This window comes from Streptomyces sp. NPDC096105 (genome assembly GCF_044763335.1).
Lineage (GTDB): Bacteria > Actinomycetota > Actinomycetes > Streptomycetales > Streptomycetaceae > Streptomyces.
Map to the genome: position 1 here is coordinate 1 of NZ_JBIWGC010000026.1, position 54,996 is coordinate 54,996.

The 54,996-nt window shown below is 72.9% G+C and carries 57 protein-coding genes, 2 tRNA genes, 2 pseudogenes and 1 riboswitch (1 of these 62 only partly in view); of the genes and pseudogenes, 35 read left to right on the plus strand and 26 right to left on the minus strand.

Translation table 11 applies throughout. The features are described from left to right. The 5 genes and pseudogenes from ACIQ8B_RS28945 to ACIQ8B_RS28965 all read left to right on the plus strand — a co-directional run. A pseudogene (locus ACIQ8B_RS28945) lies at positions 1–131 on the plus strand (4-hydroxy-3-methylbut-2-en-1-yl diphosphate synthase); the annotation flags it as partial. Between the two features lie 28 nt (positions 132–159). Continuing rightward, a pseudogene (locus tag ACIQ8B_RS28950) lies at positions 160–417 on the plus strand (1-deoxy-D-xylulose-5-phosphate synthase N-terminal domain-containing protein); the annotation flags it as partial. Between the two features lie 173 nt (positions 418–590). After that, positions 591–2,006 (plus strand): aspartate aminotransferase family protein, encoded by a 1,416-nt coding sequence (locus tag ACIQ8B_RS28955; RefSeq protein ID WP_403550836.1) that lies wholly within the window; start codon positions 591–593, stop codon positions 2,004–2,006. A 70-nt stretch (positions 2,007–2,076) separates the two neighbouring features. Further along, positions 2,077–2,700 (plus strand): helix-turn-helix domain-containing protein, encoded by a 624-nt coding sequence (locus ACIQ8B_RS28960; protein ID WP_403550838.1) that lies wholly within the window; start codon positions 2,077–2,079, stop codon positions 2,698–2,700. 11 nt (positions 2,701–2,711) lie between these two features. After that, positions 2,712–2,825, plus strand: a complete 114-nt coding sequence (locus ACIQ8B_RS28965) for a DUF6126 family protein (protein ID WP_106416146.1) — start codon at positions 2,712–2,714, stop codon at positions 2,823–2,825. A 27-nt stretch (positions 2,826–2,852) separates the two neighbouring features. Here the strand turns inward: ACIQ8B_RS28965 and ACIQ8B_RS28970 are convergent, their stop codons facing one another. Beyond that, positions 2,853–3,650 (minus strand): tyrosine-protein phosphatase, encoded by a 798-nt coding sequence (locus tag ACIQ8B_RS28970; protein WP_106411357.1) that lies wholly within the window; start codon positions 3,648–3,650, stop codon positions 2,853–2,855. Between the two features lie 542 nt (positions 3,651–4,192). Next, a riboswitch (cyclic di-AMP (ydaO/yuaA leader) is annotated at positions 4,193–4,357 on the plus strand. A gap of 4 nt (positions 4,358–4,361) precedes the next feature. Here ACIQ8B_RS28970 and ACIQ8B_RS28975 point away from each other — a divergent pair. From ACIQ8B_RS28975 to ACIQ8B_RS28985, 3 genes are all read left to right on the plus strand, one after another. Next, complete coding sequence (locus ACIQ8B_RS28975; protein ID WP_403550840.1) at positions 4,362–5,294, plus strand: peptidoglycan DD-metalloendopeptidase family protein; 933 nt, start codon at positions 4,362–4,364, stop codon at positions 5,292–5,294. Between the two features lie 225 nt (positions 5,295–5,519). Further along, a complete protein-coding gene (locus ACIQ8B_RS28980) occupies positions 5,520–6,305 on the plus strand; it encodes an SGNH/GDSL hydrolase family protein (protein WP_106411355.1) in 786 nt (261 codons plus the stop codon). Positions 6,306–6,427: 122 nt separating this feature from the next. Then, a complete protein-coding gene (locus ACIQ8B_RS28985) occupies positions 6,428–7,621 on the plus strand; it encodes an MBL fold metallo-hydrolase (RefSeq protein ID WP_403550842.1) in 1,194 nt (397 codons plus the stop codon). A 166-nt stretch (positions 7,622–7,787) separates the two neighbouring features. Here ACIQ8B_RS28985 and ACIQ8B_RS28990 read toward each other — a convergent pair whose 3' ends face one another. The 6 genes from ACIQ8B_RS28990 to ACIQ8B_RS29015 form a co-directional block, all read right to left on the minus strand. Then, entirely contained in the window at positions 7,788–8,396 is a 609-nt protein-coding gene (locus ACIQ8B_RS28990; protein ID WP_290009442.1) for a hypothetical protein, read from the minus strand. Positions 8,397–8,843: 447 nt separating this feature from the next. Beyond that, positions 8,844–10,229: an MFS transporter gene (locus ACIQ8B_RS28995; RefSeq protein WP_403550844.1), complete on the minus strand. Its 1,386-nt coding sequence runs from the start codon at positions 10,227–10,229 to the stop codon at positions 8,844–8,846. Between the two features lie 53 nt (positions 10,230–10,282). Beyond that, positions 10,283–11,206, minus strand: coding sequence for an amidohydrolase family protein (locus ACIQ8B_RS29000; protein ID WP_403550846.1), 924 nt, complete (start codon positions 11,204–11,206; stop codon positions 10,283–10,285). Between the two features lie 15 nt (positions 11,207–11,221). Further along, a complete protein-coding gene (ligK, locus tag ACIQ8B_RS29005; protein WP_290009449.1) occupies positions 11,222–11,905 on the minus strand; it encodes a 4-carboxy-4-hydroxy-2-oxoadipate aldolase/oxaloacetate decarboxylase in 684 nt (227 codons plus the stop codon). A 58-nt stretch (positions 11,906–11,963) separates the two neighbouring features. Continuing rightward, entirely contained in the window at positions 11,964–12,989 is a 1,026-nt protein-coding gene (locus tag ACIQ8B_RS29010) for an amidohydrolase family protein (RefSeq protein WP_290009451.1), read from the minus strand. Beyond that, positions 12,986–14,173: a 4-oxalomesaconate tautomerase gene (locus ACIQ8B_RS29015; protein WP_290009453.1), complete on the minus strand. Its 1,188-nt coding sequence runs from the start codon at positions 14,171–14,173 to the stop codon at positions 12,986–12,988. The genes ACIQ8B_RS29010 and ACIQ8B_RS29015 overlap by 4 nt, the downstream gene beginning before the upstream one ends. Positions 14,174–14,453: 280 nt before the next feature. Between ACIQ8B_RS29015 and ACIQ8B_RS29020 the strand changes: the two genes are divergently transcribed. The 12 genes from ACIQ8B_RS29020 to ACIQ8B_RS29075 all read left to right on the plus strand — a co-directional run bounded on the left by ACIQ8B_RS29020 (position 14,454) and on the right by ACIQ8B_RS29075 (position 24,631). Then, entirely contained in the window at positions 14,454–15,125 is a 672-nt protein-coding gene (locus ACIQ8B_RS29020) for a GntR family transcriptional regulator (RefSeq protein WP_403550849.1), read from the plus strand. 493 nt (positions 15,126–15,618) lie between these two features. After that, positions 15,619–17,553: an ATP-binding protein gene (locus tag ACIQ8B_RS29025; RefSeq protein ID WP_403550851.1), complete on the plus strand. Its 1,935-nt coding sequence runs from the start codon at positions 15,619–15,621 to the stop codon at positions 17,551–17,553. Positions 17,554–17,609: 56 nt separating this feature from the next. Continuing rightward, complete coding sequence (locus ACIQ8B_RS29030) at positions 17,610–18,044, plus strand: roadblock/LC7 domain-containing protein (RefSeq protein WP_106411344.1); 435 nt, start codon at positions 17,610–17,612, stop codon at positions 18,042–18,044. Between the two features lie 2 nt (positions 18,045–18,046). Continuing rightward, on the plus strand, positions 18,047–18,418 hold the full coding sequence (locus ACIQ8B_RS29035; RefSeq protein WP_290009579.1) for a DUF742 domain-containing protein: 372 nt from the start codon (positions 18,047–18,049) through the stop codon (positions 18,416–18,418). Beyond that, on the plus strand, positions 18,396–19,025 hold the full coding sequence (locus ACIQ8B_RS29040) for a GTP-binding protein (RefSeq protein ID WP_403550853.1): 630 nt from the start codon (positions 18,396–18,398) through the stop codon (positions 19,023–19,025). The genes ACIQ8B_RS29035 and ACIQ8B_RS29040 overlap by 23 nt, the downstream gene beginning before the upstream one ends. Before the next feature lie 59 nt (positions 19,026–19,084). Continuing rightward, positions 19,085–19,660: a GAF domain-containing protein gene (locus ACIQ8B_RS29045; protein ID WP_106411341.1), complete on the plus strand. Its 576-nt coding sequence runs from the start codon at positions 19,085–19,087 to the stop codon at positions 19,658–19,660. 223 nt (positions 19,661–19,883) lie between these two features. After that, a complete protein-coding gene (tdh, locus tag ACIQ8B_RS29050; protein ID WP_403550856.1) occupies positions 19,884–20,915 on the plus strand; it encodes an L-threonine 3-dehydrogenase in 1,032 nt (343 codons plus the stop codon). 26 nt (positions 20,916–20,941) lie between these two features. After that, complete coding sequence (locus tag ACIQ8B_RS29055) at positions 20,942–22,141, plus strand: glycine C-acetyltransferase (RefSeq protein WP_403550858.1); 1,200 nt, start codon at positions 20,942–20,944, stop codon at positions 22,139–22,141. A 36-nt stretch (positions 22,142–22,177) separates the two neighbouring features. Then, positions 22,178–23,083, plus strand: coding sequence for a LysR family transcriptional regulator (locus ACIQ8B_RS29060; RefSeq protein WP_403550860.1), 906 nt, complete (start codon positions 22,178–22,180; stop codon positions 23,081–23,083). Between the two features lie 43 nt (positions 23,084–23,126). After that, positions 23,127–23,708, plus strand: coding sequence for a helix-turn-helix domain-containing protein (locus ACIQ8B_RS29065; RefSeq protein ID WP_290009464.1), 582 nt, complete (start codon positions 23,127–23,129; stop codon positions 23,706–23,708). Continuing rightward, positions 23,705–24,241 (plus strand): GNAT family N-acetyltransferase, encoded by a 537-nt coding sequence (locus ACIQ8B_RS29070; RefSeq protein ID WP_403550862.1) that lies wholly within the window; start codon positions 23,705–23,707, stop codon positions 24,239–24,241. Before ACIQ8B_RS29065 ends, ACIQ8B_RS29070 begins: the two co-directional genes overlap by 4 nt. Positions 24,242–24,271: 30 nt before the next feature. Beyond that, positions 24,272–24,631, plus strand: coding sequence for an MmcQ/YjbR family DNA-binding protein (locus tag ACIQ8B_RS29075; protein ID WP_290009467.1), 360 nt, complete (start codon positions 24,272–24,274; stop codon positions 24,629–24,631). 130 nt (positions 24,632–24,761) lie between these two features. Here the strand turns inward: ACIQ8B_RS29075 and ACIQ8B_RS29080 are convergent, their stop codons facing one another. Next, positions 24,762–25,679: a transketolase family protein gene (locus tag ACIQ8B_RS29080; protein ID WP_403550865.1), complete on the minus strand. Its 918-nt coding sequence runs from the start codon at positions 25,677–25,679 to the stop codon at positions 24,762–24,764. 48 nt (positions 25,680–25,727) lie between these two features. Beyond that, a complete protein-coding gene (locus tag ACIQ8B_RS29085) occupies positions 25,728–26,435 on the minus strand; it encodes a transketolase (protein ID WP_403550866.1) in 708 nt (235 codons plus the stop codon). 149 nt (positions 26,436–26,584) lie between these two features. Between ACIQ8B_RS29085 and ACIQ8B_RS29090 the strand changes: the two genes are divergently transcribed. The 5 genes from ACIQ8B_RS29090 (at position 26,585) to ACIQ8B_RS29110 (ending at position 31,122) form a co-directional block, all read left to right on the plus strand. Then, positions 26,585–26,658: transfer RNA gene (locus ACIQ8B_RS29090), tRNA-Pro, on the plus strand. 280 nt (positions 26,659–26,938) lie between these two features. After that, complete coding sequence (locus ACIQ8B_RS29095; RefSeq protein WP_403550868.1) at positions 26,939–28,159, plus strand: ABC transporter substrate-binding protein; 1,221 nt, start codon at positions 26,939–26,941, stop codon at positions 28,157–28,159. 5 nt (positions 28,160–28,164) lie between these two features. Continuing rightward, positions 28,165–29,085, plus strand: coding sequence for a carbohydrate ABC transporter permease (locus ACIQ8B_RS29100; protein ID WP_290009580.1), 921 nt, complete (start codon positions 28,165–28,167; stop codon positions 29,083–29,085). Beyond that, a complete protein-coding gene (locus tag ACIQ8B_RS29105; RefSeq protein ID WP_290009472.1) occupies positions 29,085–29,918 on the plus strand; it encodes a carbohydrate ABC transporter permease in 834 nt (277 codons plus the stop codon). The genes ACIQ8B_RS29100 and ACIQ8B_RS29105 overlap by 1 nt, the downstream gene beginning before the upstream one ends. 25 nt (positions 29,919–29,943) lie before the next feature. Beyond that, positions 29,944–31,122, plus strand: coding sequence for an ABC transporter ATP-binding protein (locus ACIQ8B_RS29110; protein ID WP_290009473.1), 1,179 nt, complete (start codon positions 29,944–29,946; stop codon positions 31,120–31,122). 52 nt (positions 31,123–31,174) lie between these two features. Here ACIQ8B_RS29110 and ACIQ8B_RS29115 read toward each other — a convergent pair whose 3' ends face one another. The 5 genes from ACIQ8B_RS29115 to ACIQ8B_RS29135 all read right to left on the minus strand — a co-directional run bounded on the left by ACIQ8B_RS29115 (position 31,175) and on the right by ACIQ8B_RS29135 (position 34,209). Beyond that, entirely contained in the window at positions 31,175–31,702 is a 528-nt protein-coding gene (locus tag ACIQ8B_RS29115; RefSeq protein ID WP_006130344.1) for an NUDIX hydrolase family protein, read from the minus strand. A 31-nt stretch (positions 31,703–31,733) separates the two neighbouring features. Continuing rightward, positions 31,734–32,546 carry an SAM-dependent methyltransferase gene (locus ACIQ8B_RS29120; RefSeq protein WP_403550871.1) on the minus strand — a complete coding sequence of 271 codons (813 nt, stop codon included), beginning with the start codon at positions 32,544–32,546 and terminating at the stop codon, positions 31,734–31,736. 139 nt (positions 32,547–32,685) lie between these two features. Beyond that, positions 32,686–33,348: an endonuclease gene (locus tag ACIQ8B_RS29125; RefSeq protein WP_403550873.1), complete on the minus strand. Its 663-nt coding sequence runs from the start codon at positions 33,346–33,348 to the stop codon at positions 32,686–32,688. Between the two features lie 2 nt (positions 33,349–33,350). Continuing rightward, positions 33,351–33,683 (minus strand): DUF3140 domain-containing protein, encoded by a 333-nt coding sequence (locus ACIQ8B_RS29130; protein WP_106416142.1) that lies wholly within the window; start codon positions 33,681–33,683, stop codon positions 33,351–33,353. Between the two features lie 43 nt (positions 33,684–33,726). Then, on the minus strand, positions 33,727–34,209 hold the full coding sequence (locus tag ACIQ8B_RS29135) for a Dps family protein (protein WP_290009484.1): 483 nt from the start codon (positions 34,207–34,209) through the stop codon (positions 33,727–33,729). Between the two features lie 275 nt (positions 34,210–34,484). Here ACIQ8B_RS29135 and ACIQ8B_RS29140 point away from each other — a divergent pair, with 275 nt between their 5' ends. Next, complete coding sequence (locus ACIQ8B_RS29140; protein ID WP_403550876.1) at positions 34,485–35,672, plus strand: thiolase family protein; 1,188 nt, start codon at positions 34,485–34,487, stop codon at positions 35,670–35,672. Positions 35,673–35,750: 78 nt separating this feature from the next. Beyond that, a complete protein-coding gene (locus ACIQ8B_RS29145; RefSeq protein WP_290009487.1) occupies positions 35,751–36,524 on the plus strand; it encodes a sulfite exporter TauE/SafE family protein in 774 nt (257 codons plus the stop codon). Between the two features lie 115 nt (positions 36,525–36,639). Here the strand turns inward: ACIQ8B_RS29145 and ACIQ8B_RS29150 are convergent, their stop codons facing one another. Beyond that, positions 36,640–38,058 carry a diacylglycerol/lipid kinase family protein gene (locus ACIQ8B_RS29150; protein ID WP_403550878.1) on the minus strand — a complete coding sequence of 473 codons (1,419 nt, stop codon included), beginning with the start codon at positions 38,056–38,058 and terminating at the stop codon, positions 36,640–36,642. A 120-nt stretch (positions 38,059–38,178) separates the two neighbouring features. Here ACIQ8B_RS29150 and ACIQ8B_RS29155 point away from each other — a divergent pair, with 120 nt between their 5' ends. Beyond that, positions 38,179–38,940, plus strand: a complete 762-nt coding sequence (locus ACIQ8B_RS29155) for a cobalt-precorrin-6A reductase (protein ID WP_290009490.1) — start codon at positions 38,179–38,181, stop codon at positions 38,938–38,940. Here the strand turns inward: ACIQ8B_RS29155 and cobF are convergent. Beyond that, positions 38,937–39,713 (minus strand): precorrin-6A synthase (deacetylating), encoded by a 777-nt coding sequence (cobF, locus tag ACIQ8B_RS29160; RefSeq protein ID WP_106411324.1) that lies wholly within the window; start codon positions 39,711–39,713, stop codon positions 38,937–38,939. The genes ACIQ8B_RS29155 and cobF overlap by 4 nt on opposite strands. 49 nt (positions 39,714–39,762) lie before the next feature. Next, positions 39,763–40,308 carry a DUF309 domain-containing protein gene (locus tag ACIQ8B_RS29165; RefSeq protein ID WP_403550879.1) on the minus strand — a complete coding sequence of 182 codons (546 nt, stop codon included), beginning with the start codon at positions 40,306–40,308 and terminating at the stop codon, positions 39,763–39,765. Positions 40,309–40,435: 127 nt separating this feature from the next. Here ACIQ8B_RS29165 and ACIQ8B_RS29170 point away from each other — a divergent pair. Continuing rightward, positions 40,436–40,509 (plus strand) — tRNA-Pro (locus ACIQ8B_RS29170). Between the two features lie 68 nt (positions 40,510–40,577). Here the strand turns inward: ACIQ8B_RS29170 and ACIQ8B_RS29175 are convergent. The 6 genes from ACIQ8B_RS29175 to iolC form a co-directional block, all read right to left on the minus strand. Next, positions 40,578–41,519 carry an endonuclease/exonuclease/phosphatase family protein gene (locus tag ACIQ8B_RS29175; protein ID WP_403550880.1) on the minus strand — a complete coding sequence of 314 codons (942 nt, stop codon included), beginning with the start codon at positions 41,517–41,519 and terminating at the stop codon, positions 40,578–40,580. 89 nt (positions 41,520–41,608) lie between these two features. Beyond that, the gene (locus tag ACIQ8B_RS29180; RefSeq protein ID WP_403550883.1) at positions 41,609–42,394 is read right to left on the minus strand and encodes a GntR family transcriptional regulator; all 786 of its coding nucleotides are present in this window, start codon (positions 42,392–42,394) and stop codon (positions 41,609–41,611) included. 48 nt (positions 42,395–42,442) lie between these two features. Then, on the minus strand, positions 42,443–44,314 hold the full coding sequence (gene iolD, locus ACIQ8B_RS29185; RefSeq protein WP_290009497.1) for a 3D-(3,5/4)-trihydroxycyclohexane-1,2-dione acylhydrolase (decyclizing): 1,872 nt from the start codon (positions 44,312–44,314) through the stop codon (positions 42,443–42,445). After that, positions 44,311–45,228 carry a 5-deoxy-glucuronate isomerase gene (gene iolB, locus ACIQ8B_RS29190; RefSeq protein ID WP_290009499.1) on the minus strand — a complete coding sequence of 306 codons (918 nt, stop codon included), beginning with the start codon at positions 45,226–45,228 and terminating at the stop codon, positions 44,311–44,313. Before iolB ends, iolD begins: the two co-directional genes overlap by 4 nt. A gap of 37 nt (positions 45,229–45,265) precedes the next feature. After that, positions 45,266–46,141 (minus strand): deoxyribose-phosphate aldolase, encoded by an 876-nt coding sequence (locus ACIQ8B_RS29195; RefSeq protein ID WP_290009500.1) that lies wholly within the window; start codon positions 46,139–46,141, stop codon positions 45,266–45,268. A 13-nt stretch (positions 46,142–46,154) separates the two neighbouring features. Beyond that, complete coding sequence (gene iolC, locus ACIQ8B_RS29200) at positions 46,155–47,147, minus strand: 5-dehydro-2-deoxygluconokinase (RefSeq protein WP_106411318.1); 993 nt, start codon at positions 47,145–47,147, stop codon at positions 46,155–46,157. Positions 47,148–47,466: 319 nt separating this feature from the next. Here iolC and ACIQ8B_RS29205 point away from each other — a divergent pair, with 319 nt between their 5' ends. Genes ACIQ8B_RS29205 through ACIQ8B_RS29230 form a run of 6 tightly spaced genes read left to right on the plus strand, consistent with a single transcriptional unit; the run spans position 47,467 to position 52,743 of the window. Then, positions 47,467–48,486, plus strand: coding sequence for a sugar ABC transporter substrate-binding protein (locus ACIQ8B_RS29205; RefSeq protein ID WP_403550886.1), 1,020 nt, complete (start codon positions 47,467–47,469; stop codon positions 48,484–48,486). After that, the gene (locus ACIQ8B_RS29210) at positions 48,486–49,565 is read left to right on the plus strand and encodes an ABC transporter permease (RefSeq protein WP_290009503.1); all 1,080 of its coding nucleotides are present in this window, start codon (positions 48,486–48,488) and stop codon (positions 49,563–49,565) included. Before ACIQ8B_RS29205 ends, ACIQ8B_RS29210 begins: the two co-directional genes overlap by 1 nt. A gap of 5 nt (positions 49,566–49,570) precedes the next feature. Beyond that, a complete protein-coding gene (locus tag ACIQ8B_RS29215) occupies positions 49,571–50,482 on the plus strand; it encodes an ATP-binding cassette domain-containing protein (RefSeq protein ID WP_290009505.1) in 912 nt (303 codons plus the stop codon). Position 50,483: 1 nt separating this feature from the next. Further along, positions 50,484–51,386: a sugar phosphate isomerase/epimerase gene (locus ACIQ8B_RS29220; RefSeq protein ID WP_106411314.1), complete on the plus strand. Its 903-nt coding sequence runs from the start codon at positions 50,484–50,486 to the stop codon at positions 51,384–51,386. Positions 51,387–51,415: 29 nt separating this feature from the next. After that, positions 51,416–52,435, plus strand: a complete 1,020-nt coding sequence (locus ACIQ8B_RS29225) for a Gfo/Idh/MocA family protein (protein WP_290009508.1) — start codon at positions 51,416–51,418, stop codon at positions 52,433–52,435. Positions 52,436–52,461: 26 nt separating this feature from the next. Beyond that, positions 52,462–52,743: a hypothetical protein gene (locus ACIQ8B_RS29230; RefSeq protein WP_403550890.1), complete on the plus strand. Its 282-nt coding sequence runs from the start codon at positions 52,462–52,464 to the stop codon at positions 52,741–52,743. Positions 52,744–52,794: 51 nt separating this feature from the next. On the opposite strand, the gene ACIQ8B_RS29235 is transcribed toward ACIQ8B_RS29230, so the two are convergent. From ACIQ8B_RS29235 to ACIQ8B_RS29245, 3 genes are all read right to left on the minus strand, one after another. Continuing rightward, complete coding sequence (locus ACIQ8B_RS29235; protein ID WP_290009509.1) at positions 52,795–53,799, minus strand: Gfo/Idh/MocA family oxidoreductase; 1,005 nt, start codon at positions 53,797–53,799, stop codon at positions 52,795–52,797. 71 nt (positions 53,800–53,870) lie between these two features. After that, on the minus strand, positions 53,871–54,647 hold the full coding sequence (locus ACIQ8B_RS29240; protein ID WP_106411311.1) for an SDR family oxidoreductase: 777 nt from the start codon (positions 54,645–54,647) through the stop codon (positions 53,871–53,873). Positions 54,648–54,697: 50 nt separating this feature from the next. Further along, positions 54,698–54,996 carry the final stretch of a phytanoyl-CoA dioxygenase family protein gene (locus ACIQ8B_RS29245; RefSeq protein WP_403550893.1) on the minus strand. Its footprint extends 877 nt past the window's final position, so only the last 299 of its 1,176 coding nucleotides appear in the window; the start codon falls outside the window, past its right edge; its stop codon occupies positions 54,698–54,700.

Sequence of the window (54,996 nt, forward strand, 5' to 3'; positions counted from 1 at the left end):
AGGGCGAGGTCATCAAGACCGTGCCGGAGTCGAAGATCGTGGAGACGCTGATCGAGGAGGCGATGAAGATCGCCGAGCAGATGGAGAAGGACGGCATCGCGTCGGGGGAGCCGGCCGTCACCGTGAGCTGAACAGCACGGAACCGAAGGGGGCCCGAGCGTGACGGTCCTGGAGAGCATCCGGCAACCACGCGACCTGAAGGCGCTGTCCGAGGCGGAACTCGGCGAACTGGCCGACAGGATCAGGGAGTTCCTGGTGCACGCGGTCGCCAGGACCGGGGGCCACCTCGGACCCGACCTCGGGGTGGTGGAACTGACGATCGCCCTGCACCGGGTCTTCGAGTCGCCGGCCGACCGCATCCTGCGGGACACCGGCCACCAGAGCTACGTGCACAAGCTGCTGACCGCCGAGGTCGACGTCCCGGTGCGGCGGTTCGGCATCCCGGAGCAGTTCCTCGCGCACGCCAAGCGCGGCGAGGTGCTCGCCGACATCGGGCTCACGCCCGTCGACGTCGCCGGACGGATCAGTGCGAGCCTCGCCGTCGGGGACGAACTCGCGAAACAGCCACTGGACGCACAGGAGCACCAGGCATGACCACCGCGGAGTCCGCGTCGGAGTCGTCACAGGCCGGGACGTTCGACCTCGGCGCGCTGCTGGCCGAGCGCGGGGCCGAGCGCTACGAGCTGCACAGCCGGTACCTCAACCCGCAGCTCCCACGCATGCTGCACACCATCGGCTTCGACAAGGTCTACGAGCGCGCCGAGGGGGCCCACTTCTGGGACGCCGACGGCAACGACCACCTGGACATGCTCGCCGGGTTCGGGGTGATGGGCCTCGGCCGCCATCACCCCGTGGTCCGCAAGGCGCTGCACGACGTGCTGGACCTCTCCCTCGCCGACCTCACCCGCTTCGACTGCCAGCCGCTGCCGGGCCTGCTCGCGGAGAAGCTCCTCGCCCACAGTCCGCATCTGGACCGGGTGTTCTTCGGCAACAGCGGCACGGAGGCCGTGGAGGCAGCCCTGAAGTTCGCCCGCTACGCCACCGGCCGGCCCAGGGTGCTGTACTGCGAGCACGCCTTCCACGGCCTGACCGCCGGCGCCCTGTCGGTCAACGGCGAGGCCGGCTTCCGGGACGGGTTCGCCCCGCTGTTGCCCGACACGGCCGTGCCGCTCGGGGACCTCGGCGCGCTGGAGCGCCAGCTGCGCAAGGGCGACGTGGCCGCGCTGATCGTGGAGCCGATCCAGGGCAAGGGCGTGCACGAGGTCCCGCCCGGCTGGCTGCGGGCCGCGCAGGAGCTGCTGCACCGGCACAAGGCGCTGCTGATCGCCGACGAGGTGCAGACCGGACTCGGCCGCACCGGTGACTTCTACGCCTACCAGCACGAGGAGGGCGTCGAGCCGGACCTGGTGTGCGTGGCCAAGGCGCTGTCCGGCGGGTACGTGCCGGTGGGCGCGACACTCGGCAAGGACTGGATCTTCCAGAAGGTCTTCTCGTCGATGGACCGGGTGCTGGTGCACTCCGCCAGCTTCGGCTCCAACGCGCAGGCCATGGCGGCGGGCCTCGCGGTGCTGTCGGTCATGGAGGACGAGCAGATCGTCGCGCACGTGCGCAGGACCGGGGACCTGCTGCGGACCCGGCTGGCCGCGCTGACCGACCGCTACGAGCTGCTCGCCGACGTCCGCGGACGGGGTCTGATGATCGGCATCGAGTTCGGGCGGCCCCGCTCGCTGAAGCTGCGCTCGCGCTGGACCATGCTGCAGGCGGCCCGCAAGGGGCTCTTCGCGCAGATGGTGGTGGTCCCGCTGCTCCAGCGGCACCGTATCCTCACTCAGGTCTCCGGCGATCATCTGGAGGTGATCAAGCTGATCCCTCCGCTGATCATCGACGAGGGGGACGTGAACCGGTTCGTGGACGCCTTCACCGCGGTGATGGACGACGCCCACGAGGGCGGACTCATCTGGGACTTCGGCAAGACCCTGGTGAAGCAGGCGGTCGCCAACCGGTGAGGACCCGGCGTGGTTTGCCTCAGAGGCAAGGAAATTGCCTCAGGGGTAAGTCCTGGTGCTCAATGGGGGCATGAGCTCCTCCGAGACCGAACCGCGGGCGGAGGCCGCCGAAGCGCTGCCCGCGGTCGCTCCGCAGCTGCGCGCCCTGCGCCGTCGGGCCTCCCTGACGCTGGAGGCCGCCGCCCGGCAGGCGGGCCTGTCGCCCGCCCACCTCTCCCGGCTGGAGACCGGGCAGCGCCAGCCCTCGCTGCCGATGCTGCTCTCCCTGGCGCGGATCTACGGGACGACCGTCTCCGAGCTGCTCGGGGAGTCGGCCGCCGACCGGGACGCCGTGGTGCGCGCCGCCGACATGGATCCCACGGAGGCGGGCGGCTGGTCGTACTGGCAGGCCGGCGCCGCCGGACGCGGCATGCAGGCCCTGCGGGTCCATGTGCCGCACGGCTCCCAGGGCGACATCGTGCGGGTCCACCCCGGCGAGGAGTGGCTGTACGTCCTCAGGGGGCGGCTGCTGCTGTGCCTCGGGGACACCCTGCACCGGCTGTCCCCGGGCGACAGCGCCCACTTCGACTCGCTCACCCCGCACCGCATCGCCGCGCAGGACGCCGACGGTGTCGAGCTGCTGTTCGTCCACACCCTGCTGCAGAGTCCCACGGCCGCCCTGTGCCTGGGCCCGACCCCTGGAGAGACACCGTGACCGGCAAGGACATGGAGGAGAAGTTCCCCCGGGCCCTGTGGGTCCGTCTGTTCGTCTACGTCGTGGTGGGACACGTTTTCGCGGCCTTCATCTACTTCCTCTTCGAGATCGCGCCGAAGAAGTAGCAGCCGGCCGGGCGGCGGGAGCCGGCGTCAGTCGAGCAGGCGCTCGCGCAGCCGCTCCCGGCGGGCCGGCGTGAGACCGAGCCCCTGCTCCAGGTAGGCGTCCACGCCGCCCCAGGTCTCCTCGACGGTCTCGAAGGCCGCCGCCAGATACTCCTCACGCGCGTCGAACAGCGGGCTGAGCAGCTCCATGACCTCGGGGGAGTAGGCGTCGGGGGAGCTGCCGCTGCGGCGCACCTTGTAGCGGCGGTGCTTGGCGTTGGACTTCAGGTAGTCCTCGACGATCGCGTCGCGCTCCACGCCCACGGCGAGCAGGGTGACCGCCACGGACAGACCGGCGCGGTCCTTGCCGGCCGCGCAGTGCATCAGGGCGGGGACGCTGTCCTCGGCGAGCGCGCGCAGCACCTGGGAGTGCTCGGCGGTGCGCTCCTTGACGATCATGCGGTACGAGGTGATCATCCGGTCGGCGCCCTGGCCGTCGGCGAGGATCGCGCGGAGCTGGTCCAGGTCGCCGTCGCGCACCATCTTCCAGAACTCCGCGCCGTCGGCCGGGTCGCTCAGCGGCAGGTTGACGTTGCGCACGCCCGGCAGCTCGACGTCCGGCCCCTCCAGCTTCTGGTCGGCCGCGTTGCGGAAGTCGAACACGGTGTGCAGGCCGAGCGAGGCGAGGAAGGCGGCGTCCTCCGCGGTGGCGTGGGCGAGGTGACCGCTGCGGAACAGCACCCCGTGCCGCACCCGTCGGCCGTCCACCGTGGGCAGCCCGCCCACGTCGCGGAAGTTGCGCACCCCGGTCAGCTGGGGCTCGGTCGACGGGATCTCCTGCGTCACGGACGGCTCCTCCCACTCGGCGCCGTCGCCGCGGCTCGCCGACGGGCACCACTCGACGATACGACATACCTGCCTGGGGCAATGAGTTGTCCACAGGGTGGCTGAGCGGGCCCCGGACACCTGGCGGTGTGGCACTTTATGTCGCTTTTTGTCCGTTTGTGTGAGGCGTGTGACGGTTGGCGTCGCAAGGATCCGGATGTCGCCTCTGTGTCGTCCGTGGTGCCGAACTTTAGGTGATTACGGAGTTCTGCCCGATTGGAGCGGTTAGGGATAACTTGCCCCGATAGGGCGAGATTTGAGGACGGGGTGCGTGAGCATCGTCATACCGGTGACCGTGTGCTGTCGCCATGTCCACGTAATTCCCCTCCGTGACAAGGGAATTCGCCCGCGTGCCGCTTCCGGCATCAACGCACGGTGACGTCTTTTCCTCCTTTCGATCACGTAAAAAGCGGGTTCGCGGGAACCCGCGCTTGTTTCGCCGCGTCGGGGTCGCTTACGTTCCCAACCGATCCGGACGGACGCCTAATCCTGCCGCCGCCCGGAGCCCGCACACACTGACCCGACGTACGGCAGGAGCGGGGGACCCACAGGTACGACTGCCTGTTCCGGACCCCGGAAACAGGCTTGGGGTTAAGCCGCGCGGCAACGCGGCCGGACATCTCCAGTCCGCACCCGACAGCTCACCTCGTAGGCGCCGGAGAGGAATTCGTCATGCCCGCGAAGGGTAAGCACCGCCGTACCAAGGCTCAGCGTTTCACCCGCTCCATCGCCGTCGCCGGAACCGGTGGCGCCGCGCTCGCCCTGCCGCTCCTCGGCGCCACCGGCGCGCACGCCGCGACGCCGCAGTCGGCCCCCGAGAAGTCGGTCCAGTCGCTGTCCGTCACCGGCCAGCAGGCCAAGGCCGACAAGGGCGACGAGGCCCGCACGTACACCGTGAAGGCCGGCGACTACCTCGCCAGGATCGCCGAGGCGGAGCACGTCGACGGTGGCTGGAAGCAGCTCTACGCGGACAACCGCGAGGCCGTGGGTGACGACCCGTCGCTCATCCACCCGGGTCTGAAGCTCTCCCTCGGCGGCAAGGCCGTCGCCGAGAGCGCGCCCCGGCAGTCCACTTCGCCGCAGGCGTCGAAGCCCGCCGCTCCCAAGGCCGAGAAGCCCGCCGAGAAGCCCGCTCAGCAGCCCGCGCAGAAGTCGTCCGAGGAGTCCGCCTCCGACGGCGCCTCCACCCAGACCACCTCCGCCTACAGCTCGCCGGTGCCCGGCGGCGGCGTCGGCACCGCCTACAAGGTGGCCGGCAGCATGTGGTCCAGCGGCTACCACACCGGTGTCGACTTCAGCATCCCGACCGGCACCTCCCTGAAGGCCGTCGGAGCCGGCACCGTCGTCTCCGCCGGCTGGGGCGGCGCGTACGGCAACCAGGTCGTCATCAAGCTGAACGACGGTTACTACGCCCAGTACGCCCACCTGTCCTCGCTGTCCGTCTCGACGGGCCAGACGGTGAGCGCCGGCCAGCAGGTCGGTCTCTCCGGTGCGACCGGCAACGTGACCGGCCCGCACCTGCACTTCGAGATCCGCACCGGCCCGGACTACGGCTCGGACGTGGACCCGGTTTCGTACCTCCGCTCCAAGGGCGTCTCCATCTGACCCCTCGCGGCCCCCTTCCTGACACGCGCGCCGAAGGCCGGACCCCGATCCACGGGGCCGGCCTTCGGCGTGTCCGGGCCCGGCCCGTACCTGTTCCGGGCTCGGTCAAACCTCGGAGTGGCTTATCTCACCGTCCGTCAACCCCTCCCTACGGTCGCGTAGGTCACATCGGAAGGTGAATCATGTGCGGTTGTGGCAGACGATTCGAAGAGTGACAAGGCAACAGTGATCGGGTCGTACGTGGCGGTGGGGGACAGCTTCACCGAGGGCGTCGGCGACCCCGGCCCCGACGGGGCGTTCGTCGGCTGGGCCGACCGGCTCGCCGTCCTGCTCGCCGACCGCAGGCCCGAGGGCGACTTCCAATACGTCAATCTCGCGGTGCGCGGCAAGCTGCTGGACCAGATCGTGGCCGACCAGGTCCCCCGGGCCGTCGAACTCGCCCCCGACCTGGTCTCGTTCTGCGCGGGCGGCAACGACATCCTGCGCCCGGGCAGCGACCCGGACGAGGTCGCCGAGCGCTTCGAGAAGGCCGTCGCCCGGCTCGCCGCGGCGGCCGGCACGGTCCTGGTGACCACCGGGTTCGACACCCGTGGCGTTCCGCTGCTCAAGCATCTGCGCGGCAAGATCGCCACGTACAACGGGCATGTGCGGGCCGTCGCCGACCGGTACGGCTGCCCGGTGCTCGACCTGTGGTCGCTGCGCAGCGTGCAGGACCGCAGGGCCTGGGACGCCGACCGGCTGCACCTCTCGCCCGAGGGGCACACCCGCGTCGCGCTGCGCGCGGGCATGTCCCTCGGCCTGAAGGTGCCCGCCGACCCGGAACAGCCGTGGCCGCCGCTCCCGCCGCGCGGCACCCTGGAGATCCGCCGGGACGACGTCCACTGGGCCCGCGAGTACCTGGTGCCGTGGATCGGCCGCCGTCTGCGCGGCGAGTCCTCCGGCGACCACGTCACGGCGAAGGGGACGCTGTCCCCGGACGACATCCGCTCGTGGATCGCGGCGGTCGCATGACGACAGGGGCGGGTCCGGAGCCCTGCTCCGGACCCGCCCCTGCGGGCTCTTCCACCACCCGCACCCACTGTCGGAGCCGCCGCACATAATGGAATCTCCGATCGATTCCCTGTGGAGGTACCGTGGCCGCTTCTTCCGCCCCCGGACCGGGGCTGAGCGCCCTGCGGCCGCCGGCCTTCGGTGCGGAGCCGGCGGGTGAGCGCCTGGCGAGGATCCGCAGGTCCCCGCACTTCGCGAACGGCGCGTTCCAGAACCCGGGCGGTCCGGCCCGTGTGCGCCCCTCCGGGTCGAGCCGGGACATGGCCAGGCTGTACCTGGACAAGGACGCCCGTTCCCGTCGCGCCCCGCGGGGTGCGATCCCGGTGCATCCCACCACCCTCGCCGACCTGACCCGCCCGCCCGCGACCGGGCTGCGTCTGACGTGGACGGGGCACTCCGGTGTGCTCGCGGAGATCGACGGGCGGCGGGTGCTGTTCGACCCCGTGTGGGGGGAGCGCTGCTCGCCCTTCCCCTTCGCCGGACCGAAGCGGCTGCACCCCGTTCCGCTGCCGCTGGCCGCGCTCGGCCCGGTGGACGTCGTGGTGATCTCCCACGACCACTACGACCACCTGGACATGCCGACGATCAGGGAGCTGGCCGGCACGGACACCGTGTTCGCCGTGCCGCTCGGCGTGGGCGCGCACCTGGAGCGCTGGGGCGTCCCCGGGGAGCGGTTGCGCGAGCTGGACTGGCAGGAGTCGACGCGGGTCGGCGGGCTCACCCTGACCGCGACCCCGGCCCGGCACTTCTGCGGGCGGGGCCTGCGCAACACCCAGCACACCCTGTGGGCCTCCTGGGCGGTCGCCGGTGAGCGGCACCGTATTTACCACAGCGGCGACACCGGCTACTTCGACGGCTTCCGCGGCATCGGCGCGGCCCACGGCCCGTTCGACGCGACGATGATCCAGGTCGGCGCCTACTCCGAGTTCTGGCCGGACATCCACATGACGCCCGAGGAGGGTGTGCGCGCGCACCTCGACCTCCAGGGCGGGGAGCCGGGCGGCGTGCTGCTGCCGATCCACTGGGGGACGTTCAATCTGGCGCCGCACGCGTGGGCGGAACCGGGGGAGTGGATGAAGGACGCGGCCGAGGAGGCCGGCCAGGCGGTGGCGTTCCCCCGGCCGGGCGAGCCGTTCGAGCCGGCGGGGAGGCTGCCGGCCGGGGCGTGGTGGCGGGCGGTCTCCGGTCCGATCGCCCGTCCGTGGCGCCGTCCCCGGATCGCTGGGGGTGTGGCCGGGACGAGCGAGGGGCATCTCGACCACGCCGGTGAGCGGTGACGCTGGCCGGGGACGAGGCAGGGGAGACGGTCCGGTGGTTCCCCTTCGCCAGGACCGTGACCCTGGCGTCAGGGACGCCACGGAACCCGGAACGGCTCACTCAGGGGCCGACCGGGTCCGGTGCATGCGTTCTCGGCGTTCTCCCGGGCCGAGAGGTGACACCGTCTCAGATGGTCGGGGTGTCGTCGACAACCGGCTTGTGGATTTCGACGACCGGCTTCCACCCCGTGGAGAACTCGATGAAGTCCGCGCGGGTGGGGTAGGTGTCGATCGCCCGACGGTCACGCTTGGGGCTGTCGCTCCCCTTGCGTCCCCGGGGAATCTGCTCCTCGTAGATGTCGACCTTCACGTCGGGAACCTCCTTGAGGCCCTGGCGCCAGATCTGCACGACGTCGGCGCCGAACGCCTGCCGGACGGCAGCGTAAAGGGCCGTGAGGGACCCCTTGTCCCCGCCGGGGACGAAAAGCGCCAGGTCCAGCACGACACCGGCGGACTGGAGGACCTCGATGGTCACCGGGCCGTTCTCGTCGGCCAGGTAGATTCCGGCTTCATTCTCGTCGTCGGGGAGGCAGGTGACCTCTTCCTGGAATACGGTTCTCGCCGTGATCGAGCCGCCCTCGAAATTCTCGCCGGACTTGGTCAGGAAAGCAGGGACATAGCAGTCGGGGAGTTTGAGCGCTGCGGTGTCGGCGGAAACGAAGATCTTGTCCTTCATGCCGAGCTTCGTCACCTCTTCCAGCGAGAGGCGGCGAGCGGCGATCTTCTCCGTGTTCACGATTTCCCTTTCAGGTTGCACTGTCCCTCCGGGCAAGGACGCTATCACGAAACCCTGAGGTCAACTGCCCAGTGATCTTTGGGTACATGGCCTCTGACGGTCTGCGCGGGAGGATAATGGAGCGGGTGCCACTCGGTCGGGAACACGCATCCGCCGGGCAGTATCCCCCGTCATGGCGTGAGTGATCAACTGGCGATTGCATTCGGTGCGTTGGGTGGCACGGAGGAACTAAAAGAGGGTTTACGGTAGATATCGCCCACATCGCCTTCGGGGGCGGCGAGGTGGGCGACCCATTCGTCGCGCGTCTCGAAGAGCGCAGCGGAAACCAGCCGGGTGGCGATAACGCAACGGCGCGGTCCCCTGATCGCTGACCCGGCGGGCACGACACGGAAGACGGGCGGGCCGGAGATCTCTCTCCGGCCCGCCCGTCGCTCGCCTCACACGCGCTCAGGGAGTGGCGGTGACCGGCTTCGGGCCGGTCTGCGCCGCCGCTGCCTCCGCCGCGAGGCGGCGGCGCCGGGTGGCGGGTCCGAACACCGCCAGGACCACCGCCCCCAGTGTCCAGGTGCCCGCGATGACCATGAAGACCGCCTGGTAGCCGACGCCGTTGTAGACACCGGCGATCATCAGCGGCCCCACCGCGTTCGACAGCCGCCCCAGACCGTAGGCGATGCTCGTGCCCAGCGAGCGGCCCTCGGTGCTGTACAGCTCGGGGGCGTACGCGTACGCCAGGGCCGTGTAACCGCGCTCGAACAGGTTGACCAGGAAGCCGAAGACGACGATCAGCACCGGGGTGAAGGTCAGCCCGTAGAGCAGACCGGATCCGGCAATGACCAGGCCGAACACCACCAGGCACCACTTGCGTTCGAAACGGTCGGTGACCATCGCCGCGAGGAAGGAGCCGAGCGGCGCGCCCACGGTCGTCAGCGCGACGTAGAAGATCGAGTCCTCGACGCTGACGCCCTCGGCGGCCAGCAGGGTCGGAGCCCAGCTGGAGTAGCCGAAGAAGCCGATGGTCTGGGTGATCCACAGGACCGACAGCAGGATCGTCGGGTACAGGAACTTCTTGTCCTTCAGCATGGTCAGGCCCGGCTTGACCGCCGACCCCTCGGGCTTCGGCTGCTGCGGCTCGGGCAGCGGGCCGTGCTCGGCCGTCGCACCGGCTTCGATGCGGGCCAGCACCGCCTCCGCCTCCTCGTGCCGGCCGCGCGTCTCCAGCCACTGCGGGGACTCCTCGAGCCGCCGCACGAAGAACAGGAACAGCGCCCCCAGCGACCCCCACAGGTAGACCAGCCGCCAGGACCAGCCGGACATCGGCACCACCGCGGAGGCGATGAGGTTGGTGACGGGAGTGCCGCAGATGCCGATGACGATGGCGTACGCCTGGAACTTGCCGCGCTTGGCGCTGGGGAACAGCTCGCTGATGTAGACAACGGCGACGACGGTCATCGCGGACAGGCCCGCCGAGGTCAGCACGCGGAACACTCCGAGGGACCAGATGTCCCAGGCGAACACGCAGGCGAACGACCACACCGTGAACCACAGGGTGGTCAGGGTCAGGGTGCGTTTGCGCCCCAGCCGGTCGGCCAGCCCGCCGGCCACGACGGCGCCGAGGAACATGCCCACGAAGGACAGGGAGGTGACGTAGGCGACGGTGTCGACGTCGGCGCCCCACTGCTCGCGTACCACCGGCGCCGTGATGGCGAAGGTGTTGATGTCCGCGAACTCGAAGAAGTAGGCGAACGCCACCGCGAGGATGGTCCGCTTGTGGAACTTCGTGATCGGCAGCCGGTCGAGCCGGTTCGCCGCGTTGGTGGTGCGGATGTGCTGCACTGCACGCTCCAGGGAAGGGGAGGACCGGTCTCACCGGGCCGGGGGTGACGACGTCAGCGGGCCTCTTCGGGCCAGTACAGACGCAGGGGGTTGTCGACCAGCAGCGCCCGCCGGCGCTCGGGGGTGGTCGCGATGTGCGGGATGTGGTCGACCAGCAGACCGTCGTCGGGCATGTGGTCCTTCAGGTTCGGGTGCGGCCAGTCGGTGCCCCACAGCGCCCGGTCGGTGAACTCCTCGACGACCTTGCGCGCGAACGGCACCACGTCCCGGTAGGCGTGCCGCTCCCCGTCGAGCGCGGGTGGTCCGAGGACCGTGAGCCGCTCGGGGCAGGACACCTTCACCCACACGTCGTTCTCCGCCACGAACCGCAGGAAGCGCGCGAACTCCGGCCCGTCCGGGCTGCGGGTGACGTCCGGGCGGCCCATGTGGTCGATGACCAGCGGCACCGGCAGGGAGGCGAAGAAGGGCTCCAGGTCCGGCAGGTCCGCCGCCTCGAAGTACAGGACGACGTGCCAGCCCAGCGGCGCCACCCGGCGGGCCACCGCCTCCAGCGCCTCGCGCGGCGCCGCGTCCACCAGGCGCCGGACGAAGTTGAAGCGCACCCCGCGCACTCCGGCGTCGTGCAGCCGCCGCAGCTCCGCGTCGGTGACGTCCGGGCGGACCGTCGCCACGCCGCGGGCGCGCCCGCCGGCCGCGCGCAGGGCGTCCACCAGGGCGCTGTTGTCCGCGCCGTGGCAGGTGGCCTGCACGATCACGTTGCGGTCCACGCCCAGGTGGTCGCGCAGCGCGAACAGGTCGTGCTTGGAGGCGTCGACCGGGGTGTACTTCCGCTCCGGGGCGAAGGGGAACTCGGCGGCCGGGCCGAAGACGTGGCAGTGGGCGTCCACCGCTCCCGGCGGCAGGACGAACGAGGGCTTGCTCGGCCCGCGGTGCCAGTCGAGCCAGCCGGGGGTGACCGCGGTGTCGTGGTCGGTCATCGTGCTCCTCGGATCTCAGTCGACGTAGGTGAGGCCGAGCTCGGCCAGCGGTCCGCGCATGCCGTACATGTCCAGGCCCAGCTCGCCGGCCCGGAACCGCTCCCGCTTGCCCTCCTCCGCCGCCTCGCGCCGTGCGGACGCCTCGGCGACCTCGGCGGCCCGGGCGGCCGGGACGACCACCACGCCGTCGGCGTCGGCGACGATCACGTCACCCGGGTTGACCAGGGCGTTCGCCACGACGACGGGGACGTTGACCGACCCCAGGGTGGCCTTGACGGTGCCCTTGGCGTTGACCGCCCGGGAGAAGACGGGGAAGTCCATCCCGCGCAGGTCGTCCACGTCGCGGCAGCCGCCGTCGATCACCAGGCCCCGGGCGCCCCGGGCGCGCAGCGACGTGGCGAGCAGCTCCCCGAAGAAGCCGTCCTCGCTCTCGGTCGTACAGCCGGCGACCACGACGTCGCCCTCGCGCACCTGCTCGGCGGCGACGTGCAGCATCCAGTTGTCGCCGGGCTGCAGCAGCACGGTGACCGCGGTCCCGCACAGCCGCGCGCCCTCGTACACCGGCCGTATGTAGGGGCGCATCAGTCCGAGGCGGCCCATCGCCTCGTGCACGGTCGCGACCCCGAACCGTGACAGGGCCTCGACCGCGGCCGGGTCGGCGCGGCCGACGGTCCGGTGGACGACTCCGAGCTGGTGCATGGTGCGTTGCTCCTTGCTTTCAGGGGGCTTCCGGCCCCGCGGGGGGGGACGGGCGGGGTCAGCGGCCCCGGGCGGTCAGACGGGCGTCGAGACGGGGGTAGACCCGCCGGGCGTTGTGCTCCTCGACGGCGGCCAGGTCCTCGGGGGTGAGGCCCGCCTTCTCGACGTAGCGGCGGGTGTCGTCGAAGTGGTGGCCGGTGCGCGGGTCGATGCCGCGCACCGCGCCGACCATCTCGGAGGCGAAGAGGACATTCTCCACGGGCATCACCTCCAGCAGCAGGTCGATGCCGGGCTGGTGGTAGACACAGGTGTCGAAGAACACGTTGCGCAGCAGCGACTCCTCCGGCTCGGGACGGCCGAGCGCCTGCGCCAGCCCCCGGAAGCGGCCCCAGTGGTACGGCACGGCGCCGCCGCCGTGCGGGATCACCAGCCGCAGGTCCGGGAAGTCGGTGAACAGGTCGCCGGTGAGCAGCTGCATGAACGCGGTGGTGTCGGCGTTGAGGTAGTGCGCCCCGGTGGTGTGGAAGGCCGGGTTGCAGCTGGTGGAGACGTGCACCATGGCCGGCACGTCCAGCTCGACGAGCTTCTCCCACACCGGGTACCAGGACCGGTCGGTCAGCGGGGGAGCGGTCCAGTGGCCGCCGCTCGGGTCCGGGTTGAGGTTGACGGTGACCGCGCCCAGCTCCAGCACCGCCCGCTCGATCTCCGGGACGACGGTCGCCGGCTCCGCGCCGGGGGACTGCGGCAGCATCGCGCCGGGGACGAAGCGGTCCGGGTACAGCTCGGACACGCGGTGGCACAGGTCGTTGCAGATGCGCGCCCAGGCGGCGGACGTGGCGAAGTCGCCGATGTGGTGGGCCATGAACGAGGCGCGGGGGGAGAAGACGGTGACGTCGATGCCGCGCTCGTCCATCAGCCGCAGCTGGTTGGTCTCGATCGTCTCGCGGATCTCGTCGTCGCTGATCACCGGTCCCCCCGGGTCGGGTGCCCGCAGCGGGTCGGTGAGCGCGGCCACCTGCGCGTCACGCCACTGCCCGAGCGGGGCGGGGGCCGTCGTGTAGTGACCGTGGATGTCGATGATCACGCGTGCTTCTCCTGACGGGTGGGAGCGGGGTCCCAGACGGAACGGGGGACGAGCAGGTCGCCGGCCATGAGGAGGCGGGCGGTGCGCAGCAGCGCGGAGCGGGTCACCCGCTGCGGGTCGGCGGGGTCGAGGCCCAGGGTGACGCTGAACTCGCCGGAAGGGTGCTCCACGGAGACGGTGGGCTCCGTGCCGGACACCCCGGTCGCCACGTCCCGGGCGACGGTGCCCTCGATGACACAGGCGGTGGCCGCGGTGACAGCGGCCAGCACGCCGATGGACTGGTGGCAGACCCGGGGGATGAGACTGCGGGTGCTGAGGGTGCCGCCGTGCCGGGGCGGCGCGACCAGGGTCATCTTCGGGTAGTTCCGCCCGCCGACGTCACCCAGGCCCATCACCTCCCCGCACACCAGGCGCAGCGCCTCCACACGGGCCTTGAGCGCCTCGTCGGCGTCGATCTCGGCCGGGGACTCGTAGCCGGTCGCACCCAGCCGGGCGGCCTCGACGATCACCAGCGGCTGGCCGTTGTCGATCAGCGTGACGTCCACGGCGCCCGTCCCCGGCACCTCCACGGTGTCCCGTGCGCGCCCGGTGGGCAGGAGGGCCCCCGCGACGGAACCGGCGGTGTCCAGGAAGCCGATCTCGACCGGGGCGGCGGTGCCGGGGACGCCGTCGATGCGCGCGGCGCCGTCGTAGGCGACGTGCCGTGCCCCCGCGGCGTCGGCCGGGGTGGCGACGGTGATCTCGGCGACCATGCCGGTGTTGCGGGTCAGCACCCGGGCCGTCGTACGGTCGCCGGTGGGCACGACCATGCCGGTCTCGACGGCGAAGGGCAGCACGGCGGCGAGCATGTTGCCGCAGTTGGCCGACGTGTCGACGGTGTCCCCGTCGGGCTGCACCTGGGCGAAGGTCCACTCCACGTCGACGCCGGGTCCGGTGCCCGGTCGCACCAGGCCGATCTTGCTGGTGAGGGGGTGCGCGCCGCCGACGCCGTCGATCTGCCGAGGGTCGGGCGAACCCACCGCCGCCAGCAGGACGGCGTCCCGCGGGCCGGGTTCGGCGGGCAGCAGCCGCGCGTCGAAGAAGGGTCCGCGCGACGTGCCTCCCCGCATGAACAGGCACGGGATCGCGGTCTGGGAGCCGCGGCGGGTGACCCCGGGGGCCCGGACGGCTGCGACGGCGGACATGGTCGCTCCTTCGGTGGACGGATGTGAGGCGGTGGGCGGGGGACGGCGTGACGGACGGATGTGGCGCGACGGACGGATGTGACGCCGTGGGACGCGACGCGGCGGGCGATGCGAATATGCGAGGAAGCTAAATCATCAACGAGATTGTTGACAAGATGTTCAGAAGAAATTGTTCACCTGGTTCGGTCCGGGTGAGGCCGCCCCTGTGCCGCGCATTAGGGTTCTCCCAGCGGGAGCCGTCGGGGACGGGCGACGGAGGACGAGGGAAGAGGTCGATGGAGTGACGGACAAGCTGACGGGCGCTGCCGGCCGCGCGTATGTGGCGAACACCATCCGGCAGGCCCTGCGCTCCGGGGATCTGGTGCCCGGGCAGCGGCTCGTCGAGCTCGACCTCGCCGAGGCCTACGGGACCACGCGCGGCGCCGTCCGCGAGGCGCTGCAGGACCTCGCGGCCGAGGACATCGTCGAGATCGTCCCCCGCCGCGGCGCCCGCATCCGCGCGGTGTCCGTCGTCGAGGCCGTGCAGATCACCGAGTGCCGGTCGGCGCTGGAGCAGCTGTGCGCACGGAAGGCGGCCACCCGGGCGAGCGAGGAACAGCGCGCGGAACTGCGGCGGATCGGCGCCGACATGCGGCAGGCCGTCGCGGACGGCGCCTGGGAGGCGTACTCCGCCCTCAACCAGCGGCTGCACGAACTGGTCGTCGAGGCCAGCGGACAGGAGGTCGCCCGCCGCCAGCTCGAGCGGCTGAACGGGCCGATGGTCCGCTTCCAGTTCCGGCTCGCCCTGCGCCCGGGGCGCCCCGCGCAGTCCCTGCCGCAGCACCTGGCGATCATCGACGCGGTGGCCGGCGCCGACCCGGACGCGGCGGCGCGGGCGGCGGCGGCGCACCTGGACGACGTGATCGAACAACTGCGGGCGTCGGCCGCGCAGACGCCGGCGCCTCGCGTCTGACGGGCGTTCACACCCGCTTTTCGCTACTCAAGGTGATGTTCTGGCCGAAGGGGCGGTCCGCCTTCGGGGCCGCCTCCGTGGCCGCTGATGCTCTGAGGGCGCGCCCTGTCCGGTCCGCGCCCACCTCCATGCCCTCGCGCCCCGCATGTCCCCCTGACCGCTTCTGACCAGCGTTGATCGCTCCGTGACCGCTCCCGTTGCATCCGGTCGAACGGTTATCGGTCTGTCGTACGACGCCTCATACCAGAGCGCGATGCTGTCCGCACGAGTTTGTCAACTGCCCACCGCACATGATGCGGTGACGACTACGGTGAGTGTCGGTCGCCCGGCGTGACGGCTCGCGACGGCTCATGTCGCAGGACGCCTCGCGCCGAGGGCCGCGTCGTAGGGATCGGGATCAGGGAGCGGGGACCGGTACGTGCAGCCACAAGGCGGACGAGGGGGCCGACGGGGCGAGGGGCCCCGCCACCCGGGACCGGCCGGCGCCGCGGTCGTGACCCGCGCGCCCGAGAGCGGCGCCGCCCCCGAGGCCCCCGGAACCGGCCCCGGAGCCCGTCGCGACGGCACCGCCGCCCGGCCGGAGCGGCGCGAGGGAGGACGGCACGGACGTCCGCCGGCCCGCCCCGCGCCCGGCCCGCCCGAGTCGCCCCTGCGGTCCCAGCTCCTCCGTCTCGCCGTGCTGCCGCCCGTCGCGGTGGCGCTGAGCGCCTGCGCCGCCGTGCTGTTCACCGTCCGCTCCAGCGGCATGCGGCCGACCGGGGCGCTGTGGGCGGTGCTCGGCGGCGCCACCGCCGTGGCCCTCGCCGGCATCGTCATCGCCGCCGTGGCCGCCGAGCGCGCGGCCCGCTCCGTCCACGACCGCGTGGGCGCCCTGCGGCGCGGCACCGCACGGCGCGAGGCCGACCTGCACGCTCTCGTCGAGGCGCTGCGCAACGGCGAGCCGCCGCCCCCGCGCGGCCGGCGCACCGGACCGGCGGGCGACGGCGACGAGTTCGACCAGCTCGCGGCCGACCTCGCCCGCGCCCACGACGGCGCCGTCGCCGCCGTGGTGCGGGCGGCGCGGCTCTCCAGCCAGACCGGCAGCGAACAGAAGCTCGAGGTGTTCGTCAACCTCGCCCGGCGACTGCAGTCCCTCGTCCACCGCGAGATCTCCCTCCTCGACGAGCTGGAGAACGAGATGGAGGACCCCGACCTGCTCAAAGGGCTCTTCCACGTCGACCACCTCGCCACCCGCATCCGCCGCCACGCGGAGAACCTCGCCGTGCTCGGCGGGGCCGTCTCCCGCCGCCAGTGGAGCAACCCGGTGCCCATGACCGAGGTGCTGCGCTCGGCGATCGCCGAGGTCGAGCAGTACTCGCGGGTCAAGCTCGTGCCGCCGGTCGACGGCACCCTGCGCGGGCACGCGGTCGCCGACGTCATCCACCTGCTCGCCGAACTCGTCGAGAACGCCACGGTGTTCTCCGCCCCGCACACCCAGGTGCTGCTGCGGGCGAACCTCGTCACCTCCGGACTGGCCGTCGAGGTCGAGGACCGGGGCCTCGGGATGCCCACCGGCGAACAGGACCGGATGAACGCGCTGCTCGCCGCCCCCGACCAGGTGCACGTCGCCAGCCTGCTGGCCGACGGCCGGATCGGCCTGTTCGTGGTCTCCCAGCTCGCCCGGCGGCACGGCATCCACGTCCGGCTGCAGACCAACATCTACGGCGGTGTGCAGGCCGTGCTGGTGGTCCCGCAGTCCCTGCTCGGCGGCGAACCGGCCGCCGTGACGGGGGCGTCCGGGGCGGGCGCCGTACTGCCGCCGGCGGAGACCGGCGCGGTTCCGGCGGACCGTCACCCACCTGCTCCGTCCGCCCCGGTGGACACCCGGGCGGACGCCCCGGCTCCGGCGAACACGGTGACGCACACCCCCGCAGCCGGGAACATCCCGGCCGGAAACCCCGCCCCCGCGCCGCCCCTCGCCCCGGCCGCCCGCCCCGGCAGTGGCCCGGCCCCGTCCCCCGACGACGGCGCCGTACCCCCGCCGCTGCCCCTGCGCGGCGCCCGCACCGCGCGGCCCACCCCCGCCGAGGCCGTGCCCGGCGTCCACCCCACCGGGCACGACGGGCAGGACGGGTACGACGGCGCCGGGGACCCGTGGCCCACCCCGCTCGTGCCCCGCACCACCCCGGTGCGCGGCACGATGGGCAAACCCCGGCTGCCCCGCCGCCGCGCCCAGGAGCACATCGCGCCGCAGCTGCGCGACGGGCCCGCGCCCCGGCAGGACGGCGAGCACGTCGCCGGCCACGACCCCCAGCTGATGGCCGCCTTCCAACGGGGCATCAGCCTCGCGGAGTCCCAGCCGGAGTCCCCCGCGTCCGCGCGGCCGGCCGTGCCCGCGCACCGCACCGACCACACCGCCCGGCACGACGGGAGCGCGTCCGCCGGATGACCACCCCCGCCCCCAGCGCTCCCGCAGACCTTCGTACCCCAAGGAGTCGATCCACCATGGCGAGCGATGCGCCGACCGCCCAGGTTTCCGACCTCGACTGGCTGATGAGCGGCCTCGTGCAACGCGTACCGCACACCCGGAGCGCCGTCCTGCTGTCCTGCGACGGACTGGTGAAGTCCGTCCACGGCCTCGACCCGGACGCCGCCGACCACATGGCCGCCCTCGCCTCCGGCCTGTACTCCCTCGGCCGCAGCGCCGGCATCCGCTTCGGCGACGGCGGCGACGTCCGGCAGGTCGTCGTCGAGCTCGACTCGACGCTGCTGTTCGTCACCACCGCCGGGTCCGGCACCTGCCTCGCGGTGACGGCCGGCCGGGAGGCCGACGCGGCGGTGCTCGGCTACGAGATGGCGATGCTGGTCAAGTCCGTCCGGCCGTACCTGATGACCGCCCCCCGGCAGCAGGGTGCCGAGCCCCCGGCGATGAGGCCTTGAGCGTGCGGGCGGCCGGTGACGGGCCGTGGCTCGACGACGCGGCCGGCCGGCTGGTGCGCCCCTTCACGGTCAGCGACGGCCGGACCCGGCCGACCGTCGCCCTCGACCTCATGTCGCAGGTGCGGGCCACCGGCGCCACCCCGCTCGGTCACCTCGGCCCCGAGCACGCGCAGGCCCTCGACCTGTGCCGCGCCCCCGTCCCGGTCGCCGAGGTCGCCGCCCATCTCGGGCTGCCGGTGGCCGTCACCAAGGTGCTGCTGGCGGACCTCGTCGACTGGGGGGCGCTGACCGACGAACCCCCCGCGTTCCACCACCACCCCACGGACCGGGCCCTTCTGGAGGCAGTGCTCGATGGACTACGACGACAGCTCTGACCGGGTCGACGGCGCCGGGCACGGCGACGACCTGTTCCCGACCGCCCTCAAGATCCTGGTGGCGGGCGGGTTCGGGGTGGGCAAGACCACCTTCGTCGGCGCGGTCAGCGAGATCGCGCCGCTCAGCACGGAGGAACTGCTGACCACCGTCAGCGCCGCCACCGACAGACTCGACGGCATCGAGAACAAGGTCGAGACCACCGTGGCCATGGACTTCGGCCGCCTCACCCTCGACGCCGCACACGTGCTGTACCTGTTCGGCACGCCCGGCCAGGAACGCTTCTGGTTCATGTGGGACGAGCTGTGCGAGGGCGCGCTCGGCGCGGTGATCCTCGCCGACACCCGGCGCCTGGAGGAGTGCTTCGCCGCGGTCGACTTCTTCGAGCAGCGGGGCCTCGGATTCATCGTGGCCGTCAACGAGTTCGACGGCGCGTACCGCTACGCCCCCGAGGAGGTGCGGGCCGCCCTCGACCTCCCCGAGGGGGTGCCCGTCGTCCGCTGCGACGCCCGGATCTCCAGCTCCGGCGTGCAGACCCTGCTCACCCTCGTCCGCCACCTCATCGCGCACGCCCCCGCCACACCCACGGGGTACGGCGCCCCCATGTGATCCCCGCACCCCTCACGGAGCCCCTCCATGAACGTCGCCCACGCCCCGGGAGCCCGCCCATGAGCTACGACCCGCCCCGCCCGGCCGGTCGGCTGCTGCTCACCCCGGAGGACCGGCAGGCGCCGGAGCGCGCCCGCAGGCTGCGCCGGCTGGGACTGGGGGAGCACCCAGATCCCGAACTCGACGCCTTCGCCCGCGGCCTCGCCGAGTTCACCGGGGCGCCCTACGCCGTGGTCAACCTCCCCGGCGAGCACGGGCAGTTCTTCGCGGGTCTGCACACCCCGGGCGTCGCCCCGGTCCTCCGCGGCGACGGCACCGGCGCCCTGCTGGGCCGGGCGCTGCCCCGGGACCACGGCTTCTGCCCGCACGTGATCGCCCGCGGCAAGGCGCTGGTGCTGGAGGACGTCGGCGACTACCCGCGGTTCGCGGGCAACGCGGTGGTGGACGAGTTCGGCGTCCGCTCCTACATGGGGGCGCCGCTCACCGACGGCACCGGCATGGTGCTCGGCACCGTGGCGGTCAGCGACGTCCGGCCCCGCGGCTGGGGACAGCCCGGCCTCGCCGCCATCAAGGCACAGGCCGCGGAACTCGTCACCCGGCTGCGGCGCAGGGAGAGCGACGGGCGGCCGCTGTGACACCCCCTCGGCCGGACGCCGCGACGCCGCCTCGGCCGCACACCGTCACGGGACCGCGCCCGGACGGGTGACGCGTGAAGCAAAGCTGTGGCAGCGCTTAAGAAATCCTCGATGGACCGGTGAGGGTGGCGTACGGCAGATTGCAGTGCGATTCCACTCCTCTTCCCGGACCGGGCCGCTTCGGCATGCCCGGACCCGGGACTCACCCTCAGGAGCCGTAGCGTTGAAGGCGCTGGTCAAGCAGAAGGCGGAGCCCGGGCTGTGGCTCACGGACGTCCCGGAGCCCGCCGTCGGACCCGGCGACGTGCTGATCAAGGTGCTGCGCACCGGTATCTGCGGCACCGACCTGCACATCCGGAACTGGGACGGCTGGGCGCGGCAGACCATCGACACGCCGCTGGTCCTCGGGCACGAGTTCGTCGGCGAGGTCGTGGAGACCGGCCGGGACGTCCCCGACGACATCAAGCCCGGTGACCGGGTCAGCGGCGAGGGCCACCTGGTCTGCGGCAAGTGCCGCAACTGCCTGGCCGGCCGCCGCCACCTGTGCCGCGCCACCGTCGGTCTCGGCGTGGGCCGCGACGGCGCGTTCGCCGAGTACGTCGTGCTCCCCGCCACCAACGTGTGGGTGCACCGCGTCCCCGTCGACCTCGACGTCGCCGCGATCTTCGACCCGTTCGGCAACGCCGTGCACACCGCGCTGTCCTTCCCGCTCGTCGGCGAGGACGTCCTGATCACCGGCGCCGGACCCATCGGCCTGATGGCCGCCGCGGTGGCCCGGCACGCCGGCGCGCGCAACGTCGTCATCACCGACGTCAGCGAGGAGCGCCTGGAGCTCGCCCGCAAGATCGGCGCGACGCTGGCGCTGAACGTGGCCGAGTCGACGATCGCCGACGGGCAGCACACCCTCGGCCTGCGCGAGGGCTTCGACATCGGCCTGGAGATGTCCGGCCGCCCCGAGGCGATGCGCGACATGATCGCCAACATGACGCACGGCGGCCGCATCGCCGTGCTGGGCCTGCCCGCCGAGGAGTTCCCGGTCGACTGGGCCCGCGTCGTCACCTCGATGATCACCATCAAGGGCATCTACGGCCGCGAGATGTTCGAGACCTGGTACGCCATGTCGGTGCTGCTGGAGGGCGGGCTCGACCTCGCCCCCGTGATCACCGGCCGCTACGCCTACCGCGACTTCGAGGCCGCCTTCGAGGACGCCGCCGGCGGCAAGGGCGGCAAGGTCATCCTCGACTGGACCGCGTAACCCATCTGCCTTCTCAGGAGCCCCGTATGTTCGACACCGTGCGCGACGACCTGCGCGCCACCCTCGACGAGATCCGCGCCGCCGGCCTGCACAAGCCGGAGCGCGTCATCGGCACCCCGCAGTCCGCGACCGTGAACGTCACCGCCGGCGGCCGCCCCGGTGAGGTCCTCAACTTCTGCGCCAACAACTACCTGGGCCTCGCCGACCACCCCGAGGTGATCGCCGCCGCCCACCAGGCCCTGGACCGCTGGGGCTACGGCATGGCGTCCGTCCGCTTCATCTGCGGCACCCAGGAGGTGCACAAGGAGCTGGAGGCGCGGCTGGCGGCGTTCCTCGGCCAGGAGGACACGATCCTCTACTCCTCCTGCTTCGACGCCAACGGCGGCGTGTTCGAGACGCTGCTCGGCCCGGAGGACGCGGTCGTCTCCGACGCGCTGAACCACGCGTCGATCATCGACGGCATCCGGCTGTCCAAGGCGCGCCGCTTCCGCTACGCCAACCGCGACATGGCGGACCTGGAGCGCCGGCTGAAGGAGGCCGCCGAGGGCGGCGCCCGCCGCACGCTGATCGTCACCGACGGCGTCTTCTCCATGGACGGCTACGTCGCCCCGCTCGACGAGATCTGCGACCTCGCCGACCAGTACGGCGCCATGGTCATGGTCGACGACTCGCACGCCGTCGGCTTCGTCGGCCCCGGCGGCCGGGGCACGCCCGAGCTGCACGGGGTGATGGACCGCGTCGACATCATCACCGGCACGCTCGGCAAGGCCCTCGGCGGCGCCTCCGGCGGCTACGTGGCCGCCCGCGCCGAGATCGTCGCCCTGCTGCGCCAGCGCTCGCGTCCGTACCTGTTCTCCAACACGCTCGCCCCGGTGATCGCCGCCGCCTCGCTGAAGGTCCTCGACCTGCTGGAGTCGGCCGACGACCTGCGCGTCCGGCTGGCCGAGAACACCGCCCTGTTCCGCCGCCGGATGACCGAGGAGGGCTTCGACATCCTCCCCGGCGACCACGCCATCGCCCCGGTGATGATCGGCGACGCCGCCCGCGCCGGACGCATGGCGGAGCTGCTGCTGGAGCGCGGCGTGTACGTGATCGGCTTCTCCTACCCGGTGGTGCCGCAGGGCCAGGCCCGCATCCGCGTGCAGCTCTCGGCGGCGCACTCCACGGACGACGTGAACCGCGCCGTGGACGCCTTCGTCGCGGCCCGTGCGGAGCTCGACGGCTGAGCGTCGCGCCCCGCTCCGTTTGAGACAATCGGTCCCATGATCGAAGCGCGGCGGCTCCACATCCTCCGTGCGGTGGCGGACCACCGCACGGTCACCGCGGCGGCCGCCGCGCTGTACCTCACCCCCTCGGCCGTCTCCCAGCAGCTCACCGCGCTGGAGCAGGAGACCGGCCACCGTCTGGTCGAGCGCGGCGCCAAGGGCGTACGGCTGACCCCGGCCGGGGAGATCCTGCTCAGCCACACCCACGCGGTCCTCGCCCAGCTGGAGCGGGCCGAGGCCGAGCTGGCCGCGTACGGGGCGGGGGAGGCCGGCACCGTCACGGTGGCCGCCTTCGCCACCGGCATCGCGCAGGTCGTCGTGCCCGCGGTGGCCCGCCTCGCCCGGTCCGCGCCCGGCATCCGCATCCGGGTGCAGGACGCCGAGGGCGACGCCAGCCTGCCGATGGTCCTGGACCGGCAGGTCGACGTCGCCGTGGCGGTCGAGTACCGCGGGGCGCCGCCCGCCGACGACCCGCGCCTCACCCACGTCCCGCTGTACGCCGAACCGTTCGACGCGGTCGTCCCCGTCACCCACCGGCTGGCCGACGGCCCCGAGGTGCCGCTCGCGGAGCTGGCCAAGGACCCCTGGATCGGCCCGTACCCCGGCAACCCGTGCCATGACGTGGTCGTGCTGGCCTGCGAGAACGCCGGGTTCCAGCCCCGTCTCGAACACTCCTCGGACGACTTCCGCGCGGTCGTCGCCCTCGCCTCGGCCGACGTGGGCGTGGCCCTGGTGCCCCGGTCGGCGCTGCGCGGCATGGACCTCACGGGTGTGGTGGTGCGTCCGGTCGACGGGGTGGCGCCCACGCGCCGGGTGTTCGCCGCCGTGCGCCGGGGCGCGGAGGGGCACCCGTTGATCCGCCCGGTGCTCGACGCGCTGCGCGCGGCCGCCGGGGGCGCCTGAGGGCCCCTTCCGAGCCGCTCATATCCGGGATATCGTCCCGGATATGAAACAGGAGGAACGGGCCGCCCCCGATCCCGTCGATGTGCGCCTGGGCGCCCGGCTGACCGAGCTCCGGGCCGAACACGGCTGGTCCCTGGGGGAGTTGGCGGAACGCAGCGGAGTCAGCCGGTCCACGCTCTCCCGGGCCGAGCGGGCCGAGACCAGCCCCACCGCCTCCCTGCTCAACCGCCTCTGCGCCGTCTACGGCCGCACCATGTCCCAGCTGCTCAGCGAGATCGAGGCGGAGCCCGCGCCCGTGGTGCGCGCCGCCCGCCAGCCGGTGTGGCAGGACAGGGCCTCCGGCTTCGTCCGCCGCTCCGTGTCCCCGCCGCACGCGGGACTGCGCGGCGAACTCGTCGAGGGACGCCTGACCGCCGGCGCGGACATCCCCTACGACCGGCCGCCCGTCCCCGGTCTGGAACAGCACATCTGGGTGCTCGAAGGCGCCCTCGCCGTCACCGACGGGGACACCGAGCACCGCCTCGGCGAGGGCGACTGCCTCCGGCTGCGTGTCTGGGGCCCCACCCGCTTCCGCTGCCCCGGCCCCGAGGACGTGCGGTACGTGGTGGCGGTGGTGCGGCCGTGATCGTCGAACGCCCTGACGCCGCCCGGCTGCTGGACATGACCGACGCGTTGGCCGAGCTGCTGGCCGACGCCGTGGACGGGGGCGCGTCCGTCGGCTTCCTCGCCCCGCTCGGCCGCGCGGCCGCGACCGCCTGGTGGACGGAGCGGTGCGCGTCCGTCGCCGCCGGCCGGCTCGCGGTGTGGACGGCGTACGAGGAACCCGGCCGGGTGCTGGGCACGGTGAGCCTCGCCCTGCCCGCCGACAAGCCCAACAGCAGGCACCGCGCGGAGCTGGTGAAGCTGATGGTGCACCGCACGGCCCGCGGGAAGGGGCTCGGCCGCCGGCTGCTGACGGTCGCGGAGGAGGCGGCGGCCGCGGACGGCATCACCCTGCTGCACCTGGACACCGAGACCGGCAGTCCCGCCGAGCGCCTGTACCGCGCGTCCGGCTGGACCGAGGCGGGTGCGATCCCGGACTACGCGGCGGACCCGGGCGGGGTGCTGCGGCCCACGACGCTCTACTACAAGCGGCTGCCGTCGCCTCCCCCCGGGTGATTGTCGGTGGCGGCCGCTACCGTGCCTGCCATGCCGGATGCCGAAGACGTACGACGGATCGCCCTGTCCCTGCCGGACACGACGGAGAAGACCGCTTGGAGCATGCCCACGTTCCGGGTCGCCGGGAAGATGTTCGCCACCCTGCCGGAGGACGAGACGTCCGTCGCCGTGCGCTGCCCGAAGGAGGAGCGGGACGAACTGGCCCTCGCCGAGCCGGAGAAGTTCTGGATCGCCGGCCATGAGGCGCAGTTCGCGTGGGTGAGGGTCCGGCTGGCGGCGCTGGAGGGCGAGGGCGAGCTGCGCGACATCCTCGCCGACTCCTGGCGGCAGGCGGCGCCGTCCCGGCTGCTCGAGGCGCACCCCCGGCTGGGGCTGGCGCCGGAGGGCTGAGGGCTTCGGGGCCATGCGGCCCCATCCGGTTGTCAGTGCCCCGTGGCATGATCCCGATCACGCGTGGCCGCCGGGTCCGGAGGGGGGTCCCGGCGGCCGCACCGCGCGTGTCCCGTGCCCGAGCGGCGGGTCAGACGCCGGCGGGCACGCCCCCGGCGGTGAACCGGGGGATCCGTTCGCGCAGCGACCGCGCGTCCAGACCGTGCGCCGCGAGGTGCTCGTCGAACTGCCCGTAGCGCCGCAGCTCCCCCCGCCCCACGCCCAGCCCCAGCACCCGGTGCGGCACGTCGGCCAGCGCGTCGTTCGCCGCGCCCGTCGAGGTGCCCGCCAGGTACGGCTCCACCAGCACGACGTCCGTCCCCGCCGTCGCGGTGGCCCGGCGCAGCGCGGTCGCGTCGAAGGGGCGCACCGTGGTGGCGTACAGCACGGTGACGTCCATGTCCTCCGTCGCCGCGAGCACGGGGTCCAGCATCGGCCCCACCGCGACCACCACTCCCGCGCGCCCCTCCCGGACGGTGAGGAAGTGCCGCCCGTCCACGGGCCGGCCGGCCGCGTTCGCCTGCAGCGACAGCCGTACGTACACCTTGTCGTCACCGGCGGCCACCGCGTGCCGCAGCAGCGTCTCGGCCTCGTCCGGATGACCCGGCACGTGCACGGTCCAGCCGTCCAGGGTGTCGAGCAGCGCCACGTCGCCCGGCGCCATGTGGGTGTAGCCGCCGGCGGGCCAGTCGAAGGACGCGGCGGCGCTCACCAGCACCGCGCCCACGCCCTGGTGCCCGAGATCCAGCTTGACCTGCTCGAACGGCCGCTCCACCAGGAAGCTGGCGAAGGTGTGCACCACGGGCCGCAGCCCGGTCAGCGCCATTCCGGACGCCGCGCCGACCAGCAACTGCTCCCGGATGCCGACGTTGACCACCCGGTCCGGGTGGCGGCGCAGCGCCTCGTCGAAGCGGTCCGCGCCGACCTCCGCGAGGACCACGGCGACCCGCGGGTCCTCGTCCAGCAGCCGGGTGACGACAGGGGCGAAACGATCACGCATGCTGTCCACGGGAATCGTCCTTCCGTTGAGTGAGGTGACGGGAGCGGGGCCGGGCGCTCATGCGTCCTTGGGCTCGACCCGGGCGACGACGACGTGCGGCCTGCCCGGGTGCGGAGCGGTGAACGCGGCGTACAGCGCCTCGTGGTCGCGGCCGTCGACCGTGCGGGCGGACCATCCGGCCGCCTCGAACCGCGCGGCGATCCCGCCCGGACGGGCGTAGGACGCCGAGGAGTTGTCGACGACGACCGTGTGCAGCCGGTCGAGGCCCGCGGGACCGGCGAAGGCGATCGCCTCGTGGTTGCTGCCCTCGTCCAGTTCGGCGTCCCCGATCAGCGTCCACACCGCGGGGCCGGGCCGGCCCTGCGCGCGCAGTCCCAGAGCCGTGCCCACCGCGATCGGCAGCCCGTGCCCCAGCGACCCGCTGCCGATCTCCACGCCCGGCACCAGCGTCCGGTCCGGGTGGTGACCGAGCGGGGAGTCGTACGAGCCGAAGCCGGGCAGCCAGTCCACCGGCAGGAACCCCTTGGCGGCGAGCACGGCGTAGTACGCCATCGGCCCGTGCCCCTTCGACAGCAGGAAACGGTCCCGCCCGGGGTCGTCCGCGCTCCCCGGGTCCACCCGGAGCACCCGGTCGTAGAGCACCCACAGCACGTCCAGCGTCGACGTCGCCGCCGGCCCGTGCTTCTCGTCACCGGTCATCAGCTCCATCAGGCCAGGGAGCTCGGTGTATCCGTACGTCCGTGTGCGCTGTTCGGTGATCGTCATGCCGTCGATCGTGCGACCTCAAGTGAACTTGAGGTCAAGTGTCACCCGGAGGTGTCGGGCGCGAGGAAACGGATGCGCGATCACCGTGCCGAGTGCGGTATGGTTTCCGTGCGCGTTCGGCCGGGGGAATTCCCAGGTCAGACGGGCAACGGGACGTGGCGCAGCTTGGTAGCGCACTTGACTGGGGGTCAAGGGGTCGCAGGTTCAAATCCTGTCGTCCCGACGTGACGGACGTCGGAGGCCGCTTCGGGATCACCCGAGGCGGCCTCTTCCGTGTTCCCTCCTCCCGTGCCCGCCGCCCCCTCGCGCTCGACACAGCCGGACGAATCGTCCGCGTATGTCCTTGATGTCGCTTTCTTTGCTCTCTAACGTTCCGCCGGGAGACACCGTCGCGGTCCCGGACGCCCGCGGCACCGCCTGGGAGATGGGGTGTGGAGCGAGTGCACGCGAGGTGCGGACGTCACAGAAGGCCGCGACGCGCACGGGCGCTGCTCGCCCTGACCGTGCTCGCCTCGACACTCGCCGCCTGCGGCGGTGACGACGAGGGGGCCCGCCCCACCCTCAACTGGTACAACTTCCCCGACGACTCCGGCGCCCTCCAGGAGGCCGCCGACCGGTGCAGCCGTGAGTCCGGGGGCCGCTACCGGATCGTCTACAACAGGCTGCCCCGCGAGGCCGACGGCCAGCGCGAGCAGCTGGTGCGCCGGCTCGCCGCCGAGGACGACTCCCTCGACATCCTCGGCCTCGACATCACCTGGGCCGCCGAGTTCGCCGAGGCCCGCTGGATCCGCGAGTGGACCGGCGAGAACGAGCGCCGGGCCACCGAGGGCACCCTCGAGGTGCCGCTGCAGACGGCGACCTGGAAGGACAGGCTCTACGCCGTCCCGTACAACACCAACATCCAGCTGCTCTGGTACCGCGAGGACCTCGTGCCCACCCCGCCCACGACCTGGGCCGAAATGCTGGACATGTCCCGCGACCTGGCCCGGCAGGGCAAGCCGCACTACGTCGAGATCCAGGGCGCCCAGTACGAGGGCCTCACCGTCTGGTTCAACTCCCTGGTCAACAGCGCCGGCGGCTCCATCCTCAACCCGAGCGCCACCGAGCCGGCCCTCGGCCCGCCCGCCGTGCGGGCCGCCTCGATCATGCGGGACCTCGCCCGCTCGCCGGCCGCCGACCCCTCCCTGCCCAACCAGATGGAGGACCAGAACCGGCTGGCGATGGAGTCGGGGGTGGCGGCCTTCGAGGTCAACTACCCCTTCGTCTATCCGTCGATGAGGAGCAACAACCCCGAGCTGTTCGAGCACTTCCGCTGGGCGGTCTACCCCCGCGTGGACGCCGACCGCCCCTCCCGGCCCACCATCGGCGGCATCGACCTCGCCGTCAGCGCCTACTCCCGCCACCCCGACCTGGCCTTCGACGCCGCCCTGTGTCTGCGGGACCGGGAGAACCAGCTCGCCGCGGCGCTCAAGGGCGGACTGCCGCCCACCCTGCGCGCCATCTACGACGAGCCGGAGTTCATGAAGGAGTACCCCTTCTCCAAGGAGGTCCTGGCCTCCCTGGAGTCGGCGAGCGTACGGCCGCTCACCCCCGCCTACCAGAACGTGTCGATCGTCGTCTCGCACACCCTGTCCCCGCCCTCCGGCATCGAGCCGGAGAGCGCGGTCTCCACCATCAGGGAGCAGATCGACGAGGCCCTGCGATCCGAGGGTGTGATCCCGTGAGCACCATGGCAGAGCCGGCGAAGGACGAGGCGAAGGCCAGGAGGGCGCCGTCGGCCGGCGCCCGTCAGGAGCGGCGGCTCGGCTGGCTGCTGTGCGCGCCGGCCGTGACCGTCATGCTCGCCGTGACCGCCTACCCGATCGGCTACGCGGTCTACCTGTCCCTCCAGCGCTACGACCTGCGGTTCCCGGACCGCGCCGAGTTCATCGGCCTGAGCAACTACGGGGCGGTGCTGACCTCCCCGTTCTGGTGGGACGCCTTCTGGGTCACGCTGTTCCTCACCGTCGTGTCCGTGGCCATCGAGCTGGTCCTCGGCATGGGCCTCGCCCTGGTCATGCACCGCACGATCTTCGCGCGCGGCACGGTCCGCACCGCCGTCCTCATCCCGTACGGCATCGTCACCGTCGTCGCCGCGTTCTCCTGGCAGTACGCCTGGACCCCCGAACTCGGCTACCTCGCCGAGTTGTTGCCCAGCGGGGAGGCCCCGCTCACCGAGCAGTGGCCGGCGCTGTGGCTGATCATCCTGGCCGAGGTGTGGAAGACCACCCCGTTCATGGCGCTGCTGCTGCTCGCCGGCCTCGCCCTGGTCCCCGAGGAGACACTGAGGGCCGCGATGGTCGACGGAGCCACCCCCTGGCAGCGGTTCACCAAGGTGATGCTGCCGCTGATGAAACCGGCGATCCTGGTCGCCCTCCTCTTCCGCACCCTGGACGCCTTCCGGATCTTCGACAACATCTACGTCCTGACCGCGGGCGCCCACGGCACCGGGTCCCTGTCCATCCTCGGCTACGACAACCTGTTCACCGCGCTGAACCTGGGCATCGGGTCGGCGATCTCGGTCCTGATCTTCCTCTGCGTCGGGATCATCGCCTTCACCTTCGTCAAGCTGTTCGGCGCCGCCGCACCGGGCGCGGAGGTGAGGCGCTGATGGCAGCCGCAGGCAGGTCGCACGCGACGCGGTGGGGCGTCGTCAACGCCGTGGTGGTGCTGTACGCCCTGTTCCCGGTGTGGTGGATCGTCGCACTGTCGTTCAAGGACCCCGGCACCCTCACCGACGGCACCTACATCCCCACCGACTGGACCCTGGAGAACTACCGCGGGATCTTCCGGACCTCCGAGTTCACCCGCGCCCTGGTCAACTCCATCGGCATCGCCCTCATCGCCACGGTGATCGCCGTCATCCTCGGCACCATGGCCGCCTACGCCGTGGCCCGGCTGCGGTTCCCCGGCAAGCAGGTGCTCATCGGGATGTCACTGCTGATCGCGATGTTCCCGCCGATCTCCCTGGTGTCCCCGCTGTTCAACATCGAGCGGAGCATCGGCATCTTCGACACCTGGCCCGGGCTGATCATCCCGTACATGACCTTCTCGCTGCCGCTGGCGATCTACACGCTGTCGGCGTTCTTCCGGGAGATCCCCTGGGACCTGGAGAAGGCCGCCAAGGTGGACGGGGCGACGCCCGCGCAGGCGTTCCGGATGGTCATCGTGCCGCTCGCCGCGCCGGGCGTGTTCACCACCGCCATCCTCGTGTTCATCTTCTGCTGGAACGACTTCCTCTTCGCGATCTCGCTGACCTCCACCGAGTCCGCGCGCACGGTGCCCGCCGCGATCGCGTTCTTCACCGGCAGCTCGCAGTTCCAGCAGCCCACCGGATCGATCGCCGCGGCCGCCGTGGTGATCACCGTCCCGATCATCATCTTCGTCCTGCTCTTCCAGCGGCGGATCGTCGCCGGCCTCACCTCCGGCGCGGTCAAGGGATGAGCCCGACGGCAAGGAGGCAGCATCCATGGCCGAGATCGTCCTCGAGGGAGTCACCAAGCGCTATCCCGACGGATCCCTCGCCGTGCGGGACGTGGACCTCGACATCGCCGACGGCGAGTTCGTGATCCTGGTCGGCCCGTCCGGGTGTGGCAAGTCGACCACCCTGAACATGATCGCGGGTCTGGAGGACATCACCGAGGGCACCCTGCGCATCGGCGGGCAGGTCGTCAACGACCTCGCGCCCAAGGAGCGGGACGTGGCCATGGTGTTCCAGAGCTACGCCCTCTACCCGCACATGAGCGTGCGGGAGAACATGGGCTTCCCGCTGCGGCTGGCCAAGGTGGACAAGGACACCATCGACCGCAAGGTCGAGGAGGCCGCCCGGGTGCTCGACCTCGTCGAGTTCCTGGACCGCAAGCCGGCCAACCTCTCCGGCGGACAGCGCCAGCGGGTGGCGATGGGCCGGGCCATCGTCCGCGACCCCAAGGCGTTCCTCATGGACGAGCCGCTGTCCAACCTGGACGCCAAGCTCCGCGTGCAGATGCGCACCCAGATCTCCCGCATCCAGCGCCGCCTGGGCACCACCACCGTGTACGTCACCCACGACCAGACCGAGGCCATGACCCTGGGCGACCGGGTCGTCGTGATGCGCCAGGGCGTGGTCCAGCAGGTCGGCACCCCCGCCGAGCTCTACGACACGCCCCGCAACCTGTTCGTCGCCGGCTTCATCGGCTCCCCGGCGATGAACTTCCTCCAGGCCTCCCTGACCCCGGACACCCTGCGCACCCCGCTCGGCGACCTGCCGCTGGACGACCGCATGCGCCGGGAGCTCCAGCGGCGGGACGCCCCCCGCGAGGTCATCGTCGGGCTGCGGCCCGAGGCGTTCGAGGACGCGAGCCTGGCCCGCGACACCGACGGCCCGGTCGTCACCGTCACCGTGGACGTGCTGGAGTCCCTGGGCTCCGACGCGTACGTCTACTTCAGCGCCGAGGGCGGCCCGGTGAGCACCGCCGAACTGGACGAGCTGGCCAAGGACTCGGGCCTGAAGGACACCGGCGCCGGGGCGGACCAGCAGATCGTGGCCCGGCTGGACGCGGCCACCCGCGCCCGGGAGGGCGCGCCCGTCGACCTGCGCCTGGACCTGTCGAAAGCCCACGTCTTCGACCCGTCGAACGGCGCCAACCTCACGCACCCGCAGAGCTGATCCCGCGGCGTCCGGACCGCTCCGCGCGGGACGGTCCGGGCGCCGGTACGCCTCAGATCACGCAGCCCGCGTGCGCCAGCGCCTGCTTCAGCAGCACCCCGTGCCCGCCCGGCATCTCGCTCTGCACCGCCCGCGACACGGCCTCCTGCGGGGTGAACCACACCAGGTCCAGCGCGTCCTGCCGGGGCCGGCAGTCACCCGTCACCGGCACGATGTACGCCAGCGACACCGCGTGCTGCCGGGGGTCGTGGAACGGGGTGATGCCCTGGGTGGGGAAGTACTCCGCGACCGTGAACGGCTGCAACGACGCCGGCACCCGGGGCAGCGCCACCGGTCCGAGATCCTTCTCCAGATGACGCAGCAGCGCGTCGCGGACCCGCTCGTGGTGCAGCACCCGGCCGGAGACCAGGGTCCGGCTGACCGTCCCGTCGGGCCCGATGCGCAGCAGCAGACCGACGCTGGTGACCTCACCGCTGTCGTCCACACGCACGGGGACGGCCTCGACGTACAGGATCGGCATCTGGGCGCGTGCCTGCTCCAGGTCGTCGGAGGACAGCCAGCCCGGCGTGGTCTCGGTCATGTCAGACATTGTTTGATCATACTTTCGAGGGTCAGGGCTTCACGGCCACCGCGCCGTACTGGGGCACCACCAGAGGGGACCCGGGCTCGGCGCGCCACTGCGAGCAGGAGACGAGACCGGGCTCCACCAACTCCAGTCCGTCGAGGAACGCGGTGATGTCCGCCGCGCCGCGGGCGGTGATCGGGGGAGTGGCGTTCGCGTTCCAGAACTCCATCGCGGGGACCTGGAGTTCTCCGCCCACCTCGGGGTCGAAGGTGGGGTGGGTGAGCGCCAGGAAACTGCCGGAGGGCACGGCCGCCATGATCCGGCGCACGATCTCCCGGGCCTTGTCCGTGTCCGACACGAAGTTGAGGATGCCGAGCAGCATCACCGCGACCGGCCGGGAGAAGTCCAGCGTCGCGGACGCCCGTTCCACGATGGCGTCCGGGTCGTGCACGTCGGCGTCGATGTAGTCGGTGGCGCCCTCGGCCGTGCCGGTCAGCAGCGTCCGGGCGTGGACGAGGACGATCGGGTCGTTGTCGACGTAGACGATCCGCGCGTCCGGCGCGATGCGCTGCGCGATCTCGTGGGTGTTGTCCGCCGTCGGCAGTCCGGTGCCGATGTCGAGGAACTGCCGCACCCCGCGGTCGCGTGCCAGATACGTCACCGCGCGGCCCAGGAACTCCCGGTCCGCGCGGGCGATGTCCCGGATGACCGGGATGATCGACGCGACGTGGTCTCCGACCTGCTGGTCGACCTCGTAGTTGTCCTTGCCGCCGATCCAGTAGTTCCACACGCGCGCGTTGTGCGCCACACCGGTGTTCAGCCTCGCCGAGCCGCTCGTCGGGGTGTGGCTCTCGCTCAACGGTCTCTCCCTCTCCCTCGCCCGCGTCCGGCCCGTACGGACCGACCCGGCCATTGTGCATCGCGGTGATCACGTTGTCCCGGGAACGGAACGGGTCGCCCCGTGGAACGGGGCGACCCGTGAGGAAGGTGAGCGGGGGTCAGCGCGCCGCGGCTTCGCGCAGGGTGTCCTCGGCGACGTCCTTGTCGAGCGCCGCGCGCACCAGGGCCGAGGACAGCACGGCCGGTTCCGTCCCGCCCGCGAGGGCGAGCAGCCGGTCCGGGTCCTGCGGCAGCCCCAGCCGCCCGGCGCCCTGCAGCGCCTTGGCGTCCACCTGAGGACCCGCCTCGGGCCACACCGCCTGCACCTCGCGCAGGAAGATGGCCGCGCCGGAGGGACCGACACCGGGGAACTCCCGCAGCAGACGGCGCAGTTCGTCCACGTCGCCGTCCGCCTCGGCGCGCAGCCGGCGCAGATCGCCGCCCCAGCGGTCCAGCAACAGCTCGGCCGCCTCGCCGAGCTGGGTGGCGGTGCGCTCGTCGTAGCGCCGGTAGCCGCCCCGGCCGAGGGCGTCGACCCGCTCCTGCCAGGACGCCGCTGCCATCCGGCGGGGGTCGCGCAGCCCTGCCTCGTGCAGGGCACGGGCGGCGGCCACGGCGACCGGCCCCCGGATGCGGGCGCTGAGCAGATGGGCGAGCACCAGCAGCCGGTACAGCGGCTGCGGGGTGTTCTGCAAGGTGATGCCCGCCTCGTGCGCGTACGTCTCGCCGTGCGCGTCGACGAGGGCGCGCACCACGGCCCGTTCGCCGTCGCGGCCTGCCACGGTCACGCCTTGAGCGGGTCGTGGCCCAGGCTCATCAGGCGGTGGCGGCGGTCCGCGTCCTCGGCCGCCGGCTCGTTCTCCAGGTCGGTCTCGCCGGTGACGGTGTCCACGACCTCCTCCATCACCCGCAGGTCGTCCTCGGTGAGGTCGGTGCGGCGCTTCTGCAGGATGGCCAGGACGCGCTGCCCGGTTTCGCCGCCCGCCCGGTCCGGCAGCGGCTCCGTGGTCTCGCCGGCGTCACTGACCCGCAGCCAGGCGGCCAGCTCGGCCGACGTCATGTTCACCACGCGGTGGAAGTCCTCCCACAGCGCGTCCACCTCGAGGGCGTCGCTCATCATGTGCCCCTTCGTTCCCGTACGTCGTGCGCCCGGGGGCGTCTCAGGACTCCCGCGGGTGGTTCTCCGCCTCGAACATCCAGCGCTGCTTCTCCAGGTCGGCGGTGATGGAGATCAGCAGGTCCTGCGTGACCAGGTCGGCCTTCTCGGTGGCGTCGATGCGCTCACGCAGCCGCGTGATCGCCGCGCCCAGGGCGTCCGTCATCACCGCGACGGCCTCCGAGTCGCGCAGCCAGCCCTCCGCGGGCGCCGGCAGGGAGAAGACCTTGGCGATCGTCTCCGGGCGGCCGTCCGGCGGCACGCCGAGCGCCGAGGCGCGCTCCGCCACCGTGTCCGCGTGCGTGCGCGCGGCCGAGACCACCTCGTCCAGCTGCAGGTGGACCGAGCGGAACCGCGGCCCCACGACGTTCCAGTGCGCCTGCTTGCCGATCAGGGACAGGCCGAGCAGGTCGATCAGGGTCTCCTGGAGGGCCTCGCCGGAGATCCGGCGGGCCTCGTCCGGAAGTGTGCTCCTCACGACGGTCATGAAGTGGTGTTCCTCCCAGTCGATGCGCTCGTGGCGCGAGGGCGGGACCCGCGTGCGACACCGCCGCGCGGGCCGCGCTCCGCGACCACTCCGTGAACGCGCGGGTACCCCGGCCCACCGGGACAAACCCGGTCGGCGGTACGGGAGGACCGGCCGTGACCTCCGGGATCTTCCCGGGGAGGGGCCGGGCGGTCTATAGTCCGAAACTAGCGGTGCTAATTAAGTGAGCCGCCGATCGGCAGCCCGGCCGTCGGCTTCCGGATCAGGAGTCCCTCGTGCGTCCCGTCCACTTCGCGGCCGCCCGCCGCACCCCCATCGGCAAACTGCGCGGAGCCCTCTCCGGCGTACGGCCCGACGACCTCGCCGCCGCGGTGATCCGCGGTCTGGTCGCCGACGTGCCCGCGCTGGACCCGGCCCGCGTCGACGACGTCCACTGGGGCGCCGCCAACCAGGCCGGCGAGGACAACCGCAACGTCGCCCGCATGGCCGCCCTGCTCGCGGGCCTCCCCGAGTCCGTCCCCGGCGCCACGGTCAACCGCCTGTGCGCCTCGGGCCTGGAGGCCGTCACCACCGCCGCCCGCACCATCGCGGCCGGCGAGGCCGACATCGTGATCGCCGGCGGCTCCGAGTCCATGAGCCGCGCCCCCTTCGTGCTGCCCCGCCCCGACGAGGCCCTCCCGCACCGCATCGAGACGCACGACACGCGGCTCGGCTGGCGGCTGGTCAACCCGGCGATGAAGGAACTGCACGGTCTGCTGGCCATGGGCGAGACCGCCGAGGAGGTCGCCGGCCGGTACGGCATCACGCGCGAACGCCAGGACGAGTTCGCCCTGCGCAGCCACCGGCGTGCCGCCGAGGCCCGCAGACACGGCCACTTCGACGACGAACTGCTGCCGGTGACCCGACCGGACGGCGTGGTCGTCGAGGCCGACGAGTGCGTCCGCGAGGACACCTCCCTCGAGAAGCTCGGCCGGCTGAAGCCGGTGTTCCGCGCCGGGGGCTCGGTCACCGCGGGCAACGCCTCCCCGATGAACGACGGTGCCGCCGGACTGATCCTGGTCAGCGAGCAGGCCCTGAACGACCTGGGCCTGGAGTCGCTCGGCCGCTACGTCGCCGGCGGCTCCGCGGGCGTCCACCCGGACGTCATGGGCATCGGCCCCGTCCCCGCCACCCGCAAGGTGCTCGCCCGCGCGGGATGGGACATCGGCGACGTGCAGGAGGCCGAGTTCAACGAGGCGTTCGCCGCCCAGGCCCTGGCCTGCGTCGACCAGCTCGGCATCGACCCGGAGCGGGTGAACCCCGACGGCGGCGCCATCGCGCTCGGCCACCCGCTGGGCTGCTCCGGCGCCCGCATCCTCACCACCCTGCTGCACCGCATGCGCCGCACCGGCGCCGGACGGGGTCTCGCCACCATGTGCGTCGGCGTGGGGCAGGGCAGCGCGGTGCTGGTCGAACGGCACTGACGGACGGCCGCCGCGGCGGTCACCCGGCGGGACGCGCCGCACCGGCGGCCGGTGCCCGCACGTAACATCGGTCGCCGCATGAACACCATGACCCTCTGGGACCTCACCGGCTGGGAATTCGCCGCGCTGGCCTTCGCGGCCCTGCTCGTCGGGTTCTCCAAGACCGCCGTCAGCGGCGCGAACACGGTGAGTCTCGCCGTGTTCGCCGCCGTCCTGCCCGCCCGGGAGTCCACGGGCGTGCTGCTGCCCCTCCTGATCGCCGGGGACGTCCTCGCCGTGCTGACCTACCGGCGGCACGCCCACTGGCCCACCCTGTGGCGGCTGTTCCCGGCCGTCGCGGCGGGCGTGGTCGTCGGCACCGTCTTCCTGATGTGGGCGGACGACGGGATCGTGCGGACCTCGATCGGGGCGATCCTGCTGCTGATGGCCGGGGTGACGATGTGGCGCCGGCGCCGCGCCGACGCCGAGGCGGAACCCGGCGGGGTCACCACCCGGGCGGGCCGTGCCAAGGCCCGGTCCTACGGCGTCCTCGGCGGTTTCACCACCATGGTCGCCAACGCGGGCGGCCCGGTGATGTCGATGTACCTGCTCTCCGCGGGCTTCCGGAAGCTGGGCTTCCTGGGCACCTCGGCGTTCTTCTTCCTCATCGTCAACACGTCCAAGCTGCCGTTCAGCGCGGGGCTCGGCCTCATCGACGCGGACTCGCTGCTGCTGGACGCGGCCCTGGTGCTGTTCGTGGTGCCCGGCGCGTTCCTCGGCACGTGGGCGGTGACCCGGATCAACCAGCGGCTCTTCGAGCACCTGGTCATCGCGGCGACGGTGGCGGGGGGACTGCAGCTGCTGCTGCGCTGAGCGGCCGGGGGCCAGACCCCGGACGGCGGAAGGTCCCGGGCGCGCGTGGGGCCGGTGAGGGCTTCACGCGCGCGTGGCTCCGGCGCTCGGGCGTGCCCGTCCGGCCGGTCCGGGGTCAGGGGCCGGGCGGGCCGCCCGGTGCCGCCGTCTCCAGGCGGTCGGGTGCCTCGAGGCGCCGTGACGTGCGGCGGGGCCGGTGGAGGTGGCTCGGGGCCGCCGTGCGGCCGACTGTCGCGGCCAGCTTGCGCAGGCGGCGCCAGTCCAGCCGGGGCGGGCCCGGGGCGACACCGGGCCGTTTGCGCGGCACGCGGACCCGCAGCGCGCCCGCCGCGATGCGGCAGCGCACGGGCGCGGGCAGCACCATCGCCTCGCCGTCGACACCCGCCTCGATCTCGTCCCGGTCCGTCTCGACGACCACCTCCGGCGCCGTCAGCACCGTCAGCCCCGCCGGGTCCGGGTTCAGCAGCAGCGCGGCGGCGCTGATCGCGCCCTCCACCTTCACCCCGAGAACGCCGAGCGTCCCCGAGTCCAGCCGCTCGCGCCGCCCGAGCCCGAACGGGTCGCCGGTGCGGTACGGGTTGTTGCTGACCAGCACCGCCTGCGGCGCGGTCAGCGTGGTGTCCCCGGCGCGGGCGACCAGCCGGGGCCCCTGCTGCCCGGTGAGCAGGTCCGGCAGCATCTCCAGACTCGTCCCGAGCTTGTCGTCGCGGTACGCGGGACTCTGCACGATCGCCGCGTACGCGCCGAACGACGCGTTGTTCACGAACGGCTGGTTCCCGGCGAACCCGAGGTCGACCCGGAGCTCCACCCCGTCCGTCAGCGCGTCCAGGCACGCCGCCGGGTTCCCCCGGTCCAGGCCGAGGTCCAGCGCGAAGTGGTTGCGGGTGCCCGCGCTGATCACCAGGAACGGGATGTCGTGCTCGGCGGCCACGGCCGCGACCAGCGCCTGCGTGCCGTCGCCGCCCGCCGCGCCCAGCAGGTCCGCGCCGTCCGCCACGGCGGCCCGCGCCAGCTCCGTGACGTCGTGCTGCCTGCCCGGCTCCAGCAGCACCACCCGCGCGCCCAGCCGCTCCGCCTTCTCCCGCAGCCGGAACCGGCCCACCTTGCCGCCGCCCGACCGCGGATTCATGATCAGCACCGGCTTCCGGGGCGGCGGCAGCCGCCGCTCCCGCACCGGGGCGTGCCCGCCGGTCCCGCGCAGCGCGTACCTGCCGCTCCACACCGCCAGGGCCCACAGCGCCAGCGACACCAGCAGCGCCCAGAACAGCGTCACCGCGAACAGCGTCAGCAGACCCGCCGGAACGCACACCGCGACCAGCGCGGCCCCCCACCGCAGCGGCCCGCGCAACGTCAGCGTCCACCACAGGGCCGCCGCGCTCAGCCCCAGCCCGGCCGCCCCCAGCACCAGGAGCAGCAGTCCGCGCAGCCCGCCGTAGACCAGGGGGGTCGCCACCGCGAGCGCCGCCGCGAGCAACGCCCCCCGCGCCGCCCACCGTTGGGCGTGATAGCCCCGCATGCTCCAGTCCACGGCCATGACTCCTTAGGTCGCCCGGCGTCATCGTAGGGCGAAGACGCACGGGCATGCGGGCCGACGGTGATCACCGGCGGACGGGCCGCCGCCCGGCGTCCGGGCCCCGGCCCGTACGCTCGGCGCATGTCCCCGCACGTGCTGATTCTCGGCGGCACCACCGAGGCGCGCAGGCTGGCCGCCGCGCTGGCCGCCCGCCCCGGCACCCGGACCACGACCTCGCTCGCCGGGCGCGTGACCCGGCCGGGCGCGCTCGACGGCGAGGTGCGGGTGGGCGGCTTCGGCGGCCCGGAGGGACTGGCGGCCTGGCTGCGCGAGGAGGGCGTGGACGCCGTCGTCGACGCGACCCACCCGTTCGCCGCGACGATCACCGCGAACGCGGCCCGCGCCACCGCCGCCGCGCGGGTGCCCCTGCTGGTGCTGCGCCGCCCCGGCTGGCGGCCCGGTCCCGGCGACCGCTGGCACCCGGTCCCCTCCCTGGAGGCGGCCGCCGCCCTGCTGCCCGGACTCGGGCGCCGGGTCTTCCTGACCACCGGGCGTCTCGGCCTCGCGGCCTTCGCCGGACTCGCGGAACTGAGCTTCGTCGTACGGTCGGTCGAACCCCCCGAGCCGCCGCTGCCCCCGCACACCCACGTCGTGCTGGCGCGCGGCCCGTTCACCGCGGCCGACGAGACGGCCCTGCTGCGCGAGCACCGCGTCGACGTGCTGGTGACGAAGGACAGCGGCGGCGCGGCGACCTCGGCGAAACTCACCGCCGCCCGCGACCTCGGCCTCCCGGTCGTCGTCGTCCGCCGCCCGCCCCTGCCCGACGGCGTCACCGCGCTCCCCGACGTGCCGGCGGTGCTGCGCCGGCTGGACGGCGTCCTCGCGCGGACCCGCGGGACCTAGCGTTCGCCGGGGGAGCGGCGCAGCAGATACGTGTCCATGATCCAGCCCTTGCGCTCCCGCGCCTCGGCGCGCAGCCGCTCGATGCGCGGGGCGGCCTCGGCGACCGGACCGGAGACCAGGATCTCGTCCGGGGTGCCGATGTAGGCGCCCCAGTAGATGTCCACGTCCTCGCCGGCGAAGGCGCGGAAGCGCTGGTGGGCGTCCAGCATCACCACCACGTCGTCCACCCCCTCGGGGAAGCCCTCCTCCGCCAGCCGCCGTCCCGTGGTGATCTGCACCGGGCGCGCCACCCGGTTGAGGCCCGTGCGGTGCCGGGCGACGAGGGCCGACACACTGCTGACGCCCGGTACGACGTCGTGGTCGAAGGCGACCGTGCCCCGCTCCCGCACCTCCTCGAGGATGCCGAGCGTGCTGTCGTACAGCGAGGGGTCGCCCCACACCAGGAACGCGCCGGTCTCGTCCTCGCCCAGTTCCTCGGTGATCAGCCGCTCGTAGATGTCGGCGCGGGCGCTGCGCCAGTCGCCGACGGCGGGGGAGTAGGCGGTGCCGCCCGCCGAGCGGTCCCGCTCCGGGTCACGCGCCTCGACGACGCGGTACGCACGGTCCGCCAGGTGCGTCTCCAGCATGTCCCGGCGCAACCGGGTCAGGTCCGCCTTCGCCTCGCCCTTGTCCAGGAGGAAGAACACGTCCGTGTCCCGCATGGCCTTGACCGCCTGCAGGGTGAGCTGGTCGGGGTCGCCCGCGCCGATACCGATCACATGAAGAGTCCGCACGCCCCGAGTCTGCCGCACGCCCCCGGACGCGCCCGCACCGCACCCCGGGTCAGGCGGTGCCCCGCAGCCGGGGGGCACGCGCACCCGGGTCCGGCGGACCGGCGTCCCCGCGCTCCACCTCCGCCGCCAGCTCCCGCGCCCAGGTGATCACCCCGGGCAGGTCGATCCCGTGCGGCCGGCTCTCCGCGCCCGCCGCCCACTCCTCGGCGGCGCCCGCCCCGCGCCGCAGCAGCCGCGCCCCGCCGGTCACGTTCCCGCGTGCGGCGTGCGTGAGCCCGACGGCCATCTGGGCCAGCCCCCGCCACAGCTCCCGCTCCTGCCCGGGACCCGACTTCCAGGCGTCCTCGAACACCTCGTGCGCGTGGAACGGCTTGCCCTCGTCCAGCAGCCGCTGCGCCTCGGCGACGCTCTCCTCCGGCCGCCGCACCACTCCTTCCGGCTGCCGGGGCACGCCCTCCTCGCCGTACGGCAGGGGCCGCCCGAGTCCGTCCCTCGGGCGTGCGTTGCGCGCCCGTCCCTCCTCGTCGCGGTCGCGCCCGGCGACCGCGCGGCCGGTGGACCGGCTGTCCGTGGATGTGCTGTCCGTGGTGCCCATACGGCCGATTGTGCCCCGGCTCACCGCACCGCTCACGGTCCGACTCCCCGCCCGGCTTCGGTCCGGCGCCGGGTGTGCGGTAAAGTGCTCATCGCGCGATCACGCGGTTCACCCGCGCGACGCGCACCGGGACGTGGCGCAGCTTGGTAGCGCACTTGACTGGGGGTCAAGGGGTCGCAGGTTCAAATCCTGTCGTCCCGACGTGCGACGCAGCAGGTCGTCGGGCCGTATCGGAGTTCTCCGATACGGCCTTCGTCGTAGGGGCCGTCTCAGCGGAGCGTGATCCGGGCCGTCACCGGCAGGTGGTCGCTCCCGGTGGCGGGCAGGGCGCGGAGGAGGCCGACGGCCGCCGAGCGGGCCATCACCTGGTCGATCCGCACGAGGGGCAGCCCGGCGGGGAAACTGAACGCGAACCCGCGCCGCGGCACCTCCAGCCGGGACGTCAGCGGCGCCAGACCCCGGTCGTCGGCCGTGCCGTTGAGGTCGCCCAGCAGGATCACCCGGTCCAGGGGCTCGGCCGCCACCGCCCGTCCCAGCAGTGCGGCGCTCTCGTCCCGCCGGGCGGACGCCAGGCCCCCCGGCCCGATCCGCACCGACGGCAGGTGCGCCACGTACACCGCGACCTCGCCGTGCGGGGTCCCGGCCACCGCCCGCAGCCCCCGGCTCCACGGCTCGGTGAGGTCCGCCGGCTTGATGTCCACCGCCCGCGCGCCGCTCAGCGGGTGCCGCGACCAGAGCCCGACGGTGCCCCGCACCACGTGGTGCGGATAGCGCGCGCCGAGGGCCCGCTCGTACGCCGGCAGCGCGTCCGGCACCAGTTCCTCCAGCGCGATCAGGTCCGCGCCCGCGTCGGCGAGGGCGCGGGCGGTGCCCGCCGGGTCGGGGTTGTCGTCGGCGACGTTGTGCTGCACCACGACCAGGTCGCGCGGCCCGGCCGCGTCCGCGGGCAGCAGCAGCCCGCCGAAGAGGCGGGTCCACACCGCGACGGGCAGCAGCACGGCCACCAGTGCGGCGGGCGCGCGGCGCAAGAGGCCGTGGAGGAACAGGGGGACGACGACGAGGCCGAGCCACGGCAGGAACGACTCCAGCAGGCTCCCCACCCGGCCCGGCGTGTTCGGTACCGCGCGGTGGAACGCCAGCAGCCCCGCCGTCAGCACGGCGAGGGCCGCCGGCACCCGCCCCCGTGCCGGGCGGGAGGTCACGAGGTCCACCGCCGCTCCCTCCGCTCGTCCGGGTGATCGGTCCGGGTGACCGATCCTGACGATCAGGACGAGCCGGGGCCGCCTCCCGGTTCACGGGATCACGGTCTGACCAGCAGCTGGAAGTCGAACGAGTACCGGGACGCGCGGTAGAGGTGACTGCCGTACTCCACCGCCCGTCCCGTGTCGTCGTAGGCGGTGCGCCGCATGGTGAGCAGCGCCGCGCCCTTTTCCTCGTCCAGGCGGGACGCCTCCTCGGCGGTCGCCGAGCGGGCCCCGACCGTCTGGCGGGCGCTGTGCAGGGTGATGCCGGCCGCGCGCATCATCCGGTACAGGCCGGTCGCCTCCAGCCGGGCGCCGTCCAGGTCGAGCAGGCCGGCCGGGAGATAGTTGCCGAGCAGGGCGACCGGCAGGCCGTGGGTGCGGCGCAGCCGCTCCAGCACGATCACCTCCCCGCCCTCGGGAAGCCCCAGGGCGGCGGCGACGCCGGGCGGGGCCGGGACGGTCTCGTTGCGGACGACCTCCGTGGTCGGGGCCTGCCCGGCCGCCTCCAGGTCGTCGTAGAGGCTGGTCAGCTCCAGGGGGCGGCGCACCTGGCTGTGCACCACCTGCGTGCCCACCCCGCGCCGCCGCACCAGCAGCCCCTTGTCGACCAGGGACTGGATGGCCTGGCGGACGGTGGGCCGGGACAGGCCGAGGCGCACGGAGAGGTCCACCTCGTTGCCCAGGAGGTCGCCGGGCGCGAGCACCCCGTTCGAGATCATCGCTTCGAGCTGCTGGGCGAGCTGGTAGTACAGCGGCACCGGACTGCCCCGGTCCAGGGCGAAGTCCAGGGAGTGCAGCGCGGGGCCGGCCGCGGCGCGTGCGGGGTCACCGGTCTTCGCCATGGACGTGCCTTCCTGTCGGGGCTCCGGGACGGGGCGCGGGGGACGGGTTCACAGGTGGCGGCGGCGCCCGGCGACCTGGGCGTCGTAGCGTTCGCGGGCCTTCCGCGCGGGCTCGCGGGTGGCGACCTCCGCGACCGGCACGTCCCACCAGGCCTCGGCCGGGGGAGCGGTCGGCGTCGGGTCGGTCTCGACGTAGACGCAGGTCGGACGGTGGGAGGCGCGGGCCTCGGCGAGGGCGCCGCGCAGCTCCCGCACCGTCTTCGCGCGCAGCACGTCCATGCCGAGGCTGGCCGCGTTGGCCGCGAGGTCCACCGGCAGCGGGGCGCCGGTGAAGGAGCCGTCGGGGGCGCGGAACCGGTAGGCGGTGCCGTAGCGCTCGCCGCCGGTCTCCTCCGACAGGCCGCCGATGGAGGCGTAGCCGTGGTTCTGCACCAGCACCACGTTGACCGGCAGGCCCTCCTGGACGGCCGTGACGATCTCCGTGGGCATCATCAGGTACGTGCCGTCGCCGACCAGCGCCCAGACGGGCGTGCCGGGCGCGGCCTGCTGGACGCCCAGCGCGGCCGGGATCTCGTAGCCCATGCAGGAGTAGCCGTACTCCAGGTGGTACTGGCGGGGGCTGCGGGCACGCCACAGCTTGTGCAGGTCGCCGGGGAGCGAGCCGGCCGCGTTGATCACCACGTCGTCGTCGCCGACCACCGCGTCCAGCGCGCCGAGCACCTGCGTCTGGGTCGGCACGGCGGTGTCGTCCTCGGCGCGCAGGGCGGCCGCGACGACCCCGTCCCAGCGTTCCTTCCCGGCCCGGTACTCCGCCTCGTACGCCGCGTCCACCCGGTGCCCGGCCAGTGCCCCGGCGAGCCGCTCCAGGCCGGTGCGCGCGTCGCAGACCAGGGTGCGCGCGGCGAGCTTGTGGGCGTCGAAGCCGGTGATGTTGAGGTTCACGAACCGCACGTCCGGGTCGCGGAACAGCGTGCCGGAGGCGGTGGTGAAGTCGGTGTAGCGGGTGCCGACGCCGATCACCACGTCGGCGTCGCGGGCCAGCGCGTCGCTCACGGCGGTGCCGGTGTGGCCGATGCCGCCCAGGTCGGCGGGGTGGTCGTGGCGCAGCGAGCCCTTGCCGGCCTGGGTGGAGGCGACCGGGATGCCGGTGGCGTCCACCAGCGCCCGCAGCGCGTCCTCGGCCTCGCTGTGGTGCACCCCGCCGCCCGCGACGATCAACGGCCGGCGCGCCGCCCGCACCGCGGCCACGGCCGCGTCCAGTTCCACCGGGTCCGGGGCGGGCCGGCGCACCGTCCACACCCGCTCGGCGAAGAACTCCTCCGGCCAGTCGTACGCCTCCGCCTGCACGTCCTGCGGCAGCGCGAGGGTGACGGCGCCGGTCTCGGCCGGGTCGGCGAGCACCCGCATCGCGTTCAGCGCGGACGCGATCAGCGCCTCGGGGCGGGTGACCCGGTCGAAGTAGCGGGACACCGGGCGGAGCGTGTCGTTGACCGACACGTCGGCCTCGACGGGGTGCTCCAGCTGCTGGAGCAGCGGGTCGGCGGCGCGGGAGGCGAAGTAGTCGCCGGGCAGCAGCAGCACCGGCAGCCGGTTGATCGTGGCGAGCGCGGCACCGGTGACCAGGTTGGTCGCGCCGGGGCCGATGGACGTCGTCACCGCCTGCGCGGAGAGCCGGTTCAGCTGGCGGGCGTACCCGACGGCCGCGTGCACCATCGCCTGCTCGTTGCGGCCCTGGTGGTACGGCATGGCGTCGCGGTACTCGACCAGCGCCTGCCCGAGACCGGCGACGTTGCCGTGGCCGAAGATGCCCCAGGTGCCCGCGATCAGCCGGCGGCGCACGCCGTCCCGCTCGGTGTACTGCGCGGCCAGGAACCGCACCAGGGCCTGGGCGGTGGTCAGTCGGCGGGTGGTGGCGCTCATGCGGACCTCTCCGGTGCGGTGTAGAGGGGGAGTCGGGGGTCGACGGGCTGCTGGGGCCAGGTGTCGCGGATCCAGGCGTGGTCGGGGTGGTCGCAGATCAGCCAGGCGCGTTCGGCCCCGGGGCCCGCCATGACGTTCAGGTAGTACATGTGGTGGCCGGGCACCGCCATCGACGGCCCGTGCCAGCCGTCCGGGATGAGGACGACGTCGCCGTCGCGCACCTCGGCCAGCACGTCCGTGTCACGGCCCGGACCGGACGGGGAGACCCGCTGGTAGCCGAGGCCCGGCGTGCCGTCGTGGGCGGCGAACTCGAAGTAGTAGATCTCCTCCAGCACCGACTCCTCGCCCGGCCGGTGCTCGTCGTGCTTGTGCGGCGGGAAGGACGACCAGTTGCCGCCCGGGGTGAGCACCTCGACCGCGATCAGCTTGTCGCACTCGAAACCCTGTCCGTCACCGCCTCCGGCGGGGACGGCCGCGCCGAAGTTGTTGACCTGCCGGGAGCAGTTCCCGGTGCCGCGCAGCTCCACCGGCACGTCCGACGCCGGCCCGTAACGCGCGGGCAGCCGCCGGGTGCAGCGGGCGCCGGTCAGCGCGAACCGCCCGCCGGCCGCCGACGACACGGTGGCCCGGGCGTCGCGCGGCACGTAGGCGAAGTCGGTCACGCCGTCGAACACGCTCGTCCGTCCGGTGAGTTCGAACTCCTCGTGGCCGAGGTCGTCGTCCGAGGCGACCGTGCAGCCGCCGCTCAGCGGCAGCACGATCCACTCGCTGTCACCGGTGTCGAAGGCGTGCGTGCCGCCCGGCGGCAGCTCGAGCACCCGCAGGCTCGAGTAGCCCCAGCCGGCGGTCCGCGGGCTCACGTCCACGGCATAGGGGCCGGCGGCGGCCTTGCCCGCGGGAAGGTGATGGGTCATGGGTGCCTCCGTCTGCGTACGTCGTCGTACGGGCTTGTCACAACAGGCCGACGGCGGTGTCCACCGCCGTCTCCACGCTGCCCTCGGCCGGGTAGAGCAGGGAGCGGCCGACGACCATGCCCTGCACGGTGGGCAGCCGCAGTGCCTTGCCCCACCGCTCGTAGGCCGCCTCCTGGTCGCCGACCTCGCCGCCGAGCAGCACCACCGGCAGCGTCGAGGTGCGCAGCACCTCCGCCATGTCGTCCACGTTCTCGGTGACCGGCAGCTTCAGCCAGGTGTAGGCGGAGGTGCCGCCCAGTCCGGAGGCGATGGCGATGGACCGGGTCACGGCCTCGGCGGACAGGTCGTTGCGGACGCGTCCGTCCACCCGGCGGGAGATGAACGGCTCCACGAACACCGGCAGCCGGTGTGCGGCCATCGCGTCGACGGCGCGGGCGGAGGACTCCAGGGTGGCGAGCGAGCCGGGATCGTCGTAGTCGATCCGCACCAGCAGCTTGCCCGCGTCGAAGCCGAGCCGGGCGATGTCCTCGGCGCGGTGCCCGGTGAAGCGGTCGTCCATCTCGAAGGACGCCCCGGCGAGGCCGCCGCGGTTCATCGACCCCATGACGACCTTGTTCTCCAGCGCGCCGAGCAGCAGCAGGTCCTCCAGGATGTCGGCGGTGGCCAGCACCCCGTCCACGCCCGGCCGGGACAGCGCGACGCACAGGCGTTCCAGCAGGTCGGCCCGGTCGGCCATGGCCAGGCGCCGGTCGCCTATGCCGAGCGCGCCCCGGGCGGGGTGGTCGGCGGCCACGATCATCAGCCGTCCGCTGTCGCCGATCAGCGGACGGCGGGCCCGGCGGGCGGCCGCCTCGGCGACGGCCTCGGGATGCCGGGCGCGGACCGTGGTGAGGTCGGGGATGCTGAGGTTCAAGGAAGGGCTCCGTTCAGGACTGGCTCGGCCGGCCCGCCGCGTCCGGCTCCACGGCCCGCGCGAGGAGGTCCGCGACCTCCGGCCCGGTCGGCATGGCGGACGAGCAGGCGAGGCGCGAGGCGACGAGGGCGCCGGCCGCGTTGGCGTGGCGCATGGTCCGCTCCAGGTCCCACCCGGAGAGCAGACCGTGGCAGAGCGAGCCGCCGAAGGCGTCGCCGGCGCCGAGGCCGTTGACCACCTCGACCGGCACCGGCTCCACCTCGGCCCGCGTGCCGTCCCGGTGCACGGCCAGCACGCCCCGCGGACCCTGTTTGACCACGGCCAGCTCCACGCCGGCCGCCAGCAGCGCCTCGGCGCACGCCTCGGGCTCGCGCACCCCGGTGGCGACCTCGCACTCGTCGAGGTTGCCCACCGCGACCGTGGCGTGGCGCAGCGCCTCGCGGTAGTACGGACGGGCCTGGTCCGGGTCCCGCCAGAACATGGGACGCCAGTCCAGGTCGAAGACGGTGGTGCCGGCCTTGGCCCGCGCCCGGAGGGCGTGGAGGGTGGCGGTGCGGCTGGGCTCCTCGCTCAGACCGGTGCCGGTGATCCAGAAGATGCCGGCCGCGCGGATCGCGGGCAGGTCCAGCTCGTGCGGGTGGATCTCCAGGTCGGGGGCCTTGGGGCGGCGGTAGAAGTAGAGGGGGAAGTCGTCCGGCGGGAAGATCTCGCAGAAGGTGACGGGGGTCGGGTAGGCGGCCACCGGCGTCACCCAGCGGTCGTCCACGCCGAAGTCCTTCAGCGCCTCGTGCAGATAGGCGCCGAAGGGGTCGTCCCCGGTGCGGGTGATCACCGCGGTGGAGCGGCCGAGCCGCGCCGCGGCGACCGCGACGTTGGCGGCCGAGCCGCCCAGGAACTTTCCGAACGTCTCCACCTGCGACAGCGGCACCCCGGTCTGCAGGGGATAAAGATCGACCCCGATGCGACCCATGGTGACCAGGTCGAAATACTGTGGTGTGTCGGCCATTGAGCGACGCTCCTCGAGCTGCTGGGGATGCGGGTGCCAGGACGCCCTGCCACGGCGGGACGCGCTTCCGGGGACCTGCCGCCTCCCAGGTGTAGGTCTCGAGGGGCGGCGGTGTCAATAGTTTGTACTTACATTCGGACGAGCGAGTGAAATGATGTCTTAACAAAGTATTGACAGCAGGCGGTTTCGGGGATTGGATCGCGTCCCAGCAGAACCGCCGTGTGTGATGGCGCACACCCCCGGACTCCCGAGGTTCCGGGCACCGGACTCTCGGACTCCTCGCCCTTTCCCCCGTGAAGCACAGTGAGGTGCAGGACTGATGGACCGCTCTTCCCACCCCCGCTCCCGCAGAGTCGCACCCTTCGTCGCGGCCGCGGCGGCAGCCGCCCTGACCCTCGCCGGCTGTTCCAGCGGTTCCGGCGGCAAGAAGGCCGAGGAAGGCGGAGCGGACGCCTCGGCCGGCAAGGCCTCGACGCCTCGGATGACGGTCGCCCTGGTCACCCACCAGGCCCCCGGTGACACCTTCTGGGACATCGTCCGCAAGGGTGCGCAGGCCGCCGCCGACAAGGACAACGTCAAGCTCATCTACTCGGCCGACCCGAACGCGGGCAACCAGGCCAACCTGGTGCAGAACGCCATCGACCAGAAGGTCGACGGCATCGCGGTCACCCTGGCCAAGCCGGACGCGCTCAAGGGCGTCATAGCCAAGGCCGAGGCGGCCGGCATCCCGGTCGTCGGCCTGAACTCCGGACTGAGCGACTGGAAGGACCTCGGGCTGCTGGAGTTCTTCGGGCAGGACGAGACCGTCGCGGGCGAGGCGTTCGGCAAGAAGCTCAACGAGGTCGGCGCGAAGAACGCGGTCTGCGTCGTCCAGGAGCAGGGCAACATCGGTCTCACCCAGCGCTGCGCCGGCCTGGAGAAGACCTTCGAGGGCAAGACGCAGGTCCTCAACGTCAACGGCACCGACATGCCGTCGGTGAAGTCGACCATCACCGCCAAGCTGAAGCAGGACACCTCCATCGACTACGTCGTCACCCTCGGCGCGCCCTTCGCGCCCACCGCGGTGCAGTCCGTCGAGGAGGCCGGCAGCAAGGCCGAGGTCGCCACCTTCGACCTGAACAAGGAGCTGACCGGCGCCATCCAGGACGGCGACATCCAGTTCGCGGTGGACCAGCAGCCCTACCTCCAGGGCTACCTCGCCGTCGACGGCCTGTGGCTCTACAAGAACAACGGCAACTACAGCGGCGGCGGCGAGCAGCCCGTCCTGACGGGTCCGGCGTTCGTCGACAAGTCCAACGTCGAGGCGGTCTCCCAGTTCGCCGCGAAGGGCACCCGGTGATGAGCATGGCCCAACAGGCTGAGCCGGCGGCGACCGCACCGCCGGCCCCCGGCCCCGAGCGGCAGAAGGACGGCCGCACCGCGCGGCGCCCGCTGGCGCTGCGGCTGCTCGCCCGGCCCGAGGTCGGGGTGTTCCTCGGCGCGGTCGCCGTCCTGGTGTTCTTCCTGTTCGCCGCCCCGCCGGTGCGCGACGGCAGCTCGATGGCGAACATCCTGTACCAGTCGTCGACCATCGGGATCATGGCGCTGCCCGTGGCGCTGCTGATGATCGGCGGCGAGTTCGACCTCTCGGCCGGCGTCGCCGTCGTCACCTCCGCGCTCACCGCGAGCATGCTGAGCTACCAGCTCACCCTGAACGTGTGGGCGGGGGTGATCGCCGCCCTCGTGGTGTCCCTCGCGGTCGGCTTCTTCAACGGCTGGATGCTGGTGAAGACCGGGCTGCCGAGCTTCCTGGTCACCCTCGGCACCTTCCTGATCCTCCAGGGCGTGAACCTCGCGGTGACCAAGCTCGTCACCGGCAACGTCGCCACCGACAGCATCAGCGACATGGACGGCTTCGACCAGGCCAAGGCGCTCTTCGCCTCCAGCTTCGAGGTCGGCGGCGTCCAGGTGAAGATCACCGTCGTCTGGTGGCTCGTCTTCGCCGCGCTCGCCACCTGGGTCCTGCTGCGCACCAAGTACGGCAACTGGATCTTCGCGGTCGGCGGCAACAAGGACAGCGCCCGCGCGGTCGGCGTCCCCGTCACCTTCACCAAGATCTCCCTGTTCATGCTGGTCGGCTTCGGCGCCTGGTTCGTCGGCATGCACAACCTGTTCTCCTTCAACACCGTGCAGTCCGGCGAGGGCGTGGGCCAGGAGCTCATCTACATCGCCGCGGCGGTCATCGGCGGCTGTCTGCTGACCGGCGGCTACGGCTCGGCGATCGGACCGGTCTTCGGGGCCTTCATGTTCGGCATGGTGCAGCAGGGCATCGTCTACGCCGGCTGGAACCCCGACTGGTTCAAGGCCTTCCTCGGCGTGATGCTGCTCGGCGCCGTCCTCATCAATCTGTGGGTCCAGCGCACGGCGACCCGGAGGTGACCGCAATGACCGACAAGACGACCGGCACCGACGGTGCCGTCCGCACGGACACCCCGGCCGGCGAGGACCGCCCCCTGGTCGAGCTCCGCGCCGCAGGCAAGTCCTACGGCAACATCCGCGCCCTGCACGGCGTCGACCTGACCGTCCACCCCTCCAGGGTGACCTGCGTCCTCGGCGACAACGGCGCCGGCAAGTCCACCCTCATCAAGATCGTCTCGGGGCTGCACCAGCACACCGAGGGCGAGTTCCTCGTCGACGGCGAACCGGTCCGGTTCTCCACCCCGCGCGAGGCCCTCGACCGGGGCATCGCCACCGTCTACCAGGACCTCGCCGTCGTCCCGCTGATGCCGGTGTGGCGCAACTTCTTCCTCGGCTCCGAGATGACCAAGGGCCCCTGGCCGCTGCGCCGCCTCGACATCGACCGCATGAAGCGGACCGCCGACGAGGAACTGCGCAACATGGGCATCGTCCTGGACGACCTGGAGCAGCCCATCGGCACGCTCTCCGGCGGCCAGCGCCAGTGCGTGGCGATCGCCCGCGCCGTCTACTTCGGCGCCCGCGTCCTCATCCTCGACGAGCCCACCGCCGCCCTCGGCGTCAAGCAGTCCGGCGTCGTCCTGAAGTACATCGCCATGGCCCGCGACCGAGGCCTCGGCGTCATCTTCATCACCCACAACCCGCACCACGCCTACATGGTCGGCGACCACTTCAACGTGCTGCGCCTGGGCACCCTGGAGCTCAGCGCCGACCGCAGCGAGGTCAGCCTCGAGGAGCTGACCAACCACATGGCGGGCGGCGCGGAACTGGCCGCGCTCAAGCACGAGCTCGCGCAGGTCCGCGGCGTCGACACGGAGGGGCTCCCCGAAACCGGCGACCTCCGCGCACCCACGGCCGCAACCCCCGAAGGGACGTCCTGACATGGCAGTCGCGCTCGACCGCATCCGGGTCGGTTCCGCCCCCGACTCCTGGGGCGTCTGGTTCCCCGACGACCCGCAGCAGGTGCCCTGGCAGCGCTTCCTCGACGAGGTCGCCGAGGCCGGCTACTCCTGGATCGAACTCGGCCCCTACGGCTACCTGCCGACCGACCCGGCCCGCCTCACCGACGAGGTGCAGCGGCGCGGCCTCAGCGTCTCCGCCGGCACCATCTTCTGCGGGCTGCACCGCGGCCCGTCCGAGTGGGACGCCACCTGGGAGCAGGTCAGCCGCGTCGCCGCGCTCACCCGGGCGATGGACGCGAAGCACCTGGTCGTCATCCCGTCCTTCTGGCGGGACGACAAGACCGCCGAGATCCTGGAGCCGCCGGAGCTCACCACCGAGCAGTGGGGCCACCTCACCCGGGGCATGGAACGCCTCGGCCGCGAGGTGAGGGAGACGTACGGCCTGGACATCGTCGTCCACCCGCACGCCGACACCCACATCGACACCGAGGAGCACGTGGAGCGCTTCCTCGACTCCACCGACTCCGGCCTGGTCAGCCTCTGCCTCGACACCGGTCACTACGCCTACTGCGGCGGCGACAGCGTCAAGCTGATCGAGACCTACGGCGAACGCATCGGCTACCTGCACCTCAAGCAGGTGGACCCCGAGATCCTCGCCGACGTCGTCAAGAACGAGATCCCCTTCGGGCCCGCCGTCCAGCGCGGGGTGATGTGCGAACCGCCGGCCGGCGTGCCGGAGCTGGGCCCGGTCCTCACGGCCGCGCAGAAGCTGGGCGTGGACCTGTTCGCGATCGTCGAGCAGGACATGTACCCGTGCGAGCCGGACAAGCCGCTGCCCATCGCCGTCCGCACCCGCAAGTTCCTCCGCTCCTGCGGCGCCTGACCACCCTCACCCGGACCGGGAGGCGACACATGAACCGGCGCGAGCCCCTCGGCATCGCGGTCGTCGGCACCGGCCGCATGGGCGCCGACCACGTGCGGCGGATCGACCGGGTGATCAGCGGGGCGCGGGTCGCCGCGGTCGTCGACATCGACGAGGAACGGGCCGAGGCCGTCGCGGCCGGCGTCGACGGCTGCACCGCCCACACCGACGCGGCCGAGGCGTTGGCGTCGGCGGACGTCGACGCCGTCCTCGTCGCCTCCTCCGGGCCCGCCCACGAGGCGGCGCTGCTCACCGCGTTCGCGCACGACCTGCCGGTGCTGTGCGAGAAGCCGCTCACCCCCGACGCGGCCTCCGCGCTGCGCGTGATGGAAGCCGAAACCGCCCTCGGCCACCGCCGGGTGCAGGTCGGCTTCATGCGCCGCTACGACACCGAGTACGTCCGCCTCAAGGCCCTGCTGGGCAGCGGACAGCTGGGCCGGCCGCTGATGCTGCACAACCGGCACCGCAACGTGGCCAGCCCGCCCTTCTTCACCAGCTCCATGCTGATCAGCGACTCCGTCGCCCACGAGGTCGACGTCACCCGCTGGCTGCTGGGCCACGAGATCACCGCCGTGACGGTGCTGCGCCCCGCACCCTCCTCCGGCGCACCCGAAGGACTGCGCGACCCGCAGTTCGTCGTCCTGGAGACCGACGGGGGCGCGCTCTCCGACGTGGAGATCTTCGTCAACTGCGGCTTCGGCTACCAGGTGCAGGCCGAGGCGGTCTGCGAACGCGGCACCGCCCGCATCGGCGACGGCCACCAGCTCGTCACCCACATGGCCGGCCGCTGGGGCGGCACCGTCGCCCAGGACTGGACCGACCGCTTCGCCCAGGCCTACGACGACGAGGTCCAGGCCTGGGTCGACGCCACCCGCCGCGGCGAGGTCACCGGCCCGAGCACCTGGGACGGCTACGCCGCCGCGGCCGTCTGCGAGGCGGGCGTCCGGGCGCTGGAGCAGGGCGGCCGGGTGGAGGTCGACCTCGCGCAGAAGCCGCCGCTGTACGCCTGAACGCGCGTGCCCGCGCGGGGCCGGCCGTGACCGTACGGCCGGCCCCGCGCGGGCACGTCCCGCTGCCCCTCCCGGCGGTCGCCGCGGCCGTGCCGCCCGTGGCCGAGCGGGGAGGCGCGGGTCCCGGCCGGCGCACCCGGCCGGCGAACGCCTTCGGCGGGGCCGGCGAGCAGCTCGGCGTACGGGCCGCGGGGCCGCTCCACGCCGTGCGCGGCGGCGGAGGCCCCGGCGCGGGAGCGGCCGCGGGCGGCCACCGCGACCAGGCGGCGGCCGCCCGCCCGGGCCGGGGCGACGAGAGCGCTAGGTGATCCGCGCGGCCCGCGGCGTCCCGATGCGCGGAGGCCGCGGAGCGGACCCGCTCATGCCTGCCGCACCTCCTCGACGGTGACGGGACGGTGCTCGTGCAGCGACCGTGTGCACGCCTCGGCGATCCAGCCGGCCTCGAGGGCGTCCTCGATCGTGCACGGCGACGGGCGGGCGCCCGCCACGACCTCGGTGAACGCGGCGAGTTCGGCGCGGTAGGCGTCGGTGAAGCGGTCCATGAAGAAGTCGTGCGGCACACCGGCCGGGAAGGTCACGCCCGGCTCCACCGAGCGCAGCGGCAGCTTGTCCTCCAGGCCCACCGCGATGGAGTCGGTGAAGCCGTGGATCTCCATGCGGACGTCGTAACCCCGGGCATTGTGACGGCTGTTGGAGACCACCGCGAGGGTGCCGTCGTCGAGGGTGAGGATCGCCCCGGTGGTGTCGGCGTCACCCGCCTCCTTGATGTAGCCGGCGCCCCGGTTGCCGCCGACCGCGTACACCTCGGTCACCTCGCGGCCGGTCACCCAGCGGATGATGTCGAAGTCGTGCACCGAGCAGTCCCGGAAGATGCCCCCGGACGCCGCGATGTACGCGGCCGGCGGCGGCGCCGGGTCCAGCGTGGTCGACCGCACGGTGTGCAGCGTGCCCAGCTCTCCGCCCCGGACGGCGGCGCGGGCGGCGGCGAAACCGGCGTCGAAGCGGCGGTTGTAGCCGATCTGCACCGGCACGTCCCGGCCCGCCACGGCCTTCAGCACCTCGACGCCCTCGGCCATGGTGCGGGCCACGGGCTTCTCGCAGAAGACGGGGACGCCCGCCTCCACGCAGGCCGTGATCAGCCCCGGGTGGGCGTCGGTGGCGGCGGCGACGACCACGCCGTCCACCCCGGCCGCGAGCACCGCCTCGGGGGAGTCCGCGACCTGCGCGCCGAAGCGCTCCGCGGCGGCCTTCGCGGCGTCCGCGAACGGGTCGGAGACGACGAGGGACTCGACGGCGTCGAGCCCGGACAGGGTCTCGGCGTGGAAGGCGCCGATGCGGCCGAGGCCGAGGATTCCGATGCGCATGGGGCGGTGCTCCTTGGGTGCGGGTGGTGCCGTCGGTGCGGCCGGTCGGTGCGGGCGGGCCCGGGGGAGGGTCAGTCGAGTCCGCCGAGGACGTTCTGGTCCCAGTCGATGACGGACCCGGTGACCACCCCGGACCGGTCGGACAGCAGCAGGACCACGAAGTCGGCGATCTCGTCCGGCTGGCCGAGCTTGCCCAGGGGCAGCCGCGCGGCGGCCCGCTCCCGCCAGTCGTCGCCGGCGCCGTGGAAGGCGCGCTGCGTGGCGTCCTCGCCCTCGGTCGCGGTCCAGCCGATGTTCAGGCCGTTGATCCGGATCCGGTCCCACCGGTGGGCGTGCGCCGCGTTGCGCGTCAGGCCCATCAGGCCCGCCTTGGCGGCGACGTAGGGGGCGAGGAACGGCTGCCCGCCGTGCGCGGACGAGGTGATGATGTTGACGATCGTGCCGGGCTCGGCGCGCCGCACCATGTCCGCGACCGCCGCCTGCATGGCGAAGAACGGCGCCTTGAGGTTGATGGCGACGTGCTGGTCGAACAGCTCCGGCGTGGTGTCCAGGAGCGTGCCGCGCGAGGTCAGCCCGGCGGAGTTGACCAGGCAGTCGATCCGTCCGTGCGCCCGCACGACCTGGGCGACGGAGTCCTTGGCCTGTTCGGCGTCGGCCAGGTCGGCCCGTACGAACATGGCCTTGCCGCCCTGTCCGGCAAGTTCGGCGACCAGCGCCTCGCCCGGCTCCGGGCGGCGGCCGCTGACCGCCACGACCGCGCCCTCGCGCACCGCGGCCCGTGCGACGGCGGCACCCACACCCTGGCTGCCGCCGTTGACGAGGACGACCTTGTCGTCGAGAAGTCCCATGATGTCCTTCGGTGTCCTTCGGGTCTCTTCCGGGTTCTTCCGGTTCCGGGTCAGCTCGCGCGCCGCGCGGCACAGGCCCGCAGCTCGTCGCGCAGGGCGCGCGCGGTCCGGCCCTCCCGCAGCGCACGGCGCACCACGTCGGCCTGGGAGGGCGGGGCGAGCCCTTCGACCGGCGGGTCGTTGTCCAGGTTGGTGGGGAACGGGTAACCCTCGGCGCTCGCCGCGATCACGTTCTCCAGCCACTGCTCCGAGGCGCCCTCGGCCTTGCGCGCCAGCAGCACCGGGTAGACGGCGCCCACCACGGCCTCGCGGTCCACGGTCTCCATGGCCCGCCCGAACGCGGAGGACA

Bases quoted from the DNA above. Each gene is read 5' to 3' on its own strand.
- ACIQ8B_RS28955 (WP_403550836.1), top strand. From the start codon at position 591: ATGACCACCGCGGAGTCCGCGTCGGAGTCGTCACAGGCCGGGACGTTC.
- ACIQ8B_RS28960 (WP_403550838.1), top strand. From the start codon at position 2,077: ATGAGCTCCTCCGAGACCGAACCGCGGGCGGAGGCCGCCGAAGCGCTG.
- ACIQ8B_RS28965 (WP_106416146.1), top strand. From the start codon at position 2,712: ATGGAGGAGAAGTTCCCCCGGGCCCTGTGGGTCCGTCTGTTCGTCTAC.
- ACIQ8B_RS28975 (WP_403550840.1), top strand. From the start codon at position 4,362: ATGCCCGCGAAGGGTAAGCACCGCCGTACCAAGGCTCAGCGTTTCACC.
- ACIQ8B_RS29000 (WP_403550846.1), bottom strand. From the start codon at position 11,206: ATGACCGACCACGACACCGCGGTCACCCCCGGCTGGCTCGACTGGCAC.
- ligK (WP_290009449.1), bottom strand. From the start codon at position 11,905: ATGCACCAGCTCGGAGTCGTCCACCGGACCGTCGGCCGCGCCGACCCG.
- ACIQ8B_RS29015 (WP_290009453.1), bottom strand. From the start codon at position 14,173: ATGTCCGCCGTCGCAGCCGTCCGGGCCCCCGGGGTCACCCGCCGCGGC.
- ACIQ8B_RS29030 (WP_106411344.1), top strand. From the start codon at position 17,610: ATGGCGAGCGATGCGCCGACCGCCCAGGTTTCCGACCTCGACTGGCTG.
- ACIQ8B_RS29040 (WP_403550853.1), top strand. From the start codon at position 18,396: ATGGACTACGACGACAGCTCTGACCGGGTCGACGGCGCCGGGCACGGC.
- ACIQ8B_RS29045 (WP_106411341.1), top strand. From the start codon at position 19,085: ATGAGCTACGACCCGCCCCGCCCGGCCGGTCGGCTGCTGCTCACCCCG.
- ACIQ8B_RS29055 (WP_403550858.1), top strand. From the start codon at position 20,942: ATGTTCGACACCGTGCGCGACGACCTGCGCGCCACCCTCGACGAGATC.
- ACIQ8B_RS29060 (WP_403550860.1), top strand. From the start codon at position 22,178: ATGATCGAAGCGCGGCGGCTCCACATCCTCCGTGCGGTGGCGGACCAC.
- ACIQ8B_RS29065 (WP_290009464.1), top strand. From the start codon at position 23,127: ATGAAACAGGAGGAACGGGCCGCCCCCGATCCCGTCGATGTGCGCCTG.
- ACIQ8B_RS29075 (WP_290009467.1), top strand. From the start codon at position 24,272: ATGCCGGATGCCGAAGACGTACGACGGATCGCCCTGTCCCTGCCGGAC.
- ACIQ8B_RS29085 (WP_403550866.1), bottom strand. From the start codon at position 26,435: ATGACGATCACCGAACAGCGCACACGGACGTACGGATACACCGAGCTC.
- ACIQ8B_RS29100 (WP_290009580.1), top strand. From the start codon at position 28,165: ATGGCAGAGCCGGCGAAGGACGAGGCGAAGGCCAGGAGGGCGCCGTCG.
- ACIQ8B_RS29105 (WP_290009472.1), top strand. From the start codon at position 29,085: ATGGCAGCCGCAGGCAGGTCGCACGCGACGCGGTGGGGCGTCGTCAAC.
- ACIQ8B_RS29110 (WP_290009473.1), top strand. From the start codon at position 29,944: ATGGCCGAGATCGTCCTCGAGGGAGTCACCAAGCGCTATCCCGACGGA.
- ACIQ8B_RS29115 (WP_006130344.1), bottom strand. From the start codon at position 31,702: ATGACCGAGACCACGCCGGGCTGGCTGTCCTCCGACGACCTGGAGCAG.
- ACIQ8B_RS29130 (WP_106416142.1), bottom strand. From the start codon at position 33,683: ATGAGCGACGCCCTCGAGGTGGACGCGCTGTGGGAGGACTTCCACCGC.
- ACIQ8B_RS29135 (WP_290009484.1), bottom strand. From the start codon at position 34,209: ATGACCGTCGTGAGGAGCACACTTCCGGACGAGGCCCGCCGGATCTCC.
- ACIQ8B_RS29145 (WP_290009487.1), top strand. From the start codon at position 35,751: ATGAACACCATGACCCTCTGGGACCTCACCGGCTGGGAATTCGCCGCG.
- ACIQ8B_RS29150 (WP_403550878.1), bottom strand. From the start codon at position 38,058: ATGGCCGTGGACTGGAGCATGCGGGGCTATCACGCCCAACGGTGGGCG.
- ACIQ8B_RS29155 (WP_290009490.1), top strand. From the start codon at position 38,179: ATGTCCCCGCACGTGCTGATTCTCGGCGGCACCACCGAGGCGCGCAGG.
- ACIQ8B_RS29165 (WP_403550879.1), bottom strand. From the start codon at position 40,308: ATGGGCACCACGGACAGCACATCCACGGACAGCCGGTCCACCGGCCGC.
- ACIQ8B_RS29180 (WP_403550883.1), bottom strand. From the start codon at position 42,394: ATGGCGAAGACCGGTGACCCCGCACGCGCCGCGGCCGGCCCCGCGCTG.
- iolD (WP_290009497.1), bottom strand. From the start codon at position 44,314: ATGAGCGCCACCACCCGCCGACTGACCACCGCCCAGGCCCTGGTGCGG.
- iolB (WP_290009499.1), bottom strand. From the start codon at position 45,228: ATGACCCATCACCTTCCCGCGGGCAAGGCCGCCGCCGGCCCCTATGCC.
- iolC (WP_106411318.1), bottom strand. From the start codon at position 47,147: ATGGCCGACACACCACAGTATTTCGACCTGGTCACCATGGGTCGCATC.
- ACIQ8B_RS29205 (WP_403550886.1), top strand. From the start codon at position 47,467: ATGGACCGCTCTTCCCACCCCCGCTCCCGCAGAGTCGCACCCTTCGTC.
- ACIQ8B_RS29210 (WP_290009503.1), top strand. From the start codon at position 48,486: ATGAGCATGGCCCAACAGGCTGAGCCGGCGGCGACCGCACCGCCGGCC.
- ACIQ8B_RS29215 (WP_290009505.1), top strand. From the start codon at position 49,571: ATGACCGACAAGACGACCGGCACCGACGGTGCCGTCCGCACGGACACC.
- ACIQ8B_RS29220 (WP_106411314.1), top strand. From the start codon at position 50,484: ATGGCAGTCGCGCTCGACCGCATCCGGGTCGGTTCCGCCCCCGACTCC.
- ACIQ8B_RS29225 (WP_290009508.1), top strand. From the start codon at position 51,416: ATGAACCGGCGCGAGCCCCTCGGCATCGCGGTCGTCGGCACCGGCCGC.
- ACIQ8B_RS29235 (WP_290009509.1), bottom strand. From the start codon at position 53,799: ATGCGCATCGGAATCCTCGGCCTCGGCCGCATCGGCGCCTTCCACGCC.
- ACIQ8B_RS29240 (WP_106411311.1), bottom strand. From the start codon at position 54,647: ATGGGACTTCTCGACGACAAGGTCGTCCTCGTCAACGGCGGCAGCCAG.